Annotated in this window: 56 protein-coding genes, 2 tRNA genes and 1 other RNA gene (2 of these 59 only partly in view); 35 read left to right on the top strand and 24 right to left on the bottom strand. The window is 39.5% G+C overall.

Features of this window, described 5'->3' with window-relative positions; genetic code table 11:
- On the bottom strand, positions 1–122 hold the 5' portion of the coding sequence (smpB, locus tag DS737_RS11870; RefSeq protein ID WP_004638165.1) for an SsrA-binding protein SmpB. The gene continues 355 nt to the left of window position 1, outside the view; only the first 122 of its 477 coding nucleotides appear in the window; its start codon is at positions 120–122; its stop codon lies off the left edge, out of view.
- Between the two features lie 129 nt (positions 123–251).
- Here smpB and coaD point away from each other — a divergent pair, with 129 nt between their 5' ends.
- The 5 genes from coaD (at position 252) to DS737_RS11845 (ending at position 1842) form a co-directional block, all read left to right on the top strand.
- Positions 252–743: a pantetheine-phosphate adenylyltransferase gene (coaD, locus tag DS737_RS11865; protein ID WP_004638166.1), complete on the top strand. Its 492-nt coding sequence runs from the start codon at positions 252–254 to the stop codon at positions 741–743.
- A gap of 1 nt (position 744) precedes the next feature.
- Complete coding sequence (locus DS737_RS11860) at positions 745–1008, top strand: YfhL family 4Fe-4S dicluster ferredoxin (protein ID WP_005081519.1); 264 nt, start codon at positions 745–747, stop codon at positions 1006–1008.
- Positions 1009–1034: 26 nt separating this feature from the next.
- An RNA gene (gene rnpB, locus DS737_RS11855) (RNase P RNA component class A) lies at positions 1035–1390 on the top strand.
- A 61-nt stretch (positions 1391–1451) separates the two neighbouring features.
- Positions 1452–1528 (top strand) — tRNA-Met (locus DS737_RS11850).
- Positions 1529–1765: 237 nt separating this feature from the next.
- Positions 1766–1842, top strand: a tRNA-Met gene (locus DS737_RS11845).
- A gap of 102 nt (positions 1843–1944) precedes the next feature.
- Here the strand turns inward: DS737_RS11845 and DS737_RS11840 are convergent.
- Both DS737_RS11840 and DS737_RS11835 read right to left on the bottom strand, forming a co-directional pair.
- Complete coding sequence (locus DS737_RS11840; RefSeq protein ID WP_004638176.1) at positions 1945–2976, bottom strand: hypothetical protein; 1032 nt, start codon at positions 2974–2976, stop codon at positions 1945–1947.
- Positions 2969–4594, bottom strand: coding sequence for an NAD+ synthase (locus DS737_RS11835; protein WP_113997610.1), 1626 nt, complete (start codon positions 4592–4594; stop codon positions 2969–2971). The genes DS737_RS11840 and DS737_RS11835 overlap by 8 nt, the downstream gene beginning before the upstream one ends.
- An 845-nt stretch (positions 4595–5439) precedes the next feature.
- On the opposite strand from DS737_RS11835, the gene DS737_RS16010 reads away from it, so the two are divergent.
- Complete coding sequence (locus tag DS737_RS16010) at positions 5440–5604, top strand: hypothetical protein (RefSeq protein ID WP_005081532.1); 165 nt, start codon at positions 5440–5442, stop codon at positions 5602–5604.
- A gap of 55 nt (positions 5605–5659) precedes the next feature.
- On the opposite strand, the gene DS737_RS11830 is transcribed toward DS737_RS16010, so the two are convergent.
- The 3 genes from DS737_RS11830 to DS737_RS11820 all read right to left on the bottom strand — a co-directional run bounded on the left by DS737_RS11830 (position 5660) and on the right by DS737_RS11820 (position 7973).
- Positions 5660–6184, bottom strand: coding sequence for a hypothetical protein (locus tag DS737_RS11830; RefSeq protein ID WP_113997609.1), 525 nt, complete (start codon positions 6182–6184; stop codon positions 5660–5662).
- Between the two features lie 74 nt (positions 6185–6258).
- The gene (locus DS737_RS11825; RefSeq protein ID WP_113997608.1) at positions 6259–6711 is read right to left on the bottom strand and encodes a CopD family protein; all 453 of its coding nucleotides are present in this window, start codon (positions 6709–6711) and stop codon (positions 6259–6261) included.
- A gap of 32 nt (positions 6712–6743) precedes the next feature.
- Positions 6744–7973, bottom strand: a complete 1230-nt coding sequence (locus tag DS737_RS11820; protein ID WP_113997607.1) for a beta-ketoacyl synthase N-terminal-like domain-containing protein — start codon at positions 7971–7973, stop codon at positions 6744–6746.
- Between the two features lie 290 nt (positions 7974–8263).
- Here DS737_RS11820 and DS737_RS11815 point away from each other — a divergent pair, with 290 nt between their 5' ends.
- The 8 genes from DS737_RS11815 to rimI all read left to right on the top strand — a co-directional run bounded on the left by DS737_RS11815 (position 8264) and on the right by rimI (position 17104).
- Entirely contained in the window at positions 8264–9601 is a 1338-nt protein-coding gene (locus DS737_RS11815; protein WP_113997606.1) for an EcsC family protein, read from the top strand.
- Between the two features lie 171 nt (positions 9602–9772).
- Positions 9773–10147 (top strand): 30S ribosomal protein S12, encoded by a 375-nt coding sequence (gene rpsL / locus DS737_RS11810; RefSeq protein ID WP_004638184.1) that lies wholly within the window; start codon positions 9773–9775, stop codon positions 10145–10147.
- A 160-nt stretch (positions 10148–10307) separates the two neighbouring features.
- Positions 10308–10778 carry a 30S ribosomal protein S7 gene (gene rpsG, locus DS737_RS11805; protein WP_004638185.1) on the top strand — a complete coding sequence of 157 codons (471 nt, stop codon included), beginning with the start codon at positions 10308–10310 and terminating at the stop codon, positions 10776–10778.
- 177 nt (positions 10779–10955) lie between these two features.
- Positions 10956–13094 (top strand): elongation factor G, encoded by a 2139-nt coding sequence (gene fusA, locus DS737_RS11800; RefSeq protein WP_004638187.1) that lies wholly within the window; start codon positions 10956–10958, stop codon positions 13092–13094.
- A 92-nt stretch (positions 13095–13186) separates the two neighbouring features.
- On the top strand, positions 13187–14377 hold the full coding sequence (gene tuf / locus DS737_RS11795; RefSeq protein ID WP_005081540.1) for an elongation factor Tu: 1191 nt from the start codon (positions 13187–13189) through the stop codon (positions 14375–14377).
- Between the two features lie 201 nt (positions 14378–14578).
- The gene (locus DS737_RS11790) at positions 14579–15460 is read left to right on the top strand and encodes a metal-dependent hydrolase (protein WP_004642138.1); all 882 of its coding nucleotides are present in this window, start codon (positions 14579–14581) and stop codon (positions 15458–15460) included.
- Between the two features lie 206 nt (positions 15461–15666).
- Positions 15667–16551, top strand: coding sequence for a metal-dependent hydrolase (locus tag DS737_RS11785; protein ID WP_004638188.1), 885 nt, complete (start codon positions 15667–15669; stop codon positions 16549–16551).
- A 91-nt stretch (positions 16552–16642) separates the two neighbouring features.
- The gene (gene rimI / locus DS737_RS11780) at positions 16643–17104 is read left to right on the top strand and encodes a ribosomal protein S18-alanine N-acetyltransferase (protein ID WP_213068175.1); all 462 of its coding nucleotides are present in this window, start codon (positions 16643–16645) and stop codon (positions 17102–17104) included.
- On the opposite strand, the gene DS737_RS11775 is transcribed toward rimI, so the two are convergent.
- From DS737_RS11775 to trxB, 3 genes are all read right to left on the bottom strand, one after another.
- Positions 17090–17905, bottom strand: a complete 816-nt coding sequence (locus DS737_RS11775; protein WP_005091376.1) for an arginyltransferase — start codon at positions 17903–17905, stop codon at positions 17090–17092. The genes rimI and DS737_RS11775 overlap by 15 nt on opposite strands.
- Positions 17906–17933: 28 nt before the next feature.
- The gene (gene aat / locus DS737_RS11770; protein ID WP_113997604.1) at positions 17934–18665 is read right to left on the bottom strand and encodes a leucyl/phenylalanyl-tRNA--protein transferase; all 732 of its coding nucleotides are present in this window, start codon (positions 18663–18665) and stop codon (positions 17934–17936) included.
- Between the two features lie 93 nt (positions 18666–18758).
- Positions 18759–19709 (bottom strand): thioredoxin-disulfide reductase, encoded by a 951-nt coding sequence (trxB, locus tag DS737_RS11765; RefSeq protein ID WP_004638192.1) that lies wholly within the window; start codon positions 19707–19709, stop codon positions 18759–18761.
- A gap of 302 nt (positions 19710–20011) precedes the next feature.
- Here trxB and DS737_RS11760 point away from each other — a divergent pair, with 302 nt between their 5' ends.
- Positions 20012–23107: a DNA translocase FtsK gene (locus DS737_RS11760; protein WP_113997603.1), complete on the top strand. Its 3096-nt coding sequence runs from the start codon at positions 20012–20014 to the stop codon at positions 23105–23107.
- A gap of 138 nt (positions 23108–23245) precedes the next feature.
- Complete coding sequence (gene rhtC, locus DS737_RS11755) at positions 23246–23863, top strand: threonine export protein RhtC (protein WP_113997602.1); 618 nt, start codon at positions 23246–23248, stop codon at positions 23861–23863.
- A gap of 38 nt (positions 23864–23901) precedes the next feature.
- Here the strand turns inward: rhtC and DS737_RS11750 are convergent, their stop codons facing one another.
- The 6 genes from DS737_RS11750 to DS737_RS11725 form a co-directional block, all read right to left on the bottom strand.
- Positions 23902–24189 carry a PA4642 family protein gene (locus DS737_RS11750; RefSeq protein ID WP_004638195.1) on the bottom strand — a complete coding sequence of 96 codons (288 nt, stop codon included), beginning with the start codon at positions 24187–24189 and terminating at the stop codon, positions 23902–23904.
- A 122-nt stretch (positions 24190–24311) separates the two neighbouring features.
- Positions 24312–24584, bottom strand: coding sequence for a cell division topological specificity factor MinE (gene minE, locus DS737_RS11745; RefSeq protein ID WP_004663449.1), 273 nt, complete (start codon positions 24582–24584; stop codon positions 24312–24314).
- A 2-nt stretch (positions 24585–24586) separates the two neighbouring features.
- Positions 24587–25399, bottom strand: coding sequence for a septum site-determining protein MinD (minD, locus tag DS737_RS11740; RefSeq protein WP_005081560.1), 813 nt, complete (start codon positions 25397–25399; stop codon positions 24587–24589).
- A 59-nt stretch (positions 25400–25458) separates the two neighbouring features.
- Positions 25459–26178, bottom strand: coding sequence for a septum site-determining protein MinC (minC, locus tag DS737_RS11735; RefSeq protein ID WP_005081563.1), 720 nt, complete (start codon positions 26176–26178; stop codon positions 25459–25461).
- 106 nt (positions 26179–26284) lie between these two features.
- Complete coding sequence (locus tag DS737_RS11730) at positions 26285–27343, bottom strand: preprotein translocase subunit SecA (RefSeq protein WP_113997601.1); 1059 nt, start codon at positions 27341–27343, stop codon at positions 26285–26287.
- 4 nt (positions 27344–27347) lie between these two features.
- Positions 27348–28280 (bottom strand): acyltransferase, encoded by a 933-nt coding sequence (locus tag DS737_RS11725; protein ID WP_005081568.1) that lies wholly within the window; start codon positions 28278–28280, stop codon positions 27348–27350.
- A gap of 392 nt (positions 28281–28672) precedes the next feature.
- Between DS737_RS11725 and DS737_RS11720 the strand changes: the two genes are divergently transcribed.
- The 10 genes from DS737_RS11720 to DS737_RS11675 all read left to right on the top strand — a co-directional run bounded on the left by DS737_RS11720 (position 28673) and on the right by DS737_RS11675 (position 38899).
- The gene (locus tag DS737_RS11720; protein WP_017396750.1) at positions 28673–29326 is read left to right on the top strand and encodes an OmpA family protein; all 654 of its coding nucleotides are present in this window, start codon (positions 28673–28675) and stop codon (positions 29324–29326) included.
- Between the two features lie 198 nt (positions 29327–29524).
- On the top strand, positions 29525–31564 hold the full coding sequence (gene rep / locus DS737_RS11715) for a DNA helicase Rep (RefSeq protein ID WP_004638202.1): 2040 nt from the start codon (positions 29525–29527) through the stop codon (positions 31562–31564).
- A gap of 23 nt (positions 31565–31587) precedes the next feature.
- Positions 31588–32040: a dUTP diphosphatase gene (dut, locus tag DS737_RS11710; protein ID WP_004638203.1), complete on the top strand. Its 453-nt coding sequence runs from the start codon at positions 31588–31590 to the stop codon at positions 32038–32040.
- Between the two features lie 193 nt (positions 32041–32233).
- Positions 32234–33652, top strand: a complete 1419-nt coding sequence (locus DS737_RS11705; RefSeq protein ID WP_113997600.1) for a phosphomannomutase/phosphoglucomutase — start codon at positions 32234–32236, stop codon at positions 33650–33652.
- 13 nt (positions 33653–33665) lie between these two features.
- Complete coding sequence (argB, locus tag DS737_RS11700; RefSeq protein WP_004638205.1) at positions 33666–34565, top strand: acetylglutamate kinase; 900 nt, start codon at positions 33666–33668, stop codon at positions 34563–34565.
- Between the two features lie 226 nt (positions 34566–34791).
- Positions 34792–35568, top strand: a complete 777-nt coding sequence (locus DS737_RS11695) for a GNAT family N-acetyltransferase (RefSeq protein WP_005081577.1) — start codon at positions 34792–34794, stop codon at positions 35566–35568.
- A gap of 100 nt (positions 35569–35668) precedes the next feature.
- Positions 35669–36517, top strand: a complete 849-nt coding sequence (locus DS737_RS11690) for a class II glutamine amidotransferase (protein WP_113997599.1) — start codon at positions 35669–35671, stop codon at positions 36515–36517.
- Positions 36518–36791: 274 nt separating this feature from the next.
- Positions 36792–37247, top strand: coding sequence for a bacteriohemerythrin (locus tag DS737_RS11685; RefSeq protein WP_008940857.1), 456 nt, complete (start codon positions 36792–36794; stop codon positions 37245–37247).
- A 249-nt stretch (positions 37248–37496) separates the two neighbouring features.
- Entirely contained in the window at positions 37497–38579 is a 1083-nt protein-coding gene (locus tag DS737_RS11680; RefSeq protein ID WP_113997598.1) for a hypothetical protein, read from the top strand.
- Positions 38579–38899, top strand: a complete 321-nt coding sequence (locus DS737_RS11675; protein ID WP_113997597.1) for an RnfH family protein — start codon at positions 38579–38581, stop codon at positions 38897–38899. Before DS737_RS11680 ends, DS737_RS11675 begins: the two co-directional genes overlap by 1 nt.
- 56 nt (positions 38900–38955) lie before the next feature.
- On the opposite strand, the gene DS737_RS11670 is transcribed toward DS737_RS11675, so the two are convergent.
- Positions 38956–39354, bottom strand: a complete 399-nt coding sequence (locus tag DS737_RS11670) for an outer membrane protein assembly factor BamE (RefSeq protein ID WP_004638212.1) — start codon at positions 39352–39354, stop codon at positions 38956–38958.
- Positions 39355–39465: 111 nt separating this feature from the next.
- On the opposite strand from DS737_RS11670, the gene fur reads away from it, so the two are divergent.
- Positions 39466–39903, top strand: a complete 438-nt coding sequence (gene fur / locus DS737_RS11665; RefSeq protein WP_004638213.1) for a ferric iron uptake transcriptional regulator — start codon at positions 39466–39468, stop codon at positions 39901–39903.
- Between the two features lie 87 nt (positions 39904–39990).
- Here fur and DS737_RS11660 read toward each other — a convergent pair whose 3' ends face one another.
- Both DS737_RS11660 and DS737_RS11655 read right to left on the bottom strand, forming a co-directional pair.
- Positions 39991–41109: a PilT/PilU family type 4a pilus ATPase gene (locus tag DS737_RS11660; RefSeq protein ID WP_005081584.1), complete on the bottom strand. Its 1119-nt coding sequence runs from the start codon at positions 41107–41109 to the stop codon at positions 39991–39993.
- 28 nt (positions 41110–41137) lie between these two features.
- A complete protein-coding gene (locus DS737_RS11655) occupies positions 41138–42175 on the bottom strand; it encodes a type IV pilus twitching motility protein PilT (RefSeq protein WP_004638216.1) in 1038 nt (345 codons plus the stop codon).
- A gap of 126 nt (positions 42176–42301) precedes the next feature.
- On the opposite strand from DS737_RS11655, the gene DS737_RS11650 reads away from it, so the two are divergent.
- Positions 42302–42994: a YggS family pyridoxal phosphate-dependent enzyme gene (locus tag DS737_RS11650; protein WP_113997596.1), complete on the top strand. Its 693-nt coding sequence runs from the start codon at positions 42302–42304 to the stop codon at positions 42992–42994.
- 6 nt (positions 42995–43000) lie between these two features.
- Here DS737_RS11650 and DS737_RS11645 read toward each other — a convergent pair whose 3' ends face one another.
- The 4 genes from DS737_RS11645 to DS737_RS11630 all read right to left on the bottom strand — a co-directional run bounded on the left by DS737_RS11645 (position 43001) and on the right by DS737_RS11630 (position 48917).
- Positions 43001–43672 (bottom strand): HAD family hydrolase, encoded by a 672-nt coding sequence (locus DS737_RS11645; RefSeq protein WP_008940858.1) that lies wholly within the window; start codon positions 43670–43672, stop codon positions 43001–43003.
- A gap of 71 nt (positions 43673–43743) precedes the next feature.
- Positions 43744–44016: a hypothetical protein gene (locus DS737_RS11640; protein ID WP_026070408.1), complete on the bottom strand. Its 273-nt coding sequence runs from the start codon at positions 44014–44016 to the stop codon at positions 43744–43746.
- A gap of 29 nt (positions 44017–44045) precedes the next feature.
- The gene (locus DS737_RS11635; protein ID WP_113997595.1) at positions 44046–47657 is read right to left on the bottom strand and encodes an AAA family ATPase; all 3612 of its coding nucleotides are present in this window, start codon (positions 47655–47657) and stop codon (positions 44046–44048) included.
- Positions 47658–47666: 9 nt separating this feature from the next.
- Positions 47667–48917 (bottom strand): exonuclease SbcCD subunit D, encoded by a 1251-nt coding sequence (locus DS737_RS11630; RefSeq protein WP_113997594.1) that lies wholly within the window; start codon positions 48915–48917, stop codon positions 47667–47669.
- A 159-nt stretch (positions 48918–49076) separates the two neighbouring features.
- Between DS737_RS11630 and DS737_RS11625 the strand changes: the two genes are divergently transcribed.
- The 4 genes from DS737_RS11625 (at position 49077) to DS737_RS11610 (ending at position 52071) form a co-directional block, all read left to right on the top strand.
- On the top strand, positions 49077–49859 hold the full coding sequence (locus tag DS737_RS11625; protein ID WP_113997593.1) for a crotonase/enoyl-CoA hydratase family protein: 783 nt from the start codon (positions 49077–49079) through the stop codon (positions 49857–49859).
- Between the two features lie 43 nt (positions 49860–49902).
- The gene (locus tag DS737_RS11620; RefSeq protein ID WP_113997592.1) at positions 49903–50352 is read left to right on the top strand and encodes a GNAT family N-acetyltransferase; all 450 of its coding nucleotides are present in this window, start codon (positions 49903–49905) and stop codon (positions 50350–50352) included.
- A 288-nt stretch (positions 50353–50640) separates the two neighbouring features.
- Positions 50641–51087, top strand: a complete 447-nt coding sequence (locus DS737_RS11615) for an ABZJ_00895 family protein (protein ID WP_004638226.1) — start codon at positions 50641–50643, stop codon at positions 51085–51087.
- 75 nt (positions 51088–51162) lie between these two features.
- Positions 51163–52071 (top strand): TIGR01777 family oxidoreductase, encoded by a 909-nt coding sequence (locus DS737_RS11610; RefSeq protein WP_113997591.1) that lies wholly within the window; start codon positions 51163–51165, stop codon positions 52069–52071.
- On the opposite strand, the gene thiO is transcribed toward DS737_RS11610, so the two are convergent.
- Together thiO and hemB are read right to left on the bottom strand one after the other, a co-directional pair.
- On the bottom strand, positions 52045–53178 hold the full coding sequence (gene thiO, locus DS737_RS11605) for a glycine oxidase ThiO (protein WP_113997590.1): 1134 nt from the start codon (positions 53176–53178) through the stop codon (positions 52045–52047). The two genes, DS737_RS11610 and thiO, sit on opposite strands and share 27 nt — an antisense overlap.
- A gap of 10 nt (positions 53179–53188) precedes the next feature.
- On the bottom strand, positions 53189–54202 hold the full coding sequence (hemB, locus tag DS737_RS11600) for a porphobilinogen synthase (RefSeq protein WP_004638230.1): 1014 nt from the start codon (positions 54200–54202) through the stop codon (positions 53189–53191).
- 171 nt (positions 54203–54373) lie between these two features.
- On the opposite strand from hemB, the gene DS737_RS11595 reads away from it, so the two are divergent.
- The 3 genes from DS737_RS11595 to DS737_RS11585 form a co-directional block, all read left to right on the top strand.
- A complete protein-coding gene (locus tag DS737_RS11595) occupies positions 54374–54871 on the top strand; it encodes a thioesterase family protein (RefSeq protein ID WP_004638231.1) in 498 nt (165 codons plus the stop codon).
- A gap of 243 nt (positions 54872–55114) precedes the next feature.
- Positions 55115–56263, top strand: coding sequence for an HlyD family efflux transporter periplasmic adaptor subunit (locus tag DS737_RS11590; RefSeq protein WP_113997589.1), 1149 nt, complete (start codon positions 55115–55117; stop codon positions 56261–56263).
- Positions 56264–56269: 6 nt separating this feature from the next.
- Positions 56270–57671: the 5' portion of a DHA2 family efflux MFS transporter permease subunit gene (locus tag DS737_RS11585; protein ID WP_005081610.1), read on the top strand. The gene runs 125 nt beyond the window's last position; the window shows 1402 of its 1527 coding nt (coding positions 1–1402); its start codon is at positions 56270–56272; its stop codon lies off the right edge, out of view.

The following is a 57671-nucleotide window of genomic DNA, read 5'->3' as shown; positions in this document are numbered from 1 at the left end:
TCCCAGCCTTGTAAGGACATGCCTGCTTCAAATTTTTCTTCAATAAAGTAATCGTGGCGCGCTCTTTTGTTTTGAGCAATCGTGCCACCATTATGTTTTTTTACAACTGTTGCTTGCGCCATAATTCAAACTTCCACAATTGCATATATTGTGCCGTAAAACGTAATCTTTTTCCATCATTTAGGAATTTAGCGTTTAGGCTGAACTTTTGTTAAAATATGCACCTTATCTCATTAACTAGAGTACAACGCATGTCTAAAACACGTGTGATTTATCCGGGGACCTTCGATCCAATTACCAATGGACATGTAGATTTGGTTGCAAGAGCATCAAAAATGTTTGATGAAGTTGTAGTGGCAATCGCGATTGGGCATCATAAAAATCCTGTGTTTAGTTTAGAAGAACGCGTTGAGCTAGCAAAAATATCATTAAGCCATTTAGACAATGTTGAATTTGTTGGTTTTGATGGCTTGTTGGTGAATTTCTTTCGTGAGCAACGTGCGACAGCGGTTCTCCGTGGTCTAAGAGCGATTTCTGATTTTGAATATGAATTTCAGTTAGCCAATATGAATCGCCAGCTTGATCCCCAGTTTGAATCAGTTTTTTTAACGCCATCAGAGCAGTATTCATTTATTTCATCGACTTTGGTGAGAGAAATTGCACGTTTGAAAGGGGATGTGACTAAGTTTGTGCCTGCCGTTGTGGTCGAGGCCTTTGCACGAAAACATCAACAGGGCTGGTAGCGTGTCATTATATATTACAGATGAATGCATCAATTGTGATGTCTGCGAGCCTGTATGTCCAAATGAAGCCATTTATATGGGTGAGTTGATTTATGAGATTAATCCATCACTTTGTACAGAGTGTATAGGGCATTTTGATCAGCCACAGTGCCAATTATTTTGCCCAGTGGACTGTATTCCTTTGGATCCTACGCATGTGGAATCACATGATGAGCTTATGGAAAAATACAAAAAATTAACAGCGCAAAAAAAATCGAGCAATTAACGTCGAACTTTGATAATATGCGCCACGAAGTGGGCTGGACGGTCGCTGCTGTGGAGGTCTCCGTGACTGAAGCAGGGGAGGAAAGTCCGGGCTTCATAGGGCAGGGTGCCAGGTAACGCCTGGGCGGTGTAAACCGACGGCAAGTGCAGCAGAGAGTAGACCGCCTCATTCGTGAGGTAAGGGTGAAAGGGTGCGGTAAGAGCGCACCGCGTGTCTGGTAACAGTTCACGGCAAGGTAAACCCCACCAGAAGCAAGACCAAATAGGAATCCTGAGGCACGGCCCGTGCTGGATTCGGGTAGGTCGCTTGAGCGTATGAGTGATTGTACGCCTAGAGGAATGATCGTCCTCGACAGAACCCGGCTTACAGGCCCACTTCTAAGATTTTTTAAAATTATGCTTGACGAGTCTAGTGAAAGTTAAGATAATGCGCGCACAGTTTTAGGCTATGTAGCTCAGTTGGTTAGAGCACCGCACTCATAATGCGGGGGTCACAAGTTCAAGTCTCGTCATAGCCACCATTTTATAGACCACGCTCCTGCGTGGTCTCTTTTTATCTGCTATTTTTAGCGATTGCGCTCAGTTTCTAATGGTCTTTGTAAAACTAGAATATTGAAAAGCACTTATGAAATGTTCTATTTGCTGAAAAATAATCAATCGATATTCGTATGCATAAAAAGTGCGCATATGTTTTGTTTTTTCAATGTCATAGGCTTGACCTGCATAGCATAACACTAGATAATGCGCTCACAGTTTACGGCTATGTAGCTCAGTTGGTTAGAGCACCGCACTCATAATGCGGGGGTCACAGGTTCAAGTCCCGTCATAGCCACCATTTTATAAACCACGCTCCTGCGTGGTTTTTTTTATTATGTATTTGTTCATATGACGAGAAGTTTGCTAGTCATTATATGGGCTACTTTGACTAGCAATAATATTAAAGGTGTTTCTCGATCGTGATCAAAGTTTGAGTGCTTTGATAAAAAGGCTGCAAGATTAAAGTAATGAGTGGCTCAAGAACATCGTGTTCATCTAAGGCAATTACGACTTTAGGGTAAAAACGCATTGCCTCATTTAATAAATCTGTTTCTTCTAAGCCAATTGCTGCAAAAACTTCTTCTAAGCTCTCATCTTTATAAAAGTCGTAGAATACTTTGACACCATATAAAATTAAATCTTGTAAAAAAGCAGATTGACGTAATTCTTTCCAATATTCATAAATCATGACAAAGAATTCTTCGACGTCAAGCGGTGTTACTTGTTTGGTATATTCTGATAAAGGTTTTGCTTTATTGTCATCCCAAATATTACGAGCGAGACTTTCTAAATCATCATTAGAAAGTAGGCTTAAATCAGCCAGTTGTTCTTGAATAAGGCGTGCAATACTTTCTTCAATTTTATGCTCAATACGTTGTTGTTGACGATACGAAAAGGTTTTGAGTTTATGTTGCCATTCATATTTACTTTCAGCAATTCGCTCTTCATCTATTTGTGAAAATAGTTTGGGTAATTTGTTCTGCAAAGTTGTTGTTGCAATGTATTGGCATAACTGCTGAATAGAAGGGCTTTCTTTTAAGAAATGATTGAGATAATGACGAATATTTTCAAGTTCTAAAATCTTGGATAACCAGATTTCGAATTGATGATCTGAGAAAACATCTTGTAATTGAGCAGAAGATTGTAAAGAAAAGACATGAAGCTTTTGTGCGATCTCACCAATAAACTCTAGTAGTCCTGCCCCAAGCTGCATTTCAAATGCATAACGTTTAACTACAGCCTGAATTTGCTCAAGTTCTATGACTTCTTTGAGTTTAATATTCGGTGCGTGCTGTAAAATGAGTTGGATGAATTGCTGGAAGAAATCAGCAGAAAGTTGTGTAGTGAGTTGGTTTTTATAAAAAGCCACTTGCTCAAGCAAAAGTGCTTGAGCAAGTAGTTGTGACTTTTCAGAAACAACTTTTTCAGTCATTCGCAGTCCATCCATTGACGATTGGGTAGCGTCGTTCACGATTGAATGCACGGGAACTAATACGTGGACCAATCGCGCCTTGACGACGTTTATATTCATTTCGATCAACCAAGCGAATCACTTTTTCGACCACTTCAGCTTCGTAGCCTTTTGCGATAATGTCTGCTTGGCTTAAATCTTCTTCTATATAAGCATATAAGATTGCATCAAGTACATCGTAAGCAGGCAAAGAATCTTGGTCTTTTTGGTCAGGACGTAATTCTGCTGATGGTGGACGAGTAATCACACGCTCAGGGATAACAGGCGTTTCGCTTAGACTATTACGGTATTTTGCTAATTCGAATACGATAGTTTTATATACATCTTTGAGCACAGAGAAACCGCCGACCATATCGCCGTATAATGTACAATAGCCAACTGAGATTTCAGATTTATTACCTGTAGATAGCACGAGATTACCAAATTTATTGGATAAACCCATGAGTAAGGTGCCACGTGCACGTGCTTGTAAGTTTTCTTCTGTTGCATCAGCAGGTGAGTTTCCAAAAAATGGAAATAGTGTTTGCATGAAGCTATTTACGATTGGATGAATTTCGGCAATTCCAAAAGTTACCCCCATATGACGTGCTTGTTCGGTTGCATCTTCTACACTCATTTGAGAGGTGTAGGTATAAGGCATCATCACCGCTTGTACTTTATCAGCACCAATTGCATCAACAGCAATGGCAAGTGTTAAAGCTGAATCAATACCGCCAGACAGACCTAAGATCACACCAGGAAAGCCAGAGCGCTGTACGTAATCACGGGTGGACATAACGAGAGCTTGATAAATTTCAGCAAAAGTATCTAATGCAGGAATCGCATCAGCTTTTTTAAATTGCTTTTGCGCCACGTCATACTCTGTAAAGTAAACAGCTTCTTTAAAGCTTGGCGCTTGCAATGCGAGTTCACCATTATGATTATTGACGAAGCTAGAGCCATCAAAAATAAGATCGTCTTGGCCACCGACCTGATTCACATACACAATATTCAGGTTTAGTTGTTTTGCGAGCTCACTCAAAGTCTGAATACGGTGTTGAGGCTTACCAACTTCGTAAGGCGAAGCATTTAAGATCAAGACTGTTTCAACATTTAGTTGGCTCAGTTGTTTTACTGTATTCAATGACCAAACATCTTCACATATAAGGACACCAAATTTATGACCGAGATACTCAAACACTAAATGCTGATGACCTTCTTGGAAGTAGCGCTTTTCATCAAACACACCATAATTGGGTAAATTATGTTTGTTATAGATGCCTAAAACCTGACCATCTTTCATCACTGCAGCTGAGTTATAGCGATGACCATCTTCTGTTTGGTGAACAAAACCAAAGACCATAACGATATCTTTTACTTCGCTTAACTGAGCAAACGCCTTTTGTGTGCGTTTTTGTAAGTTCGGGCGAAGTATAAGATCTTCAGCTGGGTAGCCTAGCGTTGATAGTTCTGGAAAGACGATCAAATCAGCTTGTTGTTGTTTCGCTAAATTAGCCTGTTCAACCATCTTTTGAGTATTTGCGTCAATATTGCCAATATGCGGAGAGAATTGAGCAAGGGCAATTTTAAAATTTTTCATTCAAACCTAATCCTAAGTCTTAACTAATGATGATATGCAAGCTTTTGATTTGTATAAGTATAGTTTTAAAAAACAAATGCATATCATGGTGTCAAACGTTCTGTATCTTAAAGAAAAATGACAAGTTCACTAATATATACTAAATGCGCATTTTTCTGCGTAAAAATAACAAGTTTTTCTGTATAAAACATCTAGATTTGTTGGTGGAATTTAGCATTTCTCAATATTTATGTTGGGTTGAAGCATGTTTGTGAATAAATTCTGTTGCTTAAGCGCTTTTTCATTATATTTTTTCAAAATTTAATGACAATCCAATGACCAGTATTGTATTGAATTTGGTCATACAAAATAAGATTTGTTTAAAAAAAACACAAACTATCTGATGCTAATCTAACTATATAAAATTATTAATTTAATTTCTTCAATACGTTATTGAGTTGTGCTTGTTTTTTATACCGTTCGTCGGGAATCCAATTGCGACACTTGAGTGTACATTTGTGCACTGCTATTATCCTAATTAATGTGAACGGGTGTACACTGTTAAGCAAGCTTATCGAATGTCATCCAACATAAAGAGAGGTAACAAATATGTCTGTTTTATTTTTTCTTGTGATTGCATCTATTTTGGCAATAGTTGTTGGTCGTGTAGGTACAGTTCTATTTCAAAAAACTGAGTTTGATCATATTTAGGAGATGAACATGTCAATTATATTATTTCCAGTTGTTGCATCTGCTTTAGCGATCGTTGTTGGTCGTGTAGGCACAATCATATTGCAACATCAAGATGAATCGAAGTAATACGATTTTAACTGTCACCTATAAATTATATGAGCGAGGTAACAATAATGATGGTTCCTATGATTTTATTTCCTGTGGTTGCGTTTGGTTTAGCAATTGGTATAGGACGTGTTGGTACAATTGTTAAAGATGCAATGCGTGTAGATTTTACGACTGAAATGGATGATAGTCATGAACTCAAATCTGAAAGCCAAAAAGGTTCTGCTGCGTAAAGTAGATTCTGATTTACTCACTTAAAAAGCCCTGTGGATAAAATAACAGGGCTTTTTATTTTTTAAGAATAATATTAGGGACTTTTTTGAGGAAAATATCACGAGCGATGTCTCCCTGTTGTTCAATGTTGTATTGAGTAAATGCTTTACCCTCAACAAAATGATATTTATAGGGGTTATATAGTTTTAGACTTAAATAATAACCCAGTTGTAATAGAGCGCCTTTTAAAATGACATTGGTTTGTTGTTGATATTGAAGAATATGGGTAAGTTCATGAATAAAGATGCTTTGTAAAGTAATTGAACATCTTGAATAGTCTGAATGGAAATACTTTTGATGGACATATAAATTTCCGTTTGGCGCAATAAAAATATTGGTGGGTTGCCAAGGTAAGTAGGGGATATTAAAAATTCTAATTTTTGAATAATCAATAAGGTCACCAAAGACGGGTCGAGCCATCTCAATCTCAGCTAGAGTGAGTCCGCGATAAGCAAATTCATTTATCCTAAAAAAAACAATCAAACTAGAAATGAATCTCGCTTTTAATTCTTGAGTCAATCGATACCAAAGTTTGAACATTTTGAGAATCTAAGGTGAGTGGTGTTTAATAAATTATCTAGTTTTTTAATATAGCGTCTAAAGAAAAACCCCAGTTAAAACTGAGGCTTTACAACAACTAAAATGATGATCGCAAATAAAAGCAGCGTTGGCATTTCATTGAAAAAGCGCCAAAACTTGTGCGATTTGTAGTGTGCGTTACCAATCAACTTTTTGCGATAATAACCACACACTAAATGGTAAATCACCAACAATCCAACCAATCCGACTTTAAGATAAAACCATATTGCTTCATGGTAATGTCGAGTTGCATCGCCCCATTCAACGAGAAAGTGGGCAGTCACTAATGTGGCAATCATAGATGGCCACATAATGCCACGATACAACTTACGTTCCATTACTTCAAAGCGTTGGTGACTAATCGCATCTTCACTCATCGCATGATAAACATAAAGGCGTGGTAAGTAGAACAATGCTGCGAACCAACATACCACAGCGATAATATGTAATGCTTTTACCCACAAGAAAGCATCAGAAGGTGCATCCATCGATAATCCTACGTGTGTATTTCACGTGGGATTTAGGTATCCCACTTCTTGAAAATAAGGCAGGCGTTAACACCGCCAAAACCAAAACTGTTACTCATTACAGTATTCAGTTTCGCATCACGTTTTTCAAGTACAATATCGAAACCTTGTGCGCCTTCATCTAACTCGGTCACATTAATGTTTGGTGCAATAAAATCATTTTGCATCATTAATACAGAGTAAATGGCTTCTTGAACGCCTGCTGCGCCTAAGCTGTGACCTGTCATTGATTTGGTTGAGCTAAATGCAGGAACTTGACCTTCACCAAATGCACGCTCCATTGCTTTTAGTTCAGTAATGTCGCCTGCTGGCGTAGATGTGCCATGTGTGTTGACGTAATCAACTTTTTCTACACCATTTTGTTTGGCTTCATCCAGCGCCATAAGGATACAGCGAGTTGCACCTTCACCTGATGGTGCAACCATATCAGCACCATCACTATTTGCTGCATAGGCAACAACTTCTGCTAGGATGTTTGCACCACGAGCTTGAGCGTGTTCAAGCGACTCAAGGATAACGAAACCGCCACCACCAGCGATGACGAAACCGTCACGGTCTTTTGAGTATGGGCGTGATGCAGTTTCAGGTGTGTCATTGTATTTAGAACATAATGCACCCATCGCATCAAACAATAGGCTTTGTGACCAGTGATCTTCTTCACCACCACCTGCAAGCATTAAATCTTGTTTGCCTAGTTGGATTAAATTATAAGCATAACCAATAGCATCTGCAGAAGTTGCACAAGCACTGGTAATCGAATGAGCAATACCTTGTAGTTTTAAAGCGACACCAACATTCGCGGTAATGGTATTACTCATGTTGCGTGGGACGAAGAAAGGTCCAATTTTACGTGCGCCTTTTTCTTCAAGAAGTTTTACCATCTCTGCAACAGAAGCTGTTGAGTTACCACCACTACCGCCTGCGATACCATAACGTGGATTGTTGGCTAAATCTTCTTGTTTTAAACCTGCATGTTCTACCGCGGCAATCGCTGCATTGTAGGCATACATCGCACATACGCCCATGAAGCGTTTAAGTTTACGGTCGATACCATCAAAATCTTGCTCGGCAGCAGCGCTGACATGGCTTTTGAAATTAAGTTCGGCATAAGTTGGGTTAAAACGTGTCCCAGAGATTCCATTTTTTAAAGAATGAGTCACCTCTTCTAAAGAGTTACCGATGCATGAGTTAATGCCCATACCAGTGATTACAACACGTTTCATTTACAGTTCCCTTTTATGGTAATACTAAGCCTTGTATATCATCGCTATGCAAAATAACGAGGAGAAGATAATGATTAAAACGGCTTATGTGTGAATGACATCATGATAACAGAAAGGTTTTTTATTTCTTATGGCAATTTTTATGCCTATTTTCAGTTGTGTAAATTTTGGTAAAGATCCACTATCTGTCGACAAAAGGTAATGAAAGTATACAGATAAAAGTTGAGATAAATCTGTATTCAACCTAGTATTTACCTAGAGATGCACACAATATACAACAGAGGTACTTGATGACAAAATCTAAAAACAAACCAGCTTCAGGTTTATTTGCACAAGCCTTTGGAGTGGCTAAAAAGCTCAGTTCGGAATTACAAAAACTTCAAGTTGCCCCAACGACATCTGGTGGTGAGCATGCTCATGCAGCCAATATCATTGAGGGGAGCGCACGTATAAAAAGTCCATTTGAAGTAGAAAAGTATGAAAGTCCTCAGCAGATGTTGCGTCAACAATTGCCTAAATTTTCACATCAGTTGTTAGGTCGCCACTACGCAAAGGTGAATAATGTGGCTTCTTTTGTGTCACCAGATTTAGGTGAAAAAGTTTCAGACTATTTATTTCAGTGGTTAAATGAGTTTAGTTCCAATAGTTCATTGACTGAGAAAATCTTAGATGAGGCTGGCGTAACAGATATTATGGAACTTACCAAAGATACAGGGCGTTCGCAGCGTTTAAGCCAAGCACTGATCGAACAAAATAAGCTGTTGGCTGCTGCTCAAGGTGCGGTGACTGGTGCAACAGGTGTTTGGGGCGCTGCAATAGATATTCCTGCATCTTTTGTTTTGGCATTGAGAACTATTTATCAAACAGGTCGTTCACACGGTTTCGATTTAACAGATGAGGTTGATCAGGATGTTGTGGCATTTGTTTTTAAAGAAATTGATTTAGGGTTGGTTGCAGAAAAGCAAACACTTTTACTTGCTTTGAAAGCTTTGAAATCAATGTTAGAAACCCATGATTTGCAGCAATTCCAACAGCTTCTAGGATCAAACAACGATATTGAATTGGTGAAGCAATGGTTGGTTGATGATCAAGGTCAATTTAAATGGGGATGGCTAAATCGTATTCCTCAGGTTTCGATGGTAGGGAAACTAACGCCAATTGCTGGTGCGGCATTGGGTGGTTTTTATAGCTGGAAGCTACTAGAAGATGTTGGACATAAGTCACAATCAATTTTTGGAGCAGCGCGTTTTTATTTAAATGAACATCCAAATGAACAAATTTCGGCATTGGAGGCTTATTTCAAAGCTGAAGCTCTACTTCGCAAGGAACCATCTAAATATTTAAATCAAGCCGATAATACGGGATTAAAAACAGATGATTTGAAGAATGATGTGATTACCCACGTCGCTGTGCAGTTGAAACACGATGTATTGCCTGAACAAAATGACGACAAAGTTAGTGATGGTTTACAGCAACTTGCTGAGCAATATGTTGAAGAGCATGAGCACACTGAACAACAGCCTGCTTTGAAGTCTGAGGAAGTAGAAGAATTTGTGGCTGAAACGCAGGAATCAACAACTGAGCAACAAACTATAGACATAGAGCCAGCTTCAACCAAACACAGCTGATTCGGTCTTTACTTGCTGTTTACATCGAAGCAACGTTTTAGACAAACAATGGTCAACATGCAGCTTATTGCATTGTTGACCATTGTTGCATCTTGGCTTACAATTATGTGCCCTTGAAAAGAGGTGTTTTTTCTTTTTTTCGAGGTTGTTTAATAACGGGAGAATTGCCAAATGGCAACAACAAATCAGTTGATCCGTAAGGGTCGTACAACTTTGATTGAAAAATCAAAAGTTCCTGCGTTGAAGGCTTGTCCACAACGTCGTGGTGTATGTACACGTGTATATACGACTACTCCTAAAAAACCTAACTCAGCAATGCGTAAGGTTTGCCGTGTTCGCTTAACTTCTGGTTTTGAAGTATCTAGCTACATCGGTGGTGAAGGTCATAACTTACAAGAGCACAGTGTTGTTCTTATCCGTGGTGGTCGTGTTAAAGACTTACCAGGTGTACGTTACCATACCGTTCGTGGTTCTTTAGACTGTGCTGGCGTGAAAGATCGTAACCAGTCACGTTCTAAATACGGTGCGAAACGTCCTAAGAAGTAATTCTAGGCAACTTGCCCAAGCAACCCTTTAGCGTTTCGCTTGTTTGAATTCTTCATAGATTTGTAATTCAAGCGACGTATAGTAAGGCCAGCGTCATGTGCATGACACTTGTACAAACTGCTGGATTATCCTGAAGTGTCATAATATTAGGTGTATTAAAATGCCAAGACGTCGCGTAGTCGCTGCTCGTGAGATCCTTCCAGATCCAAAATTTAGCAGCCAAACAATCGCTAAATTCATGAACCACGTAATGCAAGATGGTAAAAAATCTGTTGCTGAAGGTATCGTTTACGGTGCTTTAGAACGTGTTCAAGAAAAAAATAAAGTAGACCCAGTTGAATTTTTCGAGACTACTCTTGAAAAAGTTCGTCCTATGGTTGAAGTAAAAGCACGCCGTGTTGGTGGTGCTACTTACCAAGTACCTATGGAAGTACGCCCATCCCGTCGTACTGCCTTAGCTATGCGTTGGTTAGTAGATGCTGCTGCTAAGCGTTCTGAAAAAACGATGGCTTTACGTCTTGCTGGTGAGTTGCTTGATGCAGCTGAAGGTAAAGGTGCAGCAATCAAAAAACGTGAAGACGTGCATCGTATGGCTGAAGCCAACAAAGCCTTCTCTCACTACCGTTTCTAAGCGGATAAAACAGTCCCTAATCAGGAGAGTATTCATGCGTACCGCTGCTCGATTCAACATCGCTCTTTACCAAAGTGGGGGCTTTGCGGGTATTTAAGTTGTCTGCTTGGATATTCGTGCGCATCAATATAATTGGTGCGTCCTGTTTTAAATATAACATTTAGGAATGTAGACATCATGGCTCGCCAAACCCCTATTACTCGTTACCGTAACATCGGTATTTCTGCGCACATTGACGCAGGTAAAACAACTACAACTGAACGTATTTTGTTCTACACAGGTGTATCTCACAAAATTGGTGAAGTACACGACGGTGCAGCAACAATGGACTGGATGGAACAAGAGCAAGAACGTGGTATTACCATTACTTCTGCTGCTACGACTTGTTTCTGGTCTGGTATGGCTAACCAATTTGACCAACACCGTATCAACGTAATTGATACACCGGGACACGTAGACTTCACAATCGAAGTTGAACGTTCTATGCGTGTTCTTGATGGCGCGTGCATGGTTTACTGTGCAGTTGGTGGTGTACAGCCTCAGTCTGAAACTGTATGGCGTCAAGCAAACAAATATAAAGTGCCTCGTTTAGCATTCGTGAACAAGATGGACCGTACTGGTGCAAACTTCTTCCGTGCTGTTGAACAAGTTAAAACTCGTTTGGGCGGTAACCCTGTTCCAATCGTTGTGCCAATCGGTGCTGAAGACACATTCCAAGGTGTTGTTGACCTTATCGAGATGAAAGCGATTATCTGGGATGAAGCATCTCAAGGTATGAAGTTTGAATACGGTGAGATTCCAGCTGACCTCGTTGATACTGCTAACGAATGGCGTACTAACATGGTTGAAGCGGCTGCTGAAGCTTCAGAAGAGTTAATGGACAAGTACCTAGAAGAAGGTGATCTTTCTAAAGAAGACATCATCGCTGGTTTACGTGCTCGTACATTAGCATCTGAGATTCAAGTGATGCTTTGTGGTTCTGCGTTCAAAAACAAAGGTGTTCAACGTATGTTGGATGCTGTGATTGAATTCTTACCATCACCGACTGAAGTTAAAGCAATCGAAGGTATTCTTGACGATAAAGCTGAAACTAAAGCATCTCGTGAAGCATCTGACGAAGCACCGTTCTCTGCACTTGCGTTCAAAATTATGAACGATAAGTTCGTAGGTAACTTAACATTCGTACGTGTTTATTCTGGTGTTCTTAAACAAGGCGATCCAGTTTATAACCCAGTTAAGTCTAAGCGTGAACGTATCGGTCGTATCGTGCAAATGCACGCGAACGAACGTCAAGATCTTGATGAAATCCGTGCAGGTGATATCGCAGCGTGTGTAGGTCTTAAAGACGTAACTACTGGTGATACATTATGTGATGAGAAAAACATCATTACTCTTGAGCGTATGGAATTCCCTGAGCCAGTAATTTCATTGGCTGTTGAACCAAAAACTAAAGCTGACCAAGAAAAAATGTCGATTGCTTTAGGTCGTTTGGCGAAAGAAGATCCATCGTTCCGCGTTCGTACAGATGAAGAATCTGGTCAAACAATTATTGCTGGTATGGGTGAGCTTCACCTTGACATCATTGTTGACCGTATGAAGCGTGAATTTGGTGTTGAAGCGAATATCGGTAAACCAATGGTTGCTTATCGTGAAACGATTAAGAAAACTATTGAGCAAGAAGGTAAATTCGTTCGTCAAACAGGTGGTAAAGGTAAATTCGGTCATGTATATGTTCGTTTAGAGCCACTTGATGTTGAAGCTGCTGGTAAAGAATACGAATTTGCTGAAGAAGTTGTAGGTGGTGTAGTACCTAAAGAATTCTTTGGTGCGGTTGATAAAGGTATTCAAGAGCGTATGAAGAATGGTGTCTTGGCTGGTTACCCAGTTGTAGGCGTTAAAGCTGTTCTTTATGATGGTTCTTACCACGATGTCGACTCTGATGAATTGTCGTTCAAAATGGCGGGTTCATACGCTTTCCGTGACGGTTTCATGAAAGCAGATCCGATCCTTCTTGAGCCAATCATGAAGGTTGAAGTTGAAACTCCAGAAGACTACATGGGCGATATCATGGGTGACTTAAACCGTCGTCGTGGTATGGTTCAAGGTATGGACGATCTTCCTGGTGGAACAAAAGCAATTAAAGCAGAAGTTCCATTGGCTGAGATGTTTGGTTACGCGACTCAAATGCGTTCTATGTCTCAAGGTCGTGCAACGTATTCTATGGAATTCGCTAAATACGCTGAAACTCCACGTAACGTGGCTGAAGGCATCATCGCTAAGTTCCAAGCTGGCGGTAAAAAAGGTGACGACGAGTAATCTTTCGATTACTATATTACCCAACTAAAATTTAGTTAAAAACCAAGTGCTCATGGGTGACCCTCATGAGCAGTTTATAAAGGAAGATCATCATGGCTAAAGCCAAGTTTGAACGTAACAAACCACACGTAAACGTGGGTACAATTGGTCACGTTGACCATGGTAAAACAACTTTAACTGCTGCGATTGCAACAATCTGTGCAAAAACTTACGGCGGTGAAGCGAAAGATTACTCGCAAATCGACTCTGCTCCTGAAGAAAAAGCACGTGGTATTACAATTAATACTTCACATGTAGAATACGATTCTCCAATCCGTCACTACGCTCACGTAGACTGCCCGGGCCACGCCGATTATGTTAAAAACATGATTACTGGTGCTGCTCAGATGGACGGCGCGATCCTTGTGTGTGCTGCGACTGATGGTCCAATGCCACAAACTCGTGAACACATCCTTCTTTCACGTCAGGTTGGTGTACCGTACATCATCGTATTCTTGAACAAGTGTGACCTTGTTGATGATGAAGAATTACTTGAATTAGTAGAAATGGAAGTTCGTGAACTTCTTTCTACTTATGACTTCCCAGGTGATGACACTCCAGTAATCCGTGGTTCTGCGCTTAAAGCGTTAGAAGGTGATGCTGGTCAATACGGTGAGTCTTCAGTTCTTGCACTTGTTGAAGCGCTTGATTCTTACATTCCTGAGCCAGAGCGTGCAATCGATAAAGCATTCTTGATGCCAATCGAAGACGTATTCTCAATCTCTGGTCGTGGTACTGTAGTAACAGGCCGTGTTGAGTCTGGTATCGTTAAAGTAGGCGAAGAAGTTGAAATCGTTGGTATTAAAGATACAGTTAAAACAACTGTAACTGGCGTAGAAATGTTCCGTAAACTTCTAGACGAAGGTCGTGCGGGCGAGAACTGTGGTGTTCTTCTACGTGGTACTAAGCGTGAAGACGTACAACGTGGTCAAGTGCTTGCTAAACCAGGTTCAATCAAGCCACACACTAAATTCGATGCAGAAGTATACGTACTTTCTAAAGAAGAAGGTGGTCGTCACACTCCATTCCTTAACGGTTACCGTCCACAGTTCTACTTCCGTACAACTGACGTAACTGGCGCGATCAAATTACAAGATGGCGTAGAAATGGTAATGCCTGGTGACAACGTAGAAATGTCAGTAGAGTTAATCCACCCGATCGCAATGGACCCAGGTCTACGTTTTGCGATTCGTGAAGGTGGTCGTACTGTAGGTGCTGGTGTTGTTGCGAAAGTAACTGCATAATTGCCCTAGAGTAATAAAAAAACACCCCTTTGGGGTGTTTTTTTATATCAATTGTTTGACAATTTTATTGAATAGTGTCCCAAACTGATACTTTGCTGTCCCAAACTGCACTTAATTGATTCTTATAAAAACGTAATATAAAACTCAAGAAAATGAACAATAGAACTAAGTGGAGTGCTCCACTTAAAAGGAGTTGGCAGCATGAATGCTAAAGTGAATATTTCTAATCGTGCGGGTGCAAGTTTTCCAGTACGTCGTATGAATTTTGACTTCGATCAAGTCCCTGAATATTGGATGAATGGTTCAGCAGGACTTACACATTTTATGACGGCGTTATCTGCATTATTCCCAGATGGTGAAAAATTATTTATCGACGCTGTACGTGCTGTACGTTATCACCCAACAATTAAAGATAATGCGGAATTACAGAAAGAAATTAGTGCGTTTATTGGTCAAGAGGCGATGCATACGCAGGAGCATGTAAACTTCAATGCTTCTGCTCAAAAATACGGTCATGATGTACGATCTTTAGAACAGATTACTGGGCGTTATATTCAATTTGCGCTTAAAAACTTTTCTAAAGTTGTGAAGCCTTTTGGAATGACTAGAGAAATGGTTGATTTAACTGCAACCACAGCTTTAGAACATTTTACAGCTACGATTGCTTCTGAATTATTGCGTAATCAGCACATTCAAGACTTAATGACCGATGAAACCATGTCTTATATGTGGTTCTGGCATGCTGTTGAAGAAAATGAACATAAAGCAGTTGCTTATGATGTTTATGAGGCAGTGTTTGGTAAAGGTCTTAAAGCTTATAGTTTACGTACTACAGCACTGGTTTTTGCGATGGCGTTGATTTTTATTCTTCAATCATACTTTACTTTGCGTTTGCTTCAACAAGATAAGAAGTTGAATCTAAAAGAGCTTGGTATGATTTATAAATATGGTTATAGCCCATCAAAAGGAATTATTACAGGTATGGCGGGTGAAATGTTGGCTTATTTCAGACCTCGTTTTCATCCAAATGATTTAGATACAGTTCAATTACTTAAAGATTGGAAAGCAAAGTTAGGTCTGTAATTCAATTTTGAAATTACTTTGAGAGAAAGGGCGCAATATTGTTGCCCTTTTTTATACATGAAAATTAAATTTAAAATAAATTGTCTTAAATGACATGTCCTAAGATGATGCTTTTGTGACCTTATATGCACTTATTTCATGCATGTGAATCAGCGTATAACTATAAATAGATCATGATTATTCAAAAAATGTTTTAGGAGAACGGTATGAACGCTAAAGTCAATATTTCAAACCGAGCTGGTGCAAGCTTCCCTGTACGTCGAATGGATTTTGAATTTGGTGAAGTACCACGTTATTGGGCAAATGGTGATGCTGCATTGACACATTTTATGACCGCACTTTCTGCACTGTTCCCTGAAGGTGAACAATTCTTTGTGAATAGTACTCGCGCTGTTCGAAATGATCCTAAACTTGCTGATCCAAAATTACAAAAAGAAATCAGTGCATTTATTGGTCAAGAAGCGATGCACTCTAAAGAACATTTGGCTTTTAATGCATCAGCACAAGCCTATGGTTATGATGTACGAAAATTGGAAGCCCAGACTGGTAAAGTGATAGATACCGCAGCTACGATTATTTCAACTGTAATGAAACCGTTCGGTTTTACTAAAGAAATGATTGGTCTAACGGGGACATGTGCTTTAGAACATTTCACGTCTACGATCGCGGAAGAACTGTTGAGCAATCCAGATATTCAGGCAATGTTCCAAGATGAAACAATGTATCACCTTTGGATGTGGCATGCGGTAGAGGAAAATGAACATAAAGCTGTTGCCTTTGATGTGTACGAGGCAATGTATGGTCAAGGTGTTAAAGCTTATTTTATGCGCTCGTTAGCTTTGGTTATTGCGATGGGGCTTATCTTTATCACTCAATCCTATTTTACAGCGACATTACTCAAAACTGATGGTAAGTTGACATGGCGTGATACCAAATACATGTTGAAGTTTATGTATGGTTATAAAGGTTTTATGACACGTCAAATACCAACATTACTCGCATTCTTACGACCAAATTTCCATCCTAATGATGATGATACGACTGAACTGTTGAATAAATGGCGTGCGGAATTAGGTTTTAATCCGAACTAAAATGATGGGCAATTAGATTGCCCATTTTTTTATTCAAATTTTGGTTTAAATTGCTGATAATCTGCATCAGTATTTTATAGAGTAATAAATCGTGATTCGATTGATGCAGGAAAGTGATCTAGAAAGCGTCTTCACCATTGAGCGTTTAGTGCAAACTCATCCATGGTCGAAGCAGCAATTCCAAGAATCTTTAGCTTCTTATCAATGTACGATATATGAACAGGCGGATCAGATAGTCGGGTTCTGTATTTTGCAACCTGTGTTAGATGAAGCAAACTTATTATTGATGGCGATCCATCCAAGTCAGCAGGGTAGAGGTCTTGGATACGAGTTGCTCGATTATTCTATCCAGCACTTAAAGAATGATCCGATTCAGATTTTTTTAGAAGTGCGTGAAAGTAATGCAGCGGCAATTCGTTTGTATGAAAAGTCAGGTTTTCATCAAATTGATTTACGTAAAAACTATTATCCAAATGTCGATGGTTCAAAAGAGCATGCCGTGATTATGGTCAAAACATGCACTGATGATTTTGCAGCTTTATTTAATAATTAAATTATTCCACTCAGAGGGTAGTGTACTCATCAAAGAGTTACCGAGTTGCTGGATTTCATTGTTTGCGAGAGGACGATTGAGTCGGCGCCACTGCCCATCGAGTAATAATTCGAGTGGCGTATATTGCGATTTATAATTCATCTTGGATGAGTGCGGTACCCAATAGCCTAAATAGAGATAATCAAGATTCAGCGTTTTAACGTATTCGATTTGCTTAAGAATCGCAAATACGCCCAAGGAGCGACGTTGTTCATCTGGATCGAAGAAAGTATAAACTGCAGATAAACCATCATCCATTAAATCACAGGTTGAAACACCAATTAATTTTTGGTCTTTCCATAATTCGATAAAAAAGCTTTCCGTACAACTATGTACTAGAAATTTCTCAAATTGATCTAGTGTTGCTGGATACATATCGCCATCTGCATGGCGTTCATTGATATAACGTTCATACAAATCGTAATGTTGTTGGGTCGCTTGTGAGGTCGGTAAGATACTCATTTGTAAATCTTGGTTGCGCTTCCATGCCTTTTTTTGGCTGCTATTCATTTTGAATTCTTGAACTGGTACGCGACAAGATAAACATTGACGGCATAAATGACATTCGGGACGATAAATAAAATCACCACTGCGGCGAAAACCGACACGTGAGAGTTCCGACAATGTCACTACGTCAATTCGATGAATTGGGTCTAAAAATACCATACGGGCTGATTTGTTATCGAGATAACTACAGTCGTGTGGTGGAGTAATGTAATACTGTAAGTCATTTAAAAGGGACTTGGGTTGATATGATTTCATGAATCTGTCCCTCCAAGGTGTTCATCCGTTAACCGTCTAATTTTTTAAAAACTGCTATTGTTTTACTTGAAAATACACGTTCTTGATAACTTTTCCAATTGATAGGGGGGGCAATAATTACATCTTGTAACGATTTTAGATAAGCTTGGCGAGAAATTGTACTCGCGCCTAGGCTTAAAAGGTGGTCATTGACCAGTTGACAGTCTATCCATGGCATGTGATTTTCTTGACCAATTAGCATCAAAGTGTAAAAAGCCATTTTAGAAACATCGGTTTGAGTGCTAAACATGGACTCACCAAAACAGCCTTTGCCAATACTTACACCATATAAACCACCAACAAGTTGCTCTTGCTGCCAAACTTCAACGCTATAGGCGTAACCTGCGTTAAACAATGCACAATAACCTTGAATGATATCTTCACTGATCCATGTTTCGTCTGCATAACTTCGTGGCAGTGAGCAGGAACGAATGACATCTTCGAAAGCATGATTGATGGTAATTTGATAATCATGCTTCTTCATATTGCGAAGGAGTGATTTACTTGGTTTATACGCATGTGGCTCGATGATGCAACGAGGTTCTGGACTCCACCAACAAATGGGTTCATCTTCATTAAACCAAGGAAATAAACCATGTGTATAGGCTTCAAACAACGTAGCAGGGGAGAGGTCGGCACCAATACAGATGAGGCCTTGACCTTCAGGGTCAGCTTCAATGGGGTTTGGAAAGATAAATTCGGACGGGGAAAGTTGTTGCATGATTGAAGTAAGTAAATAATGACATGCTTAAACTATCTGAATGAAGCAACGTTGACAATCAGTTAGATTGCCAACGAAGATGGAACGATGTGATTAGTTCAAATTGTCTAAATATTTTTCTGCATCTAATGCAGCCATACAGCCTGAACCAGCTGAAGTGATTGCTTGGCGATAGATACTATCTGCTACGTCACCAGCAGCAAAAACACCTTCAACTGAAGCCGCTGTTGCATTACCTGCCGTGCCACTATGCACTTGAATGTATCCATCTCTCAAGTTAAGTTGACCTTCAAACATACCTGTATTGGGCTTATGTCCAATCGCAACAAATAAACCTTGAACTGGAATATCTTGAGTGCTTGAATCTTGAGTCGATTTAATACGAACTGACGTTACACCAGTTTTATCACCGAGCACTTCATCAACTTGATGGTTCCAAATGATACTGATTTTGCCTTCTTTTTCTTTAGCAAAAAGATGATCTTGCAAAATCTTCTCAGAACGTAAGCTGTCACGACGGTGAACTAATGTTACATGCGCAGCAATGTTAGATAGGTAAAGTGCTTCTTCAACAGCGGTGTTACCACCACCGACAACCATTACATTTTGGTTTTTATAGAAGAATCCATCACAAGTCGCACAAGCACTTACACCTTGACCCATAAAGGCAGCCTCAGACTCAAGACCTAAATATTGTGCAGTTGCTCCTGTTGCAATAATCAGCGCATCACATGTGTACTCTTCCATATCACCTTTTAAAACGAATGGGCGAGTTTTAAGGTCTACTTCATTGATATGATCATAGACAATCTCTGTACCGAAACGTTCAGCATGAGCCTGCATACGCTCCATGAGTACAGGGCCTGTTAATCCTTCTGGGTCTCCAGGCCAGTTATCAACTTCAGTGGTCGTTGTAAGTTGACCACCAAGCTGTAAACCAGCAATCAGAGTTGGTTTGAGGTTAGCGCGTGCTGCATATACAGCTGCACTATAACCAGCAGGACCAGAACCCAAAATAATTAACCGTGAGTGACGAGCGCTCATTAAAGAACATCCTTTTTATATTGAAACTGCTAAAATTATACGTGAAACCAAAGACGAGTGGGTTAAATCGATTAGGATAATATTGATTAACTTGATCGAATTGGGCTATATCATTTCTGACGAGCAGATTATTGCAAAAATACGTGTCGGAAATGTGAATAGCTCCCGATGTTAACAACAACAGTAAACAATCGTGCATCTTTTTTGTAAGAACGAGTGCATAATATTAGACTTATTGATTAGGGCTGTTATGGCCTTAAGTAATATACCAACAAATAACGAATTGGGTTACAGGACTGTATATGACTGCGGTGTCAAGTGTTTATGCACAACGCTTTTTAATGACATTATTTTTGATTTCTTTTGGCATTTATTTATTTCTTGCCACAGTAACCTATACACCATTTGATCCAGGCTGGATGCATATATCCAGTGACACTCAACATGTTTCAAATGCAAGTGGTGTGGCGGGTGCTTGGATCGCAGATTTACTCTTTGGTTTCTTAGGCTGGGCGAGTTTGTTACTTCCATTGTTTCTATTCATAGAAGCGATTCAAGTTTGGTGGCCGAGAAGCTTTTTGAACCGCCCATTTCGTTATGCAGCACAGTTTTTCCTAATTCTGTCCATATCTAGCCTTCTGTATTTATATTGGAATACACCTGCTGACACTTTAGATAACGCTGCTGGAGGGATTATTGGTTATGAGTTGGGGCAGAGTTTATCGCAAACTTTGACTATCTATGGGGCAACTTTATTCTTATTGGTTTTTAGTGTCATATTGTTGACCTTAGCGTTTGGGATCCAATGGGACAAAACATGGAGTGTATTGAAAAAAACGCCTGTGTATTTGCAGGATTTGTTTTACCGAAATGTTCCTCAAAATGAATCTGCGTATGACCGAACGGAGCAATTGGCTACAGTTGGTAAGACTGAGACAAGTACGCTCACCAATAATGTTATAGATTCAGCGGCGTTAGAAGCTGATCAAACTATCAACAATAATGATGCAGACATGATTGTTGAGCAGTCAATAAAAACAGATGATCGTCATCAACAGCTTGCTGAAAGATTATTTGCAGATGTTGCTGCAAAAGAATTAGGGCAGCAGCGTGTTCAACCCCAACAAGAGCCGCAAAATGAAGATTTTGAACAAACCCTGCAACGTGCACATCAATTGGAAACAGAGAGTCAGCGCTTGATTCAGACAGGTGAGGTTTGGCGTGCATTACAAAGTGATGATGCGAATCATAAACAAGAAATTGATGCGCTTCTCAGGGCTGCTGAAGATGATATGAATCCTGCTGCTGAACTTTCTGCACAACCACAAACAAGACCAGTCATTCAGCAAAGTCATCATCAGGGATTAGATTGGAACGATGATCAAATTTTTGATGAGTTACTTGCTGCTGTGCCGAATAGTAAGACAGCAACAGATGCGCATACGCCATTTACACAACAAGAAACCTCTTCAAATAATACAAGCTCTCATATTGATGAAGTTGAGTTTGATCATGAAATCAATGCACTAATTACTGAGTCTGAAAAAGCAACAGTAGCAATGCCTCATAGCGCTCCTGTGCAAAACACAATTCAAGATGATAAGCATGTTGTAGCAGGAGAGGATTTCGATGATTTTAATGATCTTCTTGTCGATGAAGATGGTGAAAAATCAGTTTCTCAAGCAACAAATTACGCACAATCATCTGCATTTGTAAAAGCACCGATCGATGTAAATAAGCCGAAAGAGGCGTTATCTAAAGAAGCCTTTATTGAAGCTTGGCAGGAAACTGCGGGTAAAACTGAGTCTGATTTAGATGTCGATATGGATGATGACTTTGATCTCGATGCGCCATTAACAGATGCTTTTGGGCGTCCTATGTCGCGTGCGATGCAAGTGGCACAAAAAAGACGTGATCTTCCAACATTACCAGGTTTAGAATTGCTGGATGAGGTTGATCCAAATAAAAAAGTAAACTTTACTGCCGAGCAATTGGCTCGTTTGTCTGAGCTGCTAGAAATTAAATTACAAGAATTTAATGTTAAGGCTCAGGTGGTTGAAGCTCAACCTGGTCCAGTCGTAACACGTTTTGAGCTTGATTTAGCGCCCGGCGTTAAAGCATCTAAGGTTACTAATATTTCTCGTGATTTGGCGCGTTCAATGTCTATGGCATCGGTACGGGTTGTAGAAGTCATTCCAGGCAAACCTTATATTGGCATTGAGGTTCCAAACAGCACGCGTGAAATGGTGCGTTTGATTGAATTATTGACGATTCCTGCTTTTACCGATCCAAATAGCATTCTTTCTATGGCAATGGGTAAAGACATCTCAGGTAATCCTGTTATTGCAGATTTGGGTAAAGCACCACATATGTTGGTTGCGGGAACCACAGGTTCAGGTAAATCTGTTGCGGTTAACTCGATGATTTTATCGATGTTATTGAAATATACACCAGACCAACTGCGCTTGATTCTTATCGACCCAAAACAGCTTGAATTAGCCAACTACAACGACATTCCACACTTATTAACGCCTGTTGTAACTGATATGAAAGATGCTGTCAGTGCATTGAACTGGTGTGTTAATGAAATGGAACGTCGCTATAAATTGATGTCATTCTTGAAAATTCGTAAATTGAGTGACTATAACCGTAAGGTTGAAGAAGCGATTGCCAATGGTGAGGATTTGATTGATCCGACTTGGAAGCCGAGTGATTCTGCAACTCAAGAACGTGCCCCACGTTTAACTCCATTACCATCCATTGTGATCGTTGCCGATGAATTTGCAGATATGATTATGCAGGTTGGTAAAAAGGCTGAAGAAATGATTACCCGTCTTGCACAAAAATCTCGTGCAGCTGGTATTCATTTACTGCTTGCGACTCAGCGACCATCTGTAGACGTGATTACGGGGTTGATTAAGGCGAATATTCCTACACGTGTTGCCTTGCGTGTGAACAGTAAAATTGACTCACGTACGATTTTGGATGCAGGTGGGGCAGAAGACCTGCTTGGGCATGGTGATATGTTGTTCTTGGGTCCTGGTAAAATTGAACCTGAACGTGTTCACGGGGCATTTATCAGTGATGATGAAGTGAACCGTATTTGTGATGCATGGCGTGAGCGTGGCGAGCCAGACTATGTCGATGAAATCTTAACACCATTTGATGAAGAACCAAGTTCTCGTGGTTTTGAAGATGGTGATGGAGATCCAAATCGAGATGCATTGTATGATCAGTGTGTTTCGTTTGTCCTCGAAACGCGTAAAGCTTCGACTTCATCGTTACAACGTAAATTTAGCTTAGGATATAACCGTGCAGCGCGTATTATCGACCAAATGGAAGAGAATGGGATTGTCAGCGCGATGGGTGCAAATGGAAAGCGAGATATTTTAGTGTGATTTTATTTTAATGATAATAATCCACTATGAAAGCCTCAGTTTTGAGGCTTTCTTTTTTATATTTGTTTATTTTTATATGGTAAAAATCACATTTTTTATTTAAGCTTGGCCTTTAAAATCTCAACTTTGAGGTGAGCCGTGTTAGTTGCATTGAGTACACTAATTTTTATTCATTTTTGTGCATTAATTACGCCAGGGCCAGATTTCTTTTTGGTTTCGCAAACTGCAATTAGCCGTTCTCGAAAAGAGGCGGTGCTGGTGGTATTGGGTATTTGTATCGGCGCAATGCTCTGGTCGCTTCTTGCTTTGATGGGGCTCAATATTATCTTTGAAAAAATGGCTTGGCTGAAACAAGGTCTTTTAATCGCAGGTGGTTTATATCTGTGTTGGCTTGGTTATCAGATGCTACGTTCTGCTTTTTCTAAAAATAATCAAACAATGAATCCAATTACCCTACCACAATCCCCATATTTGTTTTTTATGAAAGGTTTGTTGACTAATCTTTCAAATCCGAAAGCCATTATTTATTTTGGTAGTGTATTTTCTTTATTTTTAACCAATCCCTTATTTGATCAACATCATTCTCTGCTTTTTATCATTGTTTCAGTTGAGACAGCATTGTGGTTTACGCTGGTTGCTTTTGTTTTCTCATTACCAGCATTTCGCACTGCTTATCAAAACTTTGCCAAATGGATTGATGGTGTTTCAGGTGGAATTTTCACGCTGTTGGGTGTCTACTTGATTGGAAGTCGATAGTTCCAATAAAAAATGCCTGCATGATGCAGGCATTTTTTTTAAGCAAATTTCGCTAAAACTTCTAGGAATCCATCTTTTTGGCGAGGAAATTGTGCAATCACATCATGAATGCGTTGTCCTTCAGGATTGGTGGCGTTCAAATCACGACCATCAGCTAAAAACTTGACAATCAAACGCTCATAATCATTTGGACGCATATGTTTGAATGCATGATAAAGCACATGAAAGTCAGCATTTACACCCGTTGGAGGAAGTTGGTTAAGGTAGGCAAAAACACGCTCATCTGACCATTCTTCATTGAAAGTTGCTGGCTGTGATAATGCCATATCAATCTCCTCAGTTTTAAAATAATAAAGGCAAAATACGAGGCTGGATTTGCAAAGCAACGCTTTGCTCAGCTGCAAGGTATTTTGCCTTTATTTACAAAAAATCGCTAATGAAAAAACTTCTATCGATCTTCAGGTAAATTGATATTCATTTCTAACATTTCGATGTTTGCTTCTGAGCGGACTTGCATTTGAATATGCTGCTCATCTACACCACGCACATAGCGACTTACCACTTGCATGATTTCTTTTTTCATTTGGTCGATTTTGTCTTGGCTTAAACGACGACCTAAACCTTGTTCAGATGCAACGATCACCTTTAAACGGTCTTTAGCAGTTTGTGCACTTGATGGTTTTTCATCACTGCTAAATAATTTACTCCAGAATCCTGCCATCATTACGCTCCAAATAGTCTAGCTAACCAACCTTTTGGCTGTACTTCAATGTGTCGATAAGGACGTTCTTCACCGAGGAAACGCGCGACTAAATCATCATACGCTTGACCCGCTTTTTCTTCTGAATAAAGAATAACAGGTTTACCTTCATTTGATGCTTGAAGTACGCTTGGGCATTCTGGAATGACACCTAATGTTGGTACACGTAGGATATCTTTGGAAATGTCATCAATTGTCAACATTTCTTGTCGATCGGCACGTTCAGGGTTAAAGCGTGTAATACATAAATGCTTACGGATTCGCCCTTCATTTTGTTCAACTTTTTTGGTTTTGCTATCTAGCATACCAATAATACGATCTGAGTCACGAACCGATGAAATCTCAGGGTTGGTTACGATGATCGCCTCATCTGCATGATACATGGCTAAAATTGCACCACGCTCAATACCAGCAGGTGAGTCACAGATGATGTAATCAAACTCTTGCGATAGTTCATCAATGACACGTGCGACACCTTCATCACTTAAAGCATCTTTATCACGTGTTTGTGAAGCTGGCAGAATGTATAAGTTTTCAATTTCTTTGTCACGGATGAGCGCTTGTTGCAAGCGAGCTTCATTATTAATGACATTTACAAAATCATAAACTACACGGCGTTCGCAGCCCATGATCAAATCAAGATTACGTAGACCTACATCAAAATCAATCACAACAGTTTTATGACCACGTAGGGCTAAACCTGTTGCAAAAGATGCGCTTGTTGTAGTTTTACCTACACCACCTTTGCCTGACGTTACGACAACAATTTTGGCCACCGAATCCACTCCTATTTATGGTCATACACCCCTGAAAGGGCTTTTTTGGTGTTTATAAATTAAAACTGCAAGGCTTCGAATTCAAGCTCTTGCTTGTTATTTAAATAAATATGTACTGGCTTTCGAATCATATCTTTAGGAATATCATCTGCCACACAATAGGTCCCTGCAATAGAAACCAATTCTGCTTCAAGCGAATTGCAAAAAATGCGTGCTGACGTATGTCCACCTGCACCAGCAATGACTCTACCACGAGCATTACCATAGATGTGAATATTTCCAGACGCAATCACTTCTGAACCACTGTTCATGCCTGCATTTAATATAATATCGCCTTGATCTTGTACTAAACATTGTCCAGTACGCAAAATCTCATCATGATAAGAGGTGATTTGCGCGCTAGCTGTATTTTTTTGTGGTGTTTGTATTGCAGCATTATCTGGAACATCTTTGGCTTGATGAGCAATGACTTGCTCTTTCGATGCTTTGATACGCTGTAAAGGCTGGTCAGCAGGTAAAACAGGGAATTGAATGGCGCGTGCTTCATCACCTAAAACTCCGTCAATGACCGCCATAGGTTGTAAGCCAAGATCAATCAGGAGTTGAATGAGTGCAATCAGCTCTTGCTCAACGGTGCTGTCTATAATGACCAAAGTTCCTAAATAGGAACCTTCATTTAATGTGCTTGTTAATTGCTGTCGGATCGCATTGTGGTCATTTGTGTCGAATACCAATCGACTAAAATTCACCATTCTGCCCGTAATCCGTATATCAGCCATAATTTATCCTTCAGGGCTTTTAAGCACTCTAGTGTGTTATAAATAAAAGCAAATGCTAGAACAAATTACATCAATTCTCTAGCGTGATTAGTAAATTTTCTTGTAATCATTCCGCTTTTTTGTGCAATTGATCATTTTCAGAGAGCATTTCCTGCCATTGTTTTACTTGAACTTGTTTTTGTATTGCATCAATACTTTCAAAAACCACTGATTTGACTAGCTCTTCTAAATGTTGGTTATCAATATTGATCTCACTGACCTTTTTAGCAATCAGTTGGAAATTTTCATTGGGTTGTTGTGGTGAACCCGCAGTGAAAGGTTCAATTAAGCCAGCACTGATGTTTTCGCCCAAACGCTGTCCAATACTTTGGATTTGTTGCTCTATACGTCCACCAACGATTGGGATTAGTCTCAACAACTGTGTCAACTCTGGCGTATCTTCAATGGCTTGATTCACAATTTCGCCTACTTTCTTTGTAATCACGGGTTGCTGCTGTTGTAGTGCAGTTGCAAGTGATTCTTGTAGTAAAGAAGAAAGGGTGGTGACAAAGAGCTGTCGGTGATGATCGACGAGGTTGTGAATGGTGTTTTGATGACTATTATTGGTTTTTAACTCATGTTTTACACCATCAAGAACGGTCAGTACCACTCGATCAGATAGCTCCTCCATGACGACACGATAGTAAAATAAAAGTGTACGTTGTATTTTTTCTGGAATGACCTGATAACCCATTTCATATAAACGATAGGCAATAATTCCTGCACGAAATAATCGTAAAAAACGTAGAAATGGAATAATCGCCAAAATTTCATAAAAATGTATGAATGGAAACCACCACCAGCGTGCATGATGTTTATAGATAATAGCAACGATCCAGCGAACCACTAATTCAGTGATGAGGAAAATAATAAACCATGCTTCGGTGGTAATCACCCAAGGGTGCAGATAGCTTCGGTAGAATTCAAGAACATTGGGAAGGTGGATTTGTTGAAATAACCACTCTCCCAATGAACTCATCAGAAACAGGTTCATACCTAAGCAGAATAAGTTGAACACAATAATAAACACCATAAAGATGTCATAGATCAAAAAAAGACGAAAAGCCCAACTATTTTGATCGACACGGTGGTATTTAGACTTGGGTTTCGTATTCTGCTGAACCATCTTGTTACTCTACCTGTGGAGCTGTGGCGTATTTTGCTTTTATTTCACTAATCAGTTGATCTTTTTCAGTCCAGATTTGATCAACCCATTTTTGGAAGCGTTCACGGTATTGAGGATCATCTTCATAATCCCCACCAAGTACCCAGTCTGGGATCTCAATTTTTCGGATATCTACCGCAATTTGGGAAACACCACCTAACCAAAAATCACTATATTCTGGTGCGCCATCAGGATAAACAATGGTCATATCAACAAAGGCATCAATTTTATCACCTAAAATATTTAACGCTAACGCTAAACCACCTGCTTTAGGTTTCAGAAGATTTTTATAAGGTGACTGCTGTTGAGCATGTTTTTCAGGTGTAAAACGTGTACCTTCTAAATAGTTGAGCAAAGTAAATGGTTGACTTAACAGTTGTTCACACGCCTTACGTGCCTCAAGCATATCTCTCGATTTAAGCTCAGGATTTTTTGCGATTTGTTCTTTGGTGTGACGTTTCATCATCGGGAAGCCTAGAATTTTAAAGGCCTGACCGACGAAAGGAATAAAAATCAGCTCCCACTTGGTAAAAAAACGTGTAAGTGGCATGCGATTTAAACCAAAATACTGATTTACAGTGGTATCTACCCAGCTTTGATGATTACACATCATCAAATAACGACCTTGTAGGTTAAGATCAAGCTTTTCATCGATGCTGATGTCCCACTTTAGGTTAGGTAGTACACGCTCAATGAGTTGATTGTTTATACCAATCCAGCTATTGGCAAGTTGGATATTGGTTTCATCTACTTTTGCTGATTTTTTAAATAATTTAGTCAAACCTAGAGCAAGCACGGGTGGGCCATGCAAAAACGTACTTCCGGTGATGACAGAACTAACAGTTAATCCCTTACCGATTTTTTGCAATAAGGATGCTTTGTTATTTGCGGTAGACATAAATCGAACCTTGAGTGCAGCTGTTTTTGAAAAGAAGATGTTCCAACTATAAACAACAGAAATTGAAATACAACCGTATATTTGACGAAGTGACAATTTTTATATCTTTCTTTGGTTTAGTTGGGTTAGGCAAGTATCCATCAGGGGGATAAGACTGAAATATGAATACATCATAAGTTATACAATTACATCGAAGCGATTTGATAGCATTTATAAATAAGCACAAGAGAATAACAATGGAGAAAATGTGGTGCTTTATGCAAGTAAAATGCATCAAAGTATTACAAAAATATAAATAAACCGTTTATTATTAACAAAATATCAATGGTGCGCTGTTATTTTTTCATTCATTATTCACCGAGACAACAAAATACATAGACAGGAGCTACGCAATGCGTGCATTAATGATTTCAACACTCGTAGGGGCTGGATTGGTTCTTTCTGGTTGCCAAACTACAGGTAATAATATTGGCGGCGTAGAATATGATAAAGCTGCTTTAGGCGCATTGATTGGTGCTGCTGCAGGTTATGGCGTTTCTAAAGGAAATGCAAACACAAGTAAGCAAAATAACCGTGCTGCGGCAATTGGTGCGGTGCTTGGTGGTGCTGGCGGTTTATATCTTGACAATAAAGAGAAAAAACTTCGTCAACAAATGCAGGGTACTGGTGTAGATGTTGGTCGTAATCCAGATGGTTCTGTTCAATTGATTATGCCTGGTAGCATTACATTTGATACCAATAAATCAAACATCAAGCCTAACTTCTATGCAACTTTAAACAAAGTCGCTCAAGTTTTAGGTGAAGATAACCAAAGCGCGATTTTGGTGACTGGTTATACAGACAATACAGGTAATGACTCAATTAACATTCCTTTGTCACAAGCACGTGCTCAATCAGTTAAGAACTACTTAGCTGGTAAAGGTATTGCTTCAAATCGTATTGATGCACAAGGTTATGGTTCATCAAACCCAATCGCAGACAATAGTACTGCTGCGGGTCGTGAACAAAACCGTCGTGTTGAAATCAGCATCTATGCAAAACAATAATTAGTTTTGACTAATTTAAAACCACCTTCGGGTGGTTTTTTTATGTGAAAAAAATACCGACGACAAGCTGCGGCGCTTCAATTGGATGAATCATCATAATTTATACATATCCCAAGATTTATTATTGGGATTATAAAAAAGAGATGTCTATAATTGTGCTCGGAAAATCAGGCTCGGAAACGAGAGAGGAATTACAAGATGTCATCTGCCAGTCAATTGAATGACAAACAACTTGAAGCCATGAAGTATGTTCAGGGGCCATTGTTGGTGCTTGCAGGTGCAGGTTCGGGTAAAACTTCAGTGATTACACGCAAAATTGCTTTTTTAGTGCAACAGTGTGGAATCCCTGCTTATCGAATTACAGCGATGACCTTTACCAATAAAGCTGCACGTGAAATGAAAGAACGTGTGGGTAAACTACTGTCGCGTGAAGAAGCCAAAGGATTATCAGTTTCAACCTTTCATACCTTTGGCTTGAATTTATTACGTTTAGAATTAAAAAACTTACCACTTAAAGCTAATTTTTCTATTTTAGATGCAGATGACTGTAAACGCATTTTGATGGACTTGATGCAGCGAGACAATATGTCTGGTGCAGAAAGTAAAGAATTGATTGCGAAGGCCATGAAGAAAATTTCAGATTGGAAAAATGATCTGATCTTGCCAGAGCAAGCACATTCAACTTGTGAAACTGTAGAAGATGTACAGCTTGCGCATCTGTATCAATTATATGAACGTAATCTTCGTGCATACAATGCTGTTGATTTCGATGATTTGATCGTGATGCCAACGCGCTTGCTTCAGGAAAATGCCGAAGTTCGTGATAAATGGCAGAATCGTGTTCGTTACTTACTGGTCGATGAATATCAAGATACCAATACCGCCCAATATACCTTAGTGAAACTTTTAGTCGGTGTTATGGGGCAGTTCACGGCGGTAGGTGATGATGACCAATCTATTTATGCATGGCGTGGTGCAAAACCTGAAAATATGGCGTTATTGAAAGATGACTTCCATAATTTAAAAGTGATTAAGCTTGAACAAAATTATCGTTCTACCAGTCGAATTTTAAAAGCGGCGAATGCTGTAATCGAAAACAACCCTCATATCTTTGATAAAAAGTTATGGAGTGACAAAGGGCATGGCGAAAATATTCGTGTCATCACGTGTTTAAATGATGATGATGAAGCTGAACGCGTTGTGAAAGATTTGATCACGCATAAGTTGATGAATGGCAAAAACTGGAAAGACTACGCAATCTTGTATCGTGGTAATTTCCAAGCACGTGTATTAGAAACACAACTGCGTCAAATGCAGATCCCATATAAATTGTCTGGTGGTCAGTCATTCTTTGCTCGAGCTGAAATTAAAGATGTGATGAGCTATTTACGCTTAATCATTAACCCTGAGGACGATAGTGCATTTTTACGTATCATTAATACGCCAAAACGTGCAATTGGACCAGTAACTTTAGAAAAGCTGGGATTATTTGCGCAAGAAAATACTTTATCGTTGTTAACGGCTTCATCAGATCAGCGTTTATCGATGGTCTTACCAAAGAAAGCGGCAACACAATTACACGAGTTTGCTGATTTTATTGCAACTTTCACCCGTGAACTTCTCGATGATGATGAGCCCGTTCCTAAAGTTCGTCAGATGATCAATGAAGCTGGCTATATTGATTACGTTCGTGAGCAGGCGGCAACCCCTGCACAAGAAAAAACCAAAATCGACAATATCGAAAGTCTCTATACCAGTATTCAAAATTTGATTAATCGTACTGATGACGTAGATGAGAAGAACATCGAGAGTGTGATTCGCAAACTGGTGTTGCTCGATATGTTGGAGCAACAGCAGGAAGAGGAAGATACGGATAAGGTCAACTTATTAACGCTCCATGCAGCAAAAGGTTTGGAATTTCCATATGTTTATATGATCGGTTTAGAAGAAGAGCTTCTACCGCATAAGAACTCGATTGCTTCAGAAACTATTGAAGAAGAGCGCCGTTTGATGTACGTGGGGATTACCCGTGCCCGTCAAGGCTTAACCTTGACCTTGGCAGAGCAACGTAAAAATGGTGGTCAAATGCGTCAAATGACGCCAAGTCGTTTCTTGGATGAATTGCCTCAAGATGATTTGGAATGGCATGGGCGTAAAAAGAAACTTGCTCCGAATGTAGATCCAAAAGAGCAAGCACAGCAGTATCTTGCCAACTTAAAAGCTTTATTGAAACGTTAGAAAATTGTAAATAGGAAGATGGAATGAAAGTCCAAGTTAAAGTATTAGATGCGCGTTTAGGTCAAGAGTGGGCAATGCCAGCATACGCAACTCATGGTTCAGCTGGTTTAGATTTACGTGCATGTTTGGATGAAGCGATTGAGATTGCTGCGGGAGAAACGGTTTTAGTTAAAACTGGATTGGCAATTTATATTGAAGATCCAAACTTTGCAGGTCTAATTTTACCGCGTTCAGGCTTGGGTCATAAGCATGGTATTGTTTTAGGGAACTTGGTCGGTTTAATTGATTCTGACTATCAAGGTGAACTGATGGTATCTGTCTGGAATCGTGGGCAGACGACTTTCCGTTTAGAGCCTGGTGAACGTTTAGCACAATACGTACTGGTTCCAGTCGTACAGGCTGAATTTGAACAAGTGAATGAATTTGTTGCGACTGAACGAGGCGCGGGTGGTTTCGGTCATACAGGCCAACAGTAATTTGTCGTACTTATCACACTTAAAATGCAATGCTTTGTCCAAAAGCATTGCATTTTTCATATTGATTGTTCTGTAATTTTGTATTACAAAGCAGCTGACCAACTATTTTAATTTTTCTCAACAAGGGTTAGTGAATTTCTTAATAGTATTTTGTTTCTGCAATAATTTTGATATATAAAAATAGGGACTTATTGTGAACATAAAACATAAATTTCCTCTGAATATTTTTCGTGCTTATGATATCCGTGGAAAACTGACTAATCTTACCCCCACGATTATTCGTTCAATTGCTGTAGCTTTGGCAGCACAATATATCGAAGCTGGCCAAAAGCAAATCGTAATAGGGTACGATGCGCGTTTAACTAGTCCAACATATGCCAATATTATCCAGCAAATATTTGAGCATCAGGGATTGGAAGTAATCAATATAGGCTGTTGTTCAACACCGATGATGTATTATATTGCACGTGATTATGCAGGTAATGGCATTATGGTGACAGCCAGTCATAATCCTAAATCTGACAATGGCATTAAATGGATTTTAAAAGGCGAGCCACCAAGCCCTGAAGCGATACAACAAGTCGGTTTATACGCCGAAGGCTTCACAGATCAGATCATCGAAATGCAAAACTTAGATCAACTGCATAAGATCATTCCTCAGTATTGTTTACAATATCAACAAGCCTTGCTAAGCGATATTCATCTATCGAAGCCTTTGAAAATTGTTTTAGATGGGTTACATGGCTCTGCTGGTCGTTGCGCGAAGTCTGTATTAGAGAAGTTAGGATGTGATGTTATTGCGCTGCGTTGTGAGGCAAATGGACACTTTCCTGATCATGCACCAGATCCATCACATGCTGAGCATTTAAGACAATTACAGCAGGCGATTATTTCTGAAAATGCGGATCTAGGGATTGCATTGGATGGTGATGGGGATCGTGTGGTGTTACTCGATGAGCAAGCACACATTATTAGTCCTGATCGCTTATTGTCGTTATTTGCTCAGATGTGTTTGCAGCAGCATCCGCATAAAGAAATTGTCTTCGATGTAAAGTGTTCGCGGATGGTGGCAGATACGGTGGAACAACTTAACGGACAAGCTAAAATGATCCGTACAGGTAGCAGCTTCCTGCGCTCATATTTGTCACAATCGAATGGTAATGCTGTATTTGGTGGAGAATACGCAGGCCACTATGTCTTTAATGATGGACGTGGTTTTGGCTATGATGATGGATTATATGCAGCATTACGAGTGATGGAATATTTGGGTCAATCTGAGGCAAGATGTTTATCTGAGTTATTGGCTGCTTTTCCGGAACGTTATTGCACAGAAGATATTTACATCAGCACACATAATGCTTCACCGCAACAAGTTTTAAATAACATTGAGATTATCAGTCATCGTTTGGCCGCACGATTAAGTAAAATTGATGGGGTAAGGCTTGATTTTGACGATGGTTTTGGCATTATTCGAGCATCCAATACGGGTGAATACTTTACCGTTCGTTTTGATGCAGATCATCCAGATCGGTTAGTTGAAATTCGCCAGAAGTTTATTTCTATGTTGCAGGATCAATATCCACAAATTGCACAAGAACTCGCACAGTCTTAAGAAGGAGAGATTCATGCCACACGAGCATATCGGCATTGATAAAGCAAAAATTTTGATTGAAGCTTTGCCGTATATCCAACGCTTTGCTGGTAAAACGTTGGTCGTTAAATATGGCGGCAATGCCATGACCGATCCAGAGTTGGAAAGTTCATTTGCTCGTGACATCGTGTTGTTGAAGACTGTTGGATTAAATCCTATCGTCGTGCATGGTGGTGGACCTCAAGTTGACTCGCTGTTGAAGCGTCTTGGACAAGAATCTGATCGTATTGATGGAATGCGTGTGACTGACCAAGCAACGATGGAAGTTGTTGAAATGGTGTTAGGTGGCAGCGTAAATAAATCGATTGTGAACTTGATTAATCAGCATGGTGGTCGTGCGATTGGTTTGACTGGTAAAGATGGTAATTTACTGCGTGCCCGTAAGTTGTTGATGGAAAAACAGGAAGCGGATGGCTCAGTTTCTCAAATCGATTTAGGGATGGTTGGTGAAGTCACTGGTGTAAAAACAGATGTATTAGAAATGTTTACGCAAGGTGATTTTATACCCGTGATTGCACCTCTTGGGGTGGATGAAGAGGGAAATACCTACAATATCAATGCTGATTTAGTTGCGGGTAAGGTGGCTGAAGCGCTAAGTGCAGAAAAGCTGATTTTATTGACCAATATCACAGGGGTATTGGATGAAAATAAAAACTTATTGACAGGATTAACCACACAAGAAGTTGATCGCTTGATTGAAACAGGTGTGATTTATGGTGGCATGATTCCTAAAGTAGGCTGTGCGTTAGATGCGGTCAAAGGTGGGGTTGTGAGTGCTCATATTGTAGATGGACGTGTGCCACATGCAACGCTTTTGGAAATCTTTACAGATCATGGGGTCGGGACTTTGATTACCAATCGGGCGAAACATTGATTTCTGAAAGGTTTACATAACCACTTATGTAAGAATAAATATCTTGTGTATAAGAATTTTATTATTTTTCAAGGTAGTCAAATGGGCGGCATTCATGCCGCCTTTACGATGGTGAATACTTAATGAGAATTTTCTCTCGGATTTAAGTCATCATCTCTTCATTTTTCATTCACTAAAGTGTCATTAATACGATTTAAGGTAATTCTAGTCATAAGGAGCTTTCATTATGCTAGAAAAATTAAACCAATATCGTCATACACTGACTCTACCATTGCGTCAAAAACCAGCTCAAAATCAATTTCGATTTGAATGGGTTGATAATTTAAAAGAATTACAAGAAGTACAACGTTTTAGAGCAACACAATTTAGCCATCAATTTGGCATGTCATTTGAAGATGGATTGGATCAAGATCTTTATGATTTTGGTTGTGAACACGCGGTATTACGTGAAAAATGGACGGGTGAAATTGTTGCTTATACGCGACTAAAACTATTTCAAGGCTATGAGATTGGGCAAAGCTATAGTGCTCAAGAATTTGAAATCGTTCCTCATTTGTCTCACCTACCAAGTGTCTTGGAAATTGGACGAACGTGTGTCCACCCAAAGTTTCGTTCTGGTAAAGCATTATCGACTTTGTGGCTAAATCTGGTGCCAAAGGTGCTTTGGTCGATGCGTGCAAAATATTTGATGGGCTGTGTAAGTATCCATCTCGAAGACAATACAGCTCGTGCCTATTACACCCATCGTCAAATTCAACAACTGGCAGATCATCAAACAATTGATATCCGTTCTAAACGAGCATTTGAGCCTGAACGCCCAGATTTTAGTTTTCCGCAAGACGAGCGTATGCCGAAACTGTTCCAAACCTATTTGGGGATGCAATCCAAGCTTTCTAAAGAAGCATTTTATGATGAACATTTTAAATGCTTAGATTATTTTGTATTTTTAGAGGTGAATAAGATTGCAACTTCTTTCGTTATGAACAAGATGGTGCAACGATAAGTGCATATCGCTCTCAATCCTATAGTGAGCACATATTCAGATTTACAAGCGATCTATACCTCATGCACAATAGGTGTAGATGTTATAAAGTTAAAAAGATATGTGCCAACTATTAGGAATGAATTGCGCCACACCCACAGATATCACTTTTTCATTTCGTGGATTTTCTCAACGAGCTGGGGTGACGTCTGATCATAGTGATGGCTTCGGTATCGCTTTTTTTGAAGATAAAGCATGCCGCTTGTTCGTAGATAATCAGTCGGCAGTCGAATCGCCGATAGCCGACTTGGTTCGAAACTATCCAATAAAATCACGTAACGTGATTGCACATATTCGTAAAGCGACACAAGGCAAAATCACATTAGAAAATTCACATCCCTTTTTGCGAGAGCTATGGGGGAGACATTGGATTTTTGCTCATAATGGGGATTTGTATGATTTTAATCCTCATTTGAGTGGTCGGTTTGAACCCGTAGGAAATACCGATAGTGAACTTGCGTTTTGTTATTTATTGGATCAAATGGTTGAGACCTTTGGATATACTGAGCCAAGTTTAGAGGACTTGTTTGTGCTCTTAGAGCGTATTTCGCCTCAAATTGCTGAACATGGGACTTTTAATTTTTGCTTGTCCAACGGACAGGCATTGTTTAGTTATGCAACCACTAAACTTCATTGGCTGGTACGTGAATATCCTTTTCAAAATGCACATTTGATTGATTTAGATGTTGAAGTGGATTTTAGTGAGGTGACGACCCCTGAGGATCGAGTTGCGGTGATTACCACTGAACCGTTGACCCATAATGAAACATGGACAGCATTTCAAGCAGGTGAAATGATTTTATTTCAGCATGGTAAACCGATTAAACATGCTTTAACACGTGTGGATAGACTTATCCGTGAAGCTAAAAATCCAGCATTAAAACGAATAACCAAAGCAGATCTTTATTAATCATCGTTTATTTGAGTGATTTGATATTTATTACTCGGTTATAACCGAGTAATTTTGTTAGTTTTTTTAATAAAATTATATAGATATGTAACATAACTGGTTAAAAAATACTTGAGTGTTTTAATTGGTGAAAAAATTAAAATAAATATAAAACAAGGGGTTAATTTATTTAATTGAAAAATATATGAAATCTGACAAAAATGCTTTGTTTTTATTTTATATTTTTGCCGATATTATGTTCTTATTCAATCAATAACATTGATTTTGGGGGATTATGGGGATGAAATGGTCTGTGGATTATAATACAGGTATAGAAGTCATTGATGAGCAGCATCGTCGTATCCTTGATTATATTAATCAAATCGATGAGTTAAAGCATTGCAATGATCGCGTAAAAATTAAAGAAGTTCTCAATAATATTATTGATTATACGCAGTCTCATTTTACTTTCGAAGAAAGCTTACAAGAAGAAGCGAATTATAAATATCGTGTACCACATAAACGCGTACATGATTTATTTATCAAAAAGATAGAAGTATATCGAGAGCGCTTTGAATTGGGGCATGAAATTGAAGCTGAGCTGCATGAGGCTTTATCTAAATGGTTAATCAATCATATTCGTCATGATGATGCCGATTATGTGGGGGCTGTAAAGGAAAATATGCTTGGAATTATTAAGGAAAATGAAAAGAAAAAAGGCAAAAACTGGTTTGCTCGTTTTTTCTCATAACAATAAGATAATAACAAAGGCCCCCTTAATGAGAGAAAAATAATAAGGCCAATATGAGTGAAAATAAGGGGGCTAATTAAATCTAATAATAAATCATGCGCAGCAAATCATCGTTAAGGTGGTTTGCTTTTTCTTTCGATATCTTTTGTTTTGATTTTCAAGCTTGAGAAAGGCAAAATAGATTGAATATTTCATTGTAAGCTCCATAAAGAACTGCAATGAGTTCAAAGATTTTTCAAGGATTGCATTATGCAGGACACAACTCTGTCACGCTGGTTTGCTCCAGTGATGGCGTTTTGCTTATCTTTTGTCATGATTACCACATTAGCGCCGACAGTGGGTATCCAGATTGATCGTCAACTGGATTTTTGGCTGTTATGGTTAGGAACAATGTTTTTATTAGCATTGCCGATTGGTTATTTAGAGATTGCTTTAGCAAAAAGATCACAAACAACTGCATTGCAGGCACTCTCCGCATTAACACGTGACGCAGATGCTTCACCACGATGGCGTGTTGTTGGATGGTTAGCGGTTGTTTTTGTTCCATTCTTTGCAGGTAGTGTTTTAACGACAGCAAGTGGTGTGGTCAATCAATATGTTGCAGCGGAGCTTTCAAGCCAAATCATTTTTGCTATTTTGGCTGTAATTGCATTTGGCCTTTCTTTTGTTCCTCGTCAATGGTTGCTTGCATTGACCGCGCTTAGTGTGGTTGCAGCATTTATCCTTGCAAACGTAGTGGGGACTGAGCTACCAGCATGGTATTGGACGAGTGTTGAGTTCAAAGAGTGGGGCAATGCAACTGTTCTTGCTTTAGTGGCAAGTGGCTTGGGATTGGGCTTGTATTGGCAAAGTAGTTTGTCTGAAGTGAAGAAACAATCTGCTGCGACCACTGCTGTATTACCTATTTGGATCGCACAATTATTAGCAGTTATTGCATTTGGATTTTTCTCAATTCAAGCACAAATCCCTGCTTTAGTTTGGGTATTGGCAGCTATTGTTTCCTCTGCGTTGCTGATACAACTCGCTAAAGAGCAATTGGCACAGCGCCAACTTGCTTTAGTCATCCAATGGGCAGTCATTATTGCAGCGATTGCCGTTTGGTTTGTGCCACAATTACAGCAGTTCTTTAATCTTGGGTTGATGCTATGGGGCTTAGTAATTTGTTTGATTTATGCTGTTTTCGCTGGTTGGGTGATGAAGATCAGCCATCTACGTAAAGCAATGGGATTTAGTAATGAGCTATTTTATAATTTATGGCGTATAGCAGTACGTTTAGTATTGCCGATCTCTATTGTTATCGCCATGATTGCAGTCATTGGGCAAATTATATAATGGAACAGCTTAGACAGGTTTGGGTTGCATATGCGACAACAGAACAGCAATTTCATATTGCAGTCGATTTCACAGATGGAATGACTGCAATCGATGCAATTGAGAAAAGTGAACTGGCTCATGCAGTTGTCTTACCTGAACCTTTGCAACTTGGCATTTTTGGCGTGAAGGCTGAAACAAGCACATTATTACAAGTCGGTGACCGCGTAGAAATCTATAGGGCATTAACGATCAACCCCAAAGATATTCGGCGTAAACGTGCAGCACAGAATCCCGTGGGGCGATTTATAAAAGGCAATCGTTTCAAGCAATCAAGCTGATAAATAAAACCCCTCATGAATGATTCGATGAGGGGTTTTATTTTATGGTGAAGCCGTTATAGTGGAGGTGCAGTTAAGATCGCTTCTTTCGATGCTGGTAGACCAGGTTGTGATTCTGGGATGGTGTCTAAACCTTCGATTCGTTCAACATTACCGTTTGCATCAAAGTAAATTTGTAGATGTTGTCCATGCGCAGCAGGAATTTTTGCTTTTTTTGCATAAGTGCCTGGGATATAGTTGTAGATGTAGTCCCAACGTTGCGGATTCAGAGGGTCTGAAATTGTTGGACTGCCTAACAAGAAACGGACTTGCTGAAAGCTCATGCCGACCTGTACTTGTGCTGCTTGTGCCTTGGTTAAGGGCGTTCCTTGTGGAATGTCAACTTTATAAACACCGAAGACTGAACAACCGCTTAGTACTGAAGTGACGAATAACGTCAGCATGATTTTTTGCATTTTGCTACACTATCCTGATAAATGATGATGCATTTGATCCAAGGATAGATCATACTGCATCTAAACTCTATTTCCTATTCCAACTTAAGATTTGTTGAGAGACCTTTTTTCATGCCTATTTCCAATCAAGACTTACGCAAAGCTGGACTTAAAGTCACCCTTCCTCGTATTAAGATTTTGGAATTATTAGAAAATTCAAAACAACACCATTTAAGTGCAGAAGATATTTATAAAACTTTGCTTGAACAGGGTGAAGACGTAGGTTTAGCAACGGTTTACCGAGTGTTAACACAATTTGAAGCTGCTGGGATTATTCAGCGTCACCATTTTGAAAATAATCATTCTGTTTTTGAGATCATGCAAGAAGATCATCATGATCATTTAGTGTGCTTGAACTGTAATAAAGTGATTGAATTTACTAATGATATTATCGAAAGAGAGCAGCATGCGGTTGCTGATCAGCACGGTTTCACGCTCACTGGACATTCTTTAAATCTTTATGGCTATTGTAATGATAGTGAATGCCAAGAGGCTTATCGTAAAAAATAAGCTTAATTTCGTTAAAAATGAATGAGTTCACTAAACATGAACAATTAAAAAAGGAAGGTTACAAAAACCTTCCTTTTTTATGTCTAATTATTGACCATCAAAGGTAATGTTACGGCTCGCATTCAGTAGTTGATCTGCGCCTTCTTCTGAAAGCTTAATGGTGAGACGCAAGTCGTTTGGTGAGTCTGCATGCTTTAATGCATCTTTGTAAGTGATTTGTCCCGCTTTATAGAGGTCAAATAGGGCTTGGTCAAAGGTTTGCATACCCAATTCACGAGAGCGTTTCATCAGATCTTTGATCTCATGAATTTCACCTTTGCGAATATAGTCAGCCAATAAAGGAGTATTGATCAAAATTTCAATCGCAGCACGACGTGAATTTCCATCAGGTGTTGGGATCAATTGTTGCGCGACCAATGCCTTTAAGTTAAGTGACAGATCCATATACAACTGGCTATGACGATCGGCTTCGAAGAAGTGAATAATACGATCTAGGGCTTGGTTGGCATTGTTGGCGTGAAGCGTTGCCAAGACCAAGTGACCTGTTTCAGCAAAGGCGATCGCATAGTCCATGGTTTCGCGTGAACGAATCTCACCAATCAAAATAACATCTGGCGCCTGACGAAGTGTATTTTTTAATGCAACTTCAAAAGATTCAGTATCAATCCCGACTTCACGTTGAGTGACGATACACCCCGCATGTTGATGCACAAATTCAATCGGATCTTCGATGGTGATAATGTGTCCTTTGGAATTGTGATTACGATAACCAATCATTGAAGCGAGAGAAGTAGATTTACCTGTACCTGTTGCGCCAACAAAGATAATAATGCCACGTTTGGTCATGGCAAGTTCTTTGAGTACTTCAGGCAGTTTTAAATCGTCCATACTCGGAATATGGGTTTCGATTTTACGTAAAATCATCCCAGGCATATCGCGTTGCTGAAAGGCACTGACACGAAAACGCGCAGTTTTTTCACGGTTAGTAATTGCGAAGTTACACTCACGTGTATCTGCAAATTCTTTACGTTGCTTGTCACTCATAATTGAATTGACAAGTTGCCCCACAATTTCAGCAGATAATTTGGTTTTAGAAACAGGCACAATTTGCCCGTTAATTTTCATAGATGGTTCAACATCAGCAGTGATAAATAAATCAGATGCGTTTTGTTGAATCATCAAATTGAGTAAATCATTAAAATCCATATGTTTTCTCTAATCTGTTTTATATTTTTTATAGGAATGATTCTGGTTGCTTTGCAACTGTACGTGCGGTTTGTGGACTAATAAGACCTTTAGATACCAGACTTTTTAGACTTTGATCTAAAGTCGTCATGCCATAGTTCGCTCCCGTTTGGATCGCAGAATACATTTGTGCGACTTTGTTTTCACGGACGAGGTTACGGATCGCAGGAATCCCGATCATGATTTCATGTGCAGCCACACGACCGCCGCCATTCTTTTTCAATAAGGTTTGAGAAATTACCGCTTGTAATGATTCTGAGAGCATGGCACGAACCATGTCTTTTTCCTCGGCTGGGAATACGTCGATGACACGGTCAATGGTTTTTGCTGCTGAGGTGGTATGCAGTGTACCAAATACAAGGTGACCTGTTTCCGCTGCGGTGAGTGCAAGGCGAATGGTCTCTAAGTCACGCATCTCACCGACCAGAATAATGTCAGGGTCTTCACGCAGTGCAGAACGTAATGCTTCGTTAAAACCATGGGTATCACGATGCACTTCACGTTGGTTAATCAGGCATTTTTTTGATTGATGTACAAATTCGATTGGATCTTCAACCGTTAGGATATGGTCGTAACGATTTTCATTGATGTAATCAATCATTGCTGCGAGAGTTGTAGATTTCCCCGAACCTGTAGGTCCAGTAACCAATACGATTCCTCGCGGATAATCACAAATTTCTTTGAAAATTGTGCCTAAACCCAAGTCTTCCATGGTTAAAACTTTGGATGGAATGGTACGGAATACGGCACCCGCACCACGGTTTTGGTTGAATGCGTTGACACGGAAACGTGCGATATTGGGTACTTCAAAAGAGAAGTCAGTTTCAAGATCTTCCTCAAAATCACGACGTTGCTTATCATTCATGATGTCATAAACAAGACGATGGACATCTTTATGCTCTAGAGCTGGTAGATTAATTCGGCGAACCTCACCATCTACACGAATCATAGGTGGCATTCCCGCCGAAAGGTGTAAATCCGATGCACCATTTTTTACTGAAAAGGCGAGTAATTCTGTGATATCCATAATTTCCCCGAAACAATCAAAAGTAATTCATTATTTTGTAGAATAATATAAGACTTTCCCCGAAGCTTACCAAGACTTCTGATTGTGGTTATACAAAAAAAGATGTCGTGAATGAGAACTGTGTCAATGAATTTACTCCAACAGCAACGCCAACATGTACTTATGCAAATAGAACAAGCCTGCCAGCACGTTCAGCGTGATCCAAAATCTGTGCAATTGTTAGCTGTATCAAAGACACATCCGAGTCAAAGTTTGCGAGAGCTGTATCTAGCTGGGCAACGTAGTTTTGGTGAAAATTATCTTCAAGAGGCGTTGGGAAAAATTGAGGAACTGCAAGATTTAGAAATTGAATGGCATTTTATCGGGCATGTTCAACGCAATAAAACTAAACATTTAGCTGAAAAGTTTGATTGGGTACATGGCGTAGATCGCCTCATTATTGCAGAGCGATTGTCTAATCAACGCTTAGATAGTCAAAAGCCATTAAGTATATGTTTGCAAGTTAATATTGACGGACAAGACTCTAAAGATGGTTGTCAGCCCAACGAAGTTGCAGATCTGGTAGAGCAAATCAGCCGACTACCAAATTTACGTCTACGTGGTTTGATGGTGATTCCGGCACCTGATAGCGTTGCTGCATTTGCTGATGCTAAAACTTTATTTGATCAAGTGAAATCATTACATGCACAACCTCAAGATTGGGATACATTAAGTATGGGGATGTCTGCTGATTTGGATGCAGCAATTGCTGCGGGTTCAACTATGGTAAGAGTCGGGACGGCACTGTTTGGCAAGAGGGATTATTCAAGTAAGAGTTGAGTGCAATCATAATTTTAAATGCTCTAAAATCTCACTGAAATTTTCGTAATCATGTAGGTTAGCGTCAGAAATTATTGATTTAACTTCTGAATTGGGATGAAAGAAAATAGTTTTCATTCCGACAGCCTTTGCGCCTTGTATGTCTGCTAATTCATTATCTCCGACAAAGATACAGTCTTGTGGATGAACACCAAGCTGCTTGCAAGATAGTAGAAAAATTGTGGGATCTGGTTTTCGAAGTCCTACAGCCTCAGAAACGATGATACTTGAGAAGAATTCAGTTAGACCTAAAGCATAGAAATTATGTTCTTGAAATGGTGTTTTCCCGTTAGAGACTAATCCAATTAAATAACCTTTTTGTTTAAGATCAAGAATCGTTTCTTCAACATTTCTGAAACAACATGAAAATTTATTGAAATCATTGATATAACTTTCTAATAGTTGCTCTTTAGAAATATGTTTGATCATAAACTCTTGAGTTAAGTTCTCATAAACAACATCTTTCCAAACTTTGCCATTATCGTCCATATCAAGAAAGCGTTGGATAAATTGTTGTTTGATTTGATTAGGAACTAATCGAAAGTAATTCGTTTGCCAAGTTAAAAAATTGATCAGAGATGTTGTTCTATCGAGTAAAGTTTGATCAAGATCGAAAATAACAGCTTTATTGATATTCATTCGGTTTGTTTTGCAGGATAATTCAACCATCATAAAATTAGTTAACTCATAATTTTACTCAGAAATTGTAACTAGCTAAATTCTAAATCATGTTGATCAATCGCTTGTTTAATTGAAGAAAACCACTTACAACGGGTGAGAGGAGATTCTTCAAGTAATAATTCTATTGTCAATTTTTTGAAATAAGTATGATCTTCATTTGAGGAAGACGGATTAAAAAAATTTGCGCATAGTACAGCATATAATTCCGTTTCTAAGTTGTGTAAACAAACATATTCAGTAAGTTCTTGATCAGACATACGTTTAAAGATAGATATTAATTTGAATAAGTTATTTTGTTGCATTTCTTTAATTTCCATTAAGGTTGTTATTTTCACCCCACCACTTCAATCCGACTCGAACCTGAACCAATCGGTTGTACTTGAATCTGAACAGGAATACGTTCATGCATTTCATGAATGTGTGAAATCAAAATGACTTTACGCCCTTGACTCTGTAATTGATCCAGCGCATTCATCACCATATGTAAGGATGATGCATCCAAAGTACCAAAGCCCTCATCAATAAATAAAGATTCGATTTTCATCGAACCTGATGCCATATTGGCTATCGCCAATGAAATGGCAAGGGCAGTGAGGAACGATTCCCCGCCAGATAAAGAAGCAACTGAACGGGTTTCACCATCCATATCATGGTCAATAATTGCAAGACTGAGTGAATTATCCAAACGTTTTAAGGTATAGCGCTGAGAAAGCATCGCCAATTGTTGATTGGCATATTCAAGTAAAATGTCGAGATTGTATTGTTGGGCTAAATCACGGAATTCTTTACCTTTTGAATCGCCAATTAAACTAGAAATCTTATTCCAGCGATGTTCTTGTTGTTGGATCTGTTGAATCTGATCCGCAAATTGCTTTTGTTTGGCTAAATTTTGCTGATGAACTTCCAATTGAAGTTTAAGTTGATCTCGTTGATCTGTTGTCTGTTGCAAAATTTCTTGATTGGCATTTATCAATTCAGAGAGTTGTTCAATCTGAATATTGGGTTCTGATTGAAGATGTACATTCAACTGTTCTTGCATGGTTTTTAGTGCAGAATTTGCTTCACTCAAAGCACGATCCGCTTGTTGTATTGCATTTCGAATCTGCTGTTCTTGAGCTGATGAAATCGCAAGTAATTCGCTGAGTTGATCTTCTGCAAAATTTTGCTGCTGAGCTAACCAATTAGTGATTTCAGTTTTACATTGTTCAAGAGAACCATGATTCTGTTGTTGCTGTGCTTTGAGTTGTTCAAGTGTATTTTTCTGCTGCTCATAATTCTGACGAGCTTGTTCAAAACGCTGCTTTAACTGCTGATACTGGTTCTGCAATTGTTGACGTTGTTGATCATGCTGTTGTAACCATTCATTGGCTTTGATTTCAGCTGAACCTGTCATGGTGATAATCAGTTGATTAGCAGCATCCGTATTTTGTTTGCCTTTAATTTCAATATCTTTTAACTGCTGTGCACATTCTGCTTGCTGAGAGGTCAGTCCCATCAAATTAGTCTTTAATACATTCAACTGCTGATCAATTTGGTCTTTCTCTTTGATGAGAGATTCTGCATGCTCTAGCTGTTGGCTACGTTGTTGCAATGCGTGTAATACGTGTTGTGAGAATGACAAACCTTGTTTTGACCAAGCCATTTTATCGTCAGCATTGAGACAGTCTACGATATGTTGAATCTGTTGCTGTAAGTGCTCTACGGTCTGAAGTTGATGAAGCGTATTCTGAATGTTTTGATGAAGCACATGTTGATCTTTATTGGCTTGGTTGAGTTGTTGTAATTCCTTTTCAAGCTGTTGTTGAGCCTTTGACGCATCTAAAACGAATGCTTGCATCTTAGCCTTGATGCTATTTTCATTTGGGTCATGATCAGTGAGATTGAAATCGAGTTGAATATTCAACTGTGATAAATGTTGCTGTAACACCTGATCATGTGTTTTTACTTTTTGATTCAATTGCTGCAATTGCTGTTGCAATTGATTTTGTTCGGTATGGCTTTGAGTGAATTGTTGTTGAGCTTTTTGCCAAAGTTGGAAAAGTTGTTGTTCCTGTTGAATCTCTTGCAATTCTTGTTGTTGCTGTAAGGCATATAACGTTTTAGAGATTTGGCTCTCGTCATCACGATAAGGATGTTCAGTACTGCCACAGACTAGACAAGCCTCGCCGTGCTTGAGTTCAGCTCTTAGATGTTCAATATTTTCAGCATGCAACAGACGTTGTTGTTGCAAAACCTGTTGTAGTTTCTCACGTTCAGTTTTAGCAGCTTGATAATCTTGCTCAGCTTTTTTGCTGTGTTGTTCTAGCTGTTGAGCTTGCTTTTGTACATCTTCAAATTTGTTTTGCTGCGTAAGGACTTCATTTTTTAATTCAAAATAATGCTGAAGTTTTTGTTGAATTGAATCCAATTGATTGAGGCGAATTTGTTGGGTTTCTTTTAGTTTCGACTGTTGCTCAATACGCTGTTCAATTTGTTGGGTCGTGCCAAATTGCGTGATTAAACTGTTGAATGTGTTTTGATCTTGTTTAAGTTGGGTCTGTGCTTGTTGAATAGAGCCTAGTGTATTTTCTACTTTTTGATATTGCTGAATAAATTGCTTGAGTTGTTGAATATGGGCATGTAAGCCGTTATCCAAAGGAGCATATTGAGCACTGTGTTTTAACTGTTCTAAGCAAGCTGTATGTTGTGCACTCAAGTTTTGAATGCTTTGTTCAAGCTGTTGTTGTTGCTCGATGAGTGGTTGCTGTTGACTTTCCAATTGAGTCAGTCGAATCTTTGTTTTCTTATATTCTTCAGCAATATAGTCACGTTCTTGCACAAACTTGCGTACTTGTGTCAGTTCAGTTTGATGCTTTTGCTCGAAATCTTGAAATTGATTGAGTGTTGTTTCTACTTGTGTATAAAGCGTTTTTTGTTGCTCAAATTGAGTAGTTAAAGTGCTAAATTCATGATGTTTTTGTTGAATTTGTGGCGCGAGTTGTTGTAATGTTTTTTGCAATTGTTGTTGTTGAAATACAATAGGGCGTATCTCAGAAAACGTCTCTAATTGACCCAGTAATTGACGATCTTTGGCAATGGTTTCTTGCGCTTTAAGTTGCAGATCAAACTGTTGCTGTTTTAATTCAATTTCATTATTGATTTTATCGCGTTGTTCAAACCACTGTTGTTGTTGCTTGAATTGATTTTTTTCACTTTCAAGTTGTTGTACTTGTTGGTGTAGCTGTTGGAATTGCTGTTGTAACTCAGCGATTTCTTCATCAGAACGAATTTCAATATGACCTAAAACACTTTCTAATTTTTCTCGTTGTAAGCGAACTTCTTTGGTTTTTTCAAAAGCCAATTGCCCAATTTTGGCAAAAATACTGGAGTTGGTGAGGTACTCTAAGAGTTCACCACGTTCATTATCCCGTGCTTTTAAAAAAGCGGTTACTTCGGATTGTGCCAGTAATACAGCACGCGTAAATTGTTCAAAACTAAGCTGTGTAATTTGTTGAATATGCGTTTCGACGGCTTTGGTTTTATCTGCGACAACTACCCCATCGGTGAGGCATTTCAATGAGCGTTGTACACTTTGTAATTTACCATTGGCATTTTCACGGGCACGTTTAATTTCCCAACGTGCTAAATAATGTTTTTGATCCTGTGCGACAAAACACAGCTCAGCAAATCCATGACCAGTACCACGACGTAATACAGTGAGAGGAGAGTTGGTTAACAATTCTGAACCATCTACATCTAACAATTTGCCATCACTGTCTTTGAGTCTCGGAATTTTATTAAATAGGGCAAGACACATCGCATCTAAAATGGTGGATTTACCTGCACCCGTTTTTCCTATAATGGCAATCAATCCAGCATGCGCTAAAGGCTCACTTTCAAAATCAATAAAATGCTCACCTGCAAGAGATGCCAGATTTTTTAGTCGAATGGATAAAATTTTCATGGCAAATCCTTAAACTGTTTGATCATCTTCAAGTTTTTTCTGTGCTTCAGCAACTAAGCTTAAAAAGTCTTTGGTGACTTCATCATCAGCGCTGTAGCCTTTTTTCTCCCAAATTTGTTGAAACAGTTTTTCGGGTGTTGGTGGTTCTAAACTGATTTTTGATTCGCTCTCAGCATTAGTTTCATTAGATAAATATTGTCGTGAAATCCGCACTAAACGGTAACGCTCTTTAGGCAGGGCATCTTCAAATTGTTGTCTAAGATTCGGTTGAGGAGGCGTGGTTGTGTGATATTCAATATCAACATATTCACGATGATCTATACATTCAATGAGGCCCTGTGGCAGATTTTTGAGTCGCTGCATGACGTCATTGAGTTCACCTTTAATTTTGTGTAATTGAATCGCTCGCGGAATGGCAATTGCTTCAAACTCAACTTGATTTTCAGTTTTAATGGGATCGATCGTGACTTCAAGCACTTGGTGTTTATAGTTAATTTCACTAAATGATAAAGGGATCGGAGAGCCACTATAACGAATGTGATCATGTCCGACTTTTTGTGGTTTATGCAGATGCCCTAAAGCCACATAATTTATCTCGTCGTCAAACAGCGTGGTTGAAAGCGCCTCTTCATTACCAATAATAATTGGGCGTTCAGAATCTGAGGTTTCACCACCTTGCATATGCGCATGTGACATCAGAATTAAAGCTTGATTATCGATTTTACGGCGTTTTGCTTCAGCGATTAAATGTTGATGCAGATAAGCAATCGCATTTTGACTATTAGTCGTGTGTTCATTAAAGCCTGTGATTTCAGCTGAACGTAAGAAAGGCAGGGCAATACACCATGCGACAATCTGTTTTTGCTCATCATAAATCGGCAAAATTAAACGATCTAAATCTAAGCTTTTATCTTCATTCCAGCGAATCACTCCGACTGTTTTGGCATTGTATTTTTCAAGTAGGGGTTCTACTTGTTCAATGCGATAGCCTGAGTCATGATTTCCCGCGATCATCAATGTTTGCATCTGTGGTGCAAGATCATGCGCATCGGCAAGGAATTGATAAAGCTGTTTCTGTGCTTGTGAACTCGGATTGATCACATCAAAAATATCACCTGCAATGAGTAAAGCATGTGGTTGTTTAATTTTGATTTGCTCAAGTAACCATGCAAGAAATTGTTCATGTTCGTAGTGGCGGGAATGGTTATAAAAAAACTGCCCCAGATGCCAGTCAGACGTATGAAAAAAACGCACGGTCATAAGTGAATCTAATAATAAAATGAATGCGAATAAGGTAGCACGTATTCAAGAAAAAAGTAGAGCTTAGCCAAGCAGAAAGTAGCTACAAGATATCGCTTGATCATTTTAAAACGATCAACTAGTTTGGTATCCAATTAATTTAATAACAGGAAATAGAAAATGAGCTTGGGAAAAGTAAGCCGTGAAATTTTTGATCATATTATGTTGATCGGTTTAGATCGTGTGGCAAAACGCAATGCCTTTGATAGCCATATGATTGAGGATTTATCTTTAGCATTAACAGAATATGAGAATAATCCTGAATTACGTTGTGCTGTCATTTTTGCGCATGGTGATCATTTTACTGCTGGTCTAGACCTAGTGGAATTACAACCTAAAATTCCACATGGGATTTTTAATTTTGAAGAAGCGCAAATCAATCCTTGGGGTGTCGGTGGTCGACATAGAACCAAACCAGTTGTGGTCGCGGTACAGGGTATTTGCTATACCGCTGGTGTTGAGTTAATGCTGAATGCCGATGTGGTGATTGCCAGTGAAGATACTGTGTTTGGTCAACTCGAAGTATTACGTGGAATTATGCCTTTTGGCGGTGCGACGGTTCGTTTTGTACAGGCAGCTGGTTGGCAAAAAGCCATGCCTTATTTGCTTACAGGTAAAACCTTTGATACTCAAAAAGCCAATGAGTTGAATCTTGTTTCTGAGGTTGTAGAAAAAGGTAATCAACTTGAGCGTGCAATCGAAGTTGCTAAAGAGATTTGTATTGCTGCGCCGCTTGCTGTGCGGGCTTTGTTAGCTTCGGCAACAGATGGCGTGACTCTAGGACAAACAGTTGCTTTTAATAAAATGGATAATTACCTCAAACCATTATTTGAATCTGAGGATGCTCAAGAGGGTGTTCGGGCGATGCTTGAAAGACGTTTGCCGCAGTTTAAAGGTCGATAATGGTTTATTGTTAAAGTATTTAAAAGAGATTAATTTGACCCTGATGAATATTATTAAATTAGCGAATAATCCTGAGTTGCTCGAACTAGCGGCGATATGGTTTTCGGATAAATGGGAGATACCTGTAGAAGTCTATCGGGACAGCATCCGAACTTCGATTGAACAGCCAAACAGCATCCCACAATGGTATGTAATTCTAAGTGATACAGGGCAGATCATTGCAGGCGCTGGAATAATTGACAATGATTTCCATGATCGGAAAGACCTTAGTCCGAATCTGTGCGCTTTATTCGTTGAAACGGCGTATCGAAAGCAAAATATCGCCAGAAAGCTGTTGGATTTTGCCCGAGCGGAAACGAAAACCTTGGGATTTGAAACGCTCTATCTGGTGACAGACCTCGACGATTTTTATGAAAAGTGTAATTGGGCATTCTTAACAAATGTCAGAGATGATGAGGGGGCGTTGATCAAAATGTATGTTGCTAATATTTGATCAAACTCAAATCACAGGCAAAATAAAACCGACGATTCGAGTGATGAGAAATCGTCGGTCAAAATCTTTATCAAAAGTTCTGGCTGCTAACAAAACCATTGTTAAAGATGGAGAGTCATAATGAAAGGTCACCGAAAAAAACTGCGGATGCCGTGCAATGTTCGTCGGTTGCTGCGACCTTATACCCTATATAACGACATGAGTTTGGCTTTGGTTGACATTAAAATGAAAAAAAATTGAAAAAAACTTATAATTATTTTTCGAAACCAATCTTATAAGGTTATCTGTATGATTTCATTGCGTTTGTATTATTTATGGTTTTTTATAATTTGTTTGGTTTTGACTTTGCTCACAGGCGTACTGGCAGCATTTTTACCGAATAGTATAGGCGGTATCCTCACCGCAATGCCTTATTTGATTGCGATCATTTTAGTTTTATTCAAGTTTTTAAGGCAACAGCGCCGTGCACCAACAGCTCAAGAGCAGAAACGTTTTACATTGGTTTTCTCTCTGATTTTTTGGGGATATAACTTAATTGGTTTACTTGGTGGACTGTTTCTCTTTGCCCGTAAAGATCCTCAAGTGTGGCAAAATTTCTTATTGTATTTACAACAACCCAAGTTTTTACTTACTGTTTTGGCCATGTGGTTGATGTTAGCCATCCCATTATATCTGATCACCTATTGGTTTTATGGTAAACAAGCGCAACGTATGGCGGCTAAAATGTTTGCTTAGTTTAAGCTGACTTGTAATTCCTCGATATTCTGCTATAGCTATTTACAATGAGTATTATGCTAAGTAGGTCGTACCATGCAAAAAATGACGGTGTTGGTAACAGGTGCGAGTGGATTTATTGGCTCTCATCTTTTACCTTTTTTGTTGGAACAGCAATATCATGTGATCGCACTAACACGACAAAAGCAAAAAGTATCTCAACATCCCCAGCTTAGATGGATCAATGATTTAGAACAAATAACTACCTCCGAAATAGATTATGTGATTAATCTTGCCGGTGAAAATATCGGTGAAAAGCGTTGGACTGAAAAACGTAAACAGCAATTGATTGAAAGTCGAGTCAACATGACGCAGCGGCTGTATGACTGGTTAGAGCATCAAAATATTTATCCAAAGTGCATTATTTCAGGTTCAGCGATTGGTTATTACGGGATTGATCCACACGAACAATGGACTGCAATCTGTGATGAAAATACCCCCGGACAAGCGATTTTTATGTCTGAATTGTGTCAGGCATGGGAACAAACAGCACTTAAATTTAGACAGCAAAATACTAAAATTATCCGCTTAGGCGTTGTTTTTGGTGATGGTGGAGGCATTTTGCCGCAAATGCTTTTGCCAATTAAACTCAATACGGTTGGAAAAATTGGTACAGGGCAACAACCTGTTGTCTGGGTGCATATCCAAGATGTATTAGATGCAATTTTATTTTTGATGCATCTAGATAGTGCTCAAAAAATTTATAATGTGGTTTCACCTGAGTTGACAAATCAGCAGCAATTTATGCAAACAGCATCTAGGTTATTAAAACGTAAGCCATTTATTCCTATGCCAAAATGTGTTTTTGAAATCATTTTGGGTGAACAGTCTCAGTTGATCTTGAACGGGCAATATGTCCAGCCCCAAGCCTTATTGACACATGGTTTTAGATTTAATTATCCAAGTTTACAAGATGCCTTAACTCAGATTCTCATGGATCGCTAATTGAGCATATGCCAATCGGTCAGGTGAGTAGGCGTGTGGATCAACAAAAGTTTTTTGGTTTAACATGAGCTGCGCCAAGAGTTTTGCTGATCCTGCCCCCATACACAGCCCATTGCGGAAATGTCCGAAATTTGCCCAAAGACGACTCAGCTCAGGCATCGCACCGATGTAGGGGATGCCATGTGGTGAACTTGGGCGTAAACCGGCCCAGCGTTTTACGATCGGGAATTGTGCTAACTCCGGTACCATTTCTAAACAAGCAGATAAAATATCTAGTTGGGTTTGTGCATCCACGGCTGTACTAAATCCGCATTCAGACATACTTGATCCACAGACAACATGGCCATCTTGACGTGGAATCAGATACATGACGCGATTCATACACATGGTGGGGAGCCAGTTTTCAGGGGTTTTAAACAGTAGCATCTGACCTTGGACGGGATGTACAGGAATCTTTCGCTGAACTTGTTGTTGCCAATAATTACTCCATGCGCCCGAAGTGAGTACCACCTGATCAGCAAAATATTGTTGATGATCTTCAGTTTCTATACCGTGAACGGTTTTATTTTTAATGATCAGCTTCTCGACGGTACAATGTTCAAAAAAGCGAACGCAAGGATGTTGCTTTAAATAATGAATCAAAGATTGTAATAAGCGAGGATTGCGAACATTGGCAAGTTGAGGAAAGTAAATTGCTTGATCAAACTGTTTTGAAATATGTGGATTTACAGCTTCGAGTTGTATGCGATTGAGCAGATCACATTGTTGCATCGGTTCATTGTGTTGTTTTGCGTAATTTAATCCAGTCTGAAAATCTTCTTGATCGAAGATCAACATACCGGTGTTGTGGATTTGAAAATCGATACCTGTGATCGGGGATAGTTTTTCATTCCATGATTGATAGAGTGATTTGCCATATTTGGCAAGTTGATTCACTTCAGGTGCATATCGCCATGGATACATCGGAGAGAGGATGCCACCGCCTGCCCATGATGCGGCCTGACCAGCTTGTTGTTGATCAAAAATATCGACGGAGCAGCCTTGTTCAACGAGCTCAAGTGCAGTCATTAAGCCGCTAATTCCTGCACCAATGATGGCAATATGCATAAGTGGAGTTCTATTTCATCTCTTTCAGTTTACGCGCTGCTTCTTCAGCAAAATAGGTCCAGATACCATCTGCACCTGCACGACGGCAGCACATCAATGATTCTAAAATCACACTGTCAGATAACCAACCATTTTGAATCGCACCTGCAAGCATGGCATATTCACCACTCACCTGATAGATGAAGGTTGGCACGCCAAAAGTGTCTTTCACTTCACGAACGATATCCAGATAAGGCATACCCGGTTTGACAATCACCATGTCTGCGCCTTCTTGAATATCAAGCGCGATTTCATGCAATGCTTCTGCACGGTTGCCCACATCCATTTGGTAATTATATTTATTACCACCTTTTAAGTTGCTTGCAGAACCGACTGCATCACGGAATGGACCATAAAAGCTTGATGCGTATTTTGCTGAATACGCCATGATGTTGGTATAAATAAAACCATTTTGTTCCAACGCTTGGCGAATGGCAGCAATTCGTCCATCCATCATATCGCTTGGGGCAACTACATCTGCACCCGCTTCCGCATGGCTGAGTGCTTGTTTAACTAAGCATTCAACAGTTTCATCATTTAAGACATAACCTGTCTCGTCAATAATACCGTCTTGACCATGTGTTGTATAAGGATCAAGTGCGCCATCTGTGATGAGCACCATTTCTGGTAGTTCTTTTTTTAATAAACGGCAAGTGGTTTGTACTAGACCATCTTCATGCCATGCCGCTTCTGCGGTTAAGCTTTTATCTTCTTGGGGGGTAACAGGGAAGAGTGCCAGTTTTGAAACGCCGAGTTCTAATAAGCTTTCTGCTTTTTTGAGTAATAAATCAGCAGATAGACGTTGCACATTTGGCATGCTTGGAATGTCTTGAGTTTGTTGCTGTCCTGGCAGTACAAATACTGGATAAATCAAATGATTGGCAGTGAGTTGTGTTTCACTGACCATTGCACGAAGTTGGTCATTTTTACGGATACGGCGCATGCGAGTCGCAGGAAAAGCAGGACGATTGAACGTATAAGTCATAACAATCTCGATGTTCAGTATTACACTATAGGAATAATTGAGTTATTTAAGTCATGCTAGGGAGAGCTTAGCGGCTTAGATCAATTAAAAAACTTAGCTATTGTAGCCCCATAATTTTAGATTTGTGCAAAATAATGGGGTATTTATCGTTCCCTTGGATGTTAGCAGCGTATGAATGATGTAAAGAAAAACTGGACTGGAAATATTCAATTAGGTGCAAAAGCCGATCATGACGTGGTCTTGAAACAGCTCTGTAAAGCATTTAATGCCTGTCCTTTTTTTAAATACAGTGGCATGGTCATGCGAGTTGTTGATGATCAGATTGAAGGGTATTTTGAAATGCAGCCTGAATTGATCGGCAATGTGGCATTCCAAATTTTGCATGGTGGTGTGGCTGCAACCATGTTAGACAGTATCGGTGGGGTCGTTGCGATGGAGCAACTTTACCGTCGTGCATCACCTGAAGATCTACCAGATACGATTAAAAAGGTATCACGTCTCGCGACAGTAGATATGCGAGTGGATTACCTCTCGCCTGGTCGAGGTAAATATTTTATTGCTCGCGCAGAAACCTTACGTCTAGGGCGTAAGGGATGTACGATGCGAATGACTATGGTCAATGATGAAGAGAAACCGATTGCAACGGCTATCGCATCTTATGCATTCTAAGTTCGAAATTGAATATGAAAGCGTCTTGTGGTGCTTTTTTTAATACTAAGAAATATACGAAAAATAATTATAAATACTAATAATTTAAAGTTTTTGCAGTGGCATTGCTGATTTTCAAAGTTGTTAAAGCATCTTATATGCCTTTTGAGTTCAGTTTTAACATTCAGTTAAGTTTCCCAAATTAAGCTGATCGGCTGATTAAACCAAAAGTTAAAAAGTCGTTTTAATTTTCAGGAATAACGTATGAATGATGCCCAAGCAAATCAGCAGAATATAGGTGCAGATGTTGCAACAGATGATGCTATGAAAGCAAAGCGTAAGAAATTTCTTGGTTTTTTTATGCTTATTCTGATCCTCGCTGCCATTTTGTATGCGATTTGGGCATTGTTTTTCAATCATTCCGTCAGTACCGATAATGCGTATGTCGGTGCAGAAACTGCACAGGTCACCTCAATGGTGAGTGGGCAAGTGGCTGAAGTACTCGTCAAAGATACGCAACAGGTCAAACAAGGCGATGTATTGGTTCGTATTGATGAGCGTGATGCCAAAATTCAGTTAGCGCAAACTCAAGCTGAACTAGCCAAAGCACAGCGTCAGTACAAACAAAGCCAAGCCAATAGTCGTTCTCTAAATTCGCAAGTGGTGGTGCGTAATGACGAAATTGGTAGTGCACAAGCACAAGTCACCAAAGCTCAAGCAGATTATGACCGTGCTTCATTAGAACTCAAACGCCGTAATGAGTTGGCTGCTACGGGAGCAATTTCAAAGGAAGAATTGAGCAAGGCACAAAGCGCGGTATCAACTGCGAAGGCGAGCCTTGAGTTGGCACAAGCAGGTTTGGCTCAGGCAACTTCGAGTCGTAAAGCTGCCGAAAGTACTTTTGCTGCAAATGAAGCGTTGATTCAAGGTGTAAATGAGGCTTCAACACCTGACGTTCTTGTGGCAAAAGCACATGTCGATCAAGCACAACTTGATTTAGAGCGGACAGTGATTCGTGCGCCTGTTGATGGAGTGATCGCGCGCCGTAATATTCAGATTGGACAACGTGTTGCGCCGGGTACCGTGATGATGTCAGTTGTTCCAGTTTCTGATTTATATGTAGATGCCAATTTTAAAGAAAGCCAACTCGCCAAAGTAAAAGCAGGGCAAAAGGTTTCTTTAACCTCCGATCTGTATGGGAGTAATGTGGTTTATCACGGCACAGTGCAGGGTTTCTCAGGTGGTACAGGGGCTGCTTTTGCTTTGATTCCAGCTCAAAATGCAACAGGTAATTGGATTAAGGTGGTACAGCGTTTGCCTGTGCGAATTTCGCTAGATCCTAAAGAACTAGCTGAACATCCATTGAGGGTGGGGTTGTCGATGCAAGCGGATATTGATCTCGCATCAAAGTAATCAGCTATGAAAACTCAAAATCCTTTTGCTGAACTGAGTGGTGGGCGCTTACTGCTTGCTGCTTTTGTCATTGCACTTTCAAATTTTATGGTGGTCTTAGATACCACAATTGCCAATGTTTCAGTTCCACATATTACAGGGAATTTGGCTGTTTCCAGCTCACAAGGCACATGGGTGATTACCTCTTATGCTGTTGCGGAAGCGATCTGTGTGCCCTTAACGGGATGGTTAGCAGGACGTTTTGGTACTGTTCGTGTCTTTGTCTTTGGATTAATTGGTTTTACTATTTTTTCATTCCTTTGTGGCTTGGCGACTTCACTGGAAATGTTGGTGTTTTTCCGCATCGGACAGGGATTGTGTGGTGGTCCACTCATGCCTTTGAGCCAAACTTTGTTGATGCGGATATTTCCACCAGAAAAGCACTCACAAGCCATGGGACTTTGGGCGATGACGACCGTGGTTGGGCCGATTTTAGGGCCTATTCTTGGTGGTTTAATTAGTGATAATTTGTCTTGGCATTGGATATTCTTTATTAATATTCCTGTCGGTATTTTCTGTGTATTTGCTGCAAGTCGTTTATTAAAAGTGGCTGAAACCAAAACTGAAAAACTACGGATTGATGCGATAGGTTTAGGTTTATTGGTGCTGTGGATTGGAGCATTGCAGTTGATGCTTGATCTTGGACATGAGCGAGATTGGTTTAACAGTAGCAGTATTATTATGCTTGCTCTAGTCGCCGTAATCGGTTTCATCGTGTTCATGATTTGGGAGTTGACCGAAAAGCATCCTGTTGTAAATTTATATGTGTTCCGGCATCGTGGTTTTAGCATTTCTGTACTTGCTTTAGCCTTTGGCTTTGGCTCATTTTTTGGCAGTATTGTTTTAATTCCCCAATGGTTACAAATCAACTTGGGCTATACCGCTACATGGGCAGGTTATCTGACCGCAACTATGGGGTTTGGTAGTTTAACCATGTCGCCGATTGTGGCAAAACTGGCAACGAAATACGATCCACGTGCATTAGCCAGTTTTGGTTTAGCCTTGCTAGGTGTCGTGACTTTGATGCGCGCATTTTGGGTCACAGATGCCGATTTTATGGCGTTGGCATGGCCACAGATTTTGCAGGGTTTTGCCGTACCATTCTTCTTTATTCCTCTGTCCAATATTGCGATGGGTTCAGTATTGCCACAAGAAATGGCATCTGCAGCAGGTTTAATGAATTTTTTAAGAACGATGGCAGGAGCAATCGGTGCGTCTATTGCTGTCACGATTTGGGATGATCATGCCAAAGTTGCGCGTAGTGAAATGGTCAATAGCTTACATCCACAGGACGTACAGAATACTTTGATGCAAAATGGGTTTTCTCCTGACGCAACTCTAGGCATGATTGCAAATTTGGTAGATAAAG

It is taken from the genome of Acinetobacter haemolyticus, assembly GCF_003323815.1.
Classification (GTDB): Bacteria; Pseudomonadota; Gammaproteobacteria; order Pseudomonadales; family Moraxellaceae; genus Acinetobacter; species Acinetobacter haemolyticus.
This window is presented reverse-complemented; position numbering and strand designations above follow the sequence as displayed.

Coding starts and splice junctions, on each gene's coding strand:
- rpsG (WP_004638185.1), top strand. CDS start 10,308: ATGCCAAGACGTCGCGTAGTCGCTGCTCGTGAGATCCTTCCAGATCCA.
- DS737_RS11645 (WP_008940858.1), bottom strand. CDS start 43,672: ATGAATATCAATAAAGCTGTTATTTTCGATCTTGATCAAACTTTACTC.
- DS737_RS11655 (WP_004638216.1), bottom strand. CDS start 42,175: ATGGATATCACAGAATTACTCGCCTTTTCAGTAAAAAATGGTGCATCG.
- tuf (WP_005081540.1), top strand. CDS start 13,187: ATGGCTAAAGCCAAGTTTGAACGTAACAAACCACACGTAAACGTGGGT.
- thiO (WP_113997590.1), bottom strand. CDS start 53,178: ATGCATATTGCCATCATTGGTGCAGGAATTAGCGGCTTAATGACTGCA.
- DS737_RS11830 (WP_113997609.1), bottom strand. CDS start 6,184: ATGTTCAAACTTTGGTATCGATTGACTCAAGAATTAAAAGCGAGATTC.
- DS737_RS11695 (WP_005081577.1), top strand. CDS start 34,792: ATGCTAGAAAAATTAAACCAATATCGTCATACACTGACTCTACCATTG.
- coaD (WP_004638166.1), top strand. CDS start 252: ATGTCTAAAACACGTGTGATTTATCCGGGGACCTTCGATCCAATTACC.
- DS737_RS11690 (WP_113997599.1), top strand. CDS start 35,669: ATGTGCCAACTATTAGGAATGAATTGCGCCACACCCACAGATATCACT.
- DS737_RS11630 (WP_113997594.1), bottom strand. CDS start 48,917: ATGACCGTGCGTTTTTTTCATACGTCTGACTGGCATCTGGGGCAGTTT.
- DS737_RS11685 (WP_008940857.1), top strand. CDS start 36,792: ATGGGGATGAAATGGTCTGTGGATTATAATACAGGTATAGAAGTCATT.
- fur (WP_004638213.1), top strand. CDS start 39,466: ATGCCTATTTCCAATCAAGACTTACGCAAAGCTGGACTTAAAGTCACC.
- aat (WP_113997604.1), bottom strand. CDS start 18,665: ATGCAACAACTTTCCCCGTCCGAATTTATCTTTCCAAACCCCATTGAA.
- DS737_RS11680 (WP_113997598.1), top strand. CDS start 37,497: ATGCAGGACACAACTCTGTCACGCTGGTTTGCTCCAGTGATGGCGTTT.
- DS737_RS11590 (WP_113997589.1), top strand. CDS start 55,115: ATGAATGATGCCCAAGCAAATCAGCAGAATATAGGTGCAGATGTTGCA.
- DS737_RS11840 (WP_004638176.1), bottom strand. CDS start 2,976: ATGACTGAAAAAGTTGTTTCTGAAAAGTCACAACTACTTGCTCAAGCA.
- DS737_RS11675 (WP_113997597.1), top strand. CDS start 38,579: ATGGAACAGCTTAGACAGGTTTGGGTTGCATATGCGACAACAGAACAG.
- DS737_RS11750 (WP_004638195.1), bottom strand. CDS start 24,189: ATGGCATTATCACAGCCAGCAACTTTCAATGAAGAATGGTCAGATGAG.
- DS737_RS11660 (WP_005081584.1), bottom strand. CDS start 41,109: ATGGATTTTAATGATTTACTCAATTTGATGATTCAACAAAACGCATCT.
- DS737_RS11625 (WP_113997593.1), top strand. CDS start 49,077: ATGAGCTTGGGAAAAGTAAGCCGTGAAATTTTTGATCATATTATGTTG.
- minC (WP_005081563.1), bottom strand. CDS start 26,178: ATGGCTGATATACGGATTACGGGCAGAATGGTGAATTTTAGTCGATTG.
- DS737_RS11730 (WP_113997601.1), bottom strand. CDS start 27,343: ATGGTTCAGCAGAATACGAAACCCAAGTCTAAATACCACCGTGTCGAT.
- rpsL (WP_004638184.1), top strand. CDS start 9,773: ATGGCAACAACAAATCAGTTGATCCGTAAGGGTCGTACAACTTTGATT.
- DS737_RS11610 (WP_113997591.1), top strand. CDS start 51,163: ATGCAAAAAATGACGGTGTTGGTAACAGGTGCGAGTGGATTTATTGGC.
- DS737_RS11790 (WP_004642138.1), top strand. CDS start 14,579: ATGAATGCTAAAGTGAATATTTCTAATCGTGCGGGTGCAAGTTTTCCA.
- DS737_RS11725 (WP_005081568.1), bottom strand. CDS start 28,280: ATGTCTACCGCAAATAACAAAGCATCCTTATTGCAAAAAATCGGTAAG.
- hemB (WP_004638230.1), bottom strand. CDS start 54,202: ATGACTTATACGTTCAATCGTCCTGCTTTTCCTGCGACTCGCATGCGC.
- DS737_RS11760 (WP_113997603.1), top strand. CDS start 20,012: ATGACTGCGGTGTCAAGTGTTTATGCACAACGCTTTTTAATGACATTA.
- DS737_RS11635 (WP_113997595.1), bottom strand. CDS start 47,657: ATGAAAATTTTATCCATTCGACTAAAAAATCTGGCATCTCTTGCAGGT.
- DS737_RS11835 (WP_113997610.1), bottom strand. CDS start 4,594: ATGAAAAATTTTAAAATTGCCCTTGCTCAATTCTCTCCGCATATTGGC.
- DS737_RS11650 (WP_113997596.1), top strand. CDS start 42,302: ATGAATTTACTCCAACAGCAACGCCAACATGTACTTATGCAAATAGAA.
- argB (WP_004638205.1), top strand. CDS start 33,666: ATGCCACACGAGCATATCGGCATTGATAAAGCAAAAATTTTGATTGAA.
- DS737_RS11785 (WP_004638188.1), top strand. CDS start 15,667: ATGAACGCTAAAGTCAATATTTCAAACCGAGCTGGTGCAAGCTTCCCT.
- DS737_RS11820 (WP_113997607.1), bottom strand. CDS start 7,973: ATGAAACGTGTTGTAATCACTGGTATGGGCATTAACTCATGCATCGGT.
- fusA (WP_004638187.1), top strand. CDS start 10,956: ATGGCTCGCCAAACCCCTATTACTCGTTACCGTAACATCGGTATTTCT.
- trxB (WP_004638192.1), bottom strand. CDS start 19,709: ATGAGCGCTCGTCACTCACGGTTAATTATTTTGGGTTCTGGTCCTGCT.
- rep (WP_004638202.1), top strand. CDS start 29,525: ATGTCATCTGCCAGTCAATTGAATGACAAACAACTTGAAGCCATGAAG.
- dut (WP_004638203.1), top strand. CDS start 31,588: ATGAAAGTCCAAGTTAAAGTATTAGATGCGCGTTTAGGTCAAGAGTGG.
- DS737_RS11620 (WP_113997592.1), top strand. CDS start 49,903: ATGAATATTATTAAATTAGCGAATAATCCTGAGTTGCTCGAACTAGCG.
- DS737_RS11670 (WP_004638212.1), bottom strand. CDS start 39,354: ATGCAAAAAATCATGCTGACGTTATTCGTCACTTCAGTACTAAGCGGT.
- DS737_RS11720 (WP_017396750.1), top strand. CDS start 28,673: ATGCGTGCATTAATGATTTCAACACTCGTAGGGGCTGGATTGGTTCTT.
- minE (WP_004663449.1), bottom strand. CDS start 24,584: ATGGCAGGATTCTGGAGTAAATTATTTAGCAGTGATGAAAAACCATCA.
- DS737_RS11775 (WP_005091376.1), bottom strand. CDS start 17,905: ATGAAATCATATCAACCCAAGTCCCTTTTAAATGACTTACAGTATTAC.
- DS737_RS11615 (WP_004638226.1), top strand. CDS start 50,641: ATGATTTCATTGCGTTTGTATTATTTATGGTTTTTTATAATTTGTTTG.
- DS737_RS11825 (WP_113997608.1), bottom strand. CDS start 6,711: ATGGATGCACCTTCTGATGCTTTCTTGTGGGTAAAAGCATTACATATT.
- DS737_RS11815 (WP_113997606.1), top strand. CDS start 8,264: ATGACAAAATCTAAAAACAAACCAGCTTCAGGTTTATTTGCACAAGCC.
- DS737_RS11640 (WP_026070408.1), bottom strand. CDS start 44,016: ATGCAACAAAATAACTTATTCAAATTAATATCTATCTTTAAACGTATG.
- DS737_RS11595 (WP_004638231.1), top strand. CDS start 54,374: ATGAATGATGTAAAGAAAAACTGGACTGGAAATATTCAATTAGGTGCA.
- DS737_RS16010 (WP_005081532.1), top strand. CDS start 5,440: ATGATGGTTCCTATGATTTTATTTCCTGTGGTTGCGTTTGGTTTAGCA.